Source organism: Pseudomonas sp. VS40, from assembly GCF_018587885.1.
GTDB classification, from domain to species: domain Bacteria; phylum Pseudomonadota; class Gammaproteobacteria; order Pseudomonadales; family Pseudomonadaceae; genus Aquipseudomonas; species Aquipseudomonas pergaminensis.
On sequence record NZ_JAGYWD010000001.1, the window covers coordinates 685910 to 742917 of the forward strand.

Genomic DNA, 57008 nt, shown 5'->3' on the forward strand with positions numbered 1-57008 from the left:
GGCACAGATGGCCGTGGGCACCAGCACCGCAAACAGCGGCGAGAAGCCGAACACCAGGCTCGACGGGCCAAGCAGGTCCTGGGCGATACGGAAGGTGAAGCCCACCAGTACGCCAGTAAACACGCGCTGGCCGAGGGTAACCGAGCGCAACGGGCCGAAGATGAACGAAATCGCCATCAACACCAACGCTGCCGTCACCACCGGCTGCAATACCTTGACCCAAAATGCCAGCCAGTAACGGCCATTGTTCAGGCCTTGGTCCTTGAGGTAGTGGATGTAACCCCACAGCCCGGAGATCGGCAGGCTTTCCGGGATCATCACCACGGTATTGAGCAATTGCGGCTTGAGGGCGATGTCCCACTCCTGGCTCGGCACATTGATCACTTCGGTGCTGGCCTTGGTGCCTTGCCCGATATTGCGGAAGTAGGTGGTGGTAACGTCGCTCAGTTGCCATTTTTCGCCACTGTATTGCGCACGTTTGGCGAAACTGGACTCCAGCAGGTGACGCTCTTTGTCAAAGGTGTAGCGGGTCACACCAATCAACAGGCCGCCTGGCTGCACGGCGTTGATGTGGATGAACTCATCGCCCTGACGGTGCCACAGGCCATGCTTGGAACTCTGCGCATCACCCGAACCCTGGGCCAGGGCGCGATTGGCCTGGGCAGTGGTTTCGGCCGGTGGCGCCACGTATTCGCCGATCAACACACTGCACGCCATCAGCAGCAGCATCGGCTTCATCACGGCCCAGACGATTCGACCGATGGACACGCCGGCGGCGCGCATGATGGTCAGTTCACTGTTGCTGGCCAGGCTGCCCAGGCCGATCAGGCAGCCGATCAATGCGGCCATCGGCATCATGTCGTAGAGACGACGCGGCGCGGTGAGGGCCACGTAGCTCAGCACGTCCCACACGGTGTAGGTGTCGCTGACGTTGCCGACTTCATCGATGAAGGCGAACAACGACGCCAGGCCCAGGATGATGCCCAATACCGCCAGGATGGCGATCAGTACGCTGCTACCAATGTAGCGATCGAGCTTAGCCACGAGCCAACTCCTTCTGGCCACGACGGCTCATCATTTTCAAACGGATCGGTTCCCAATAGAGCAGGCCCAGGCCAATCACCAGGAAGATCCCGTGCACCCACCACAGGCCGAGGGTCGGCGACAGCTTGCCTTTCTCCAGGGAGCCGCGGGCGGAAATCAGGATGGTGAGGTAAGCCATGTACAGCAGGATCGCCGGCAACAGCTTGAGGAAACGGCCCTGGCGCGGGTTGACGCGCGACAGCGGCACCGCCATCAAGGTCACGATGAACACCAGCAGCGGCAGGGAAATCCGCCATTGCAGCTCGGCGATGGAGCGCAGTTCCTTGCTGCCGAACAGCTCGGTGGTGGGGATGGCGTCGCGGTCGGTGACTTCGTCACTGATATCCGGGCGGGCGAGCATCACGCCGTAGGTGTCGTACTTGATCGCACGATAATCGGCCATGCCCGGGCTGCCGTCATACCGGTAGCCATTTTCCAGGATCAGGTAGCGGCTGCCGTCGGGACGCACTTCCTGGCGACCGGAATCCGCCACCAGCACGGAAATGCCACGGTCTTTCTTGTCCTGGCCCAGACGCTTCTCGGAGATGAACACACCGCCCAGGTTGGCGCGGTCGTCGGTCAAGGTCTCGGTGTAGGTTACCCGCGACCCATCATTGAGCGCCTGGAAGCGGCCGGGCTCGAGGGTGTCGAACTCGGTCATCGCGTCCTGCTTGTTCAACACCAGTTGAAACTGCATGGCGCCTTGGGGCGCCAGGCTCAGGCTCAGCCAGGCGACGATCAAGGCGACGCCGGCGGCCGGGATCATGGTCATGCCCAGCAGGCGTTGCTGGCTCATGCCGGTAGCCGAGAGCACGGTCATTTCGCTTTCGAGGTACAGCCGGCCATACGCCAGCAGGATCCCGAGGAACAGGCCCAACGGCAGGATCAGCTGCAGGAAGCCCGGCAGTCGGAACCCCATGATCAGGAACAACGAGCCTGGGTCGAGGGCGCCGGAGGCAGCCTGGGCCAGGTATTTGACGAAACGACCACTCATGATGATGACCAGCAATACCGCACTCACGGCACTCAGGGTCAACAGGACTTCGCGGGACAGATAACGGAAGACGATCAAACCAGACACTCCAGGGTTGTCAGGCTAAGGCGGCCAAACAAGCAAGCATACCGAGTCAGCCCCATTACACAGGGCCGGCTAAAAAGATGGCGCATTATCCTGTGATTGGCCGCGCCTGTCACTGCGCAACCTCATGCACGCGCACAAAGCATGCGCCAAGGGTTGTCAGGCTCCGCCGGCGAGGTTCAAACTGCGGCCTTTGTCGCCGGCGGTTTACACAGCTGCCTGGTATTAAAGCCAGAGTACAGACTCCTGGCTAACCGACTTTTATAAGGGACCCGAAAATGGAATTGGTTGTAAAAAGCGTTAGCCCCGAAACGTTGAAAACCGCCACCCTCGTGGTCGCCATCGGCGAAGGCCGCAAGCTCGGCGTTGCCGCCAAGCAACTCGACGAACTCAGCGGCGGCGCCATCAGCGCAGTGCTCAAGCGCGGCGACCTGGCCGGCAAAGTCGGCCAGAGCCTGCTGTTGCAGAGCCTGCCCAACCTGAAAGCCGACCGCGTATTGCTGGTGGGCGTGGGCAAGGACGTTGAACTGGGCGACCGTCCGTTCCGCAAAATCATCAGCGGCATCCTCACCACCCTCAAGGGCCTGGGCGGCAGCGATGCAGCGCTGGCACTCGACGAAATTGTTGTAAAAGGCCGTGACAGCTACGGCAAGACCCGCCTGCTGGCCGAGAGCCTGGTAGACGGCGGTTACATTTTCGATCAGTTCAAGAGCACCAAGGCCGAACCCCGCGCCCTGAAGAAAATCACCCTGCTGACCATCAAGGCGGCCCAGGCTGAAGTCGAGCGCGCCGTGACCCACGCGACAGCGATCGCCAACGGCATGTCCTTCACCCGCGACCTGGGCAACCTGCCACCGAACATCTGCCACCCGACGTTCCTGGGCGAACAGGCCAAGGCACTGGGCAAAGAGTTCAAGGGCCTGAAGGTCGAAGTGCTGGACGAGAAGAAGATCAAGGATCTGGGCATGGGCTCGTTCTATGCCGTGGGCCAGGGCAGCGACCAGCCGCCACGCCTGATCGTGATGCAATACAACGGCGGCAAGAAGTCCGAGAAGCCTTACGCCCTGGTAGGTAAAGGCATCACCTTCGACACCGGCGGCATCAGCCTCAAGCCGGGCCTGGGCATGGACGAGATGAAGTACGACATGGGCGGCGCCGCCAGCGTGTTCGGCACCCTGCGTGCCGTGCTGGAACTCAAGCTGCCGATCAACCTGGTGTGCATCCTGGCCTGCGCCGAGAACATGCCGAGTGGTGGCGCGACCCGTCCGGGCGACATCGTTACCACCTTGAGCGGCCAGACTGTCGAAATCCTCAACACCGACGCCGAAGGCCGCCTGGTGCTGTGCGATGCCCTGACCTACGCCGAACGCTTCAAGCCACAGGCCGTGATCGACATCGCCACCCTGACCGGCGCCTGCATCGTCGCCCTGGGTTCGCACACCTCGGGCCTGCTGGGCAACAGCGACGAGCTGATCGAGCAACTGCTCAGCGCCGGCAAGGCGGCCGACGATCGCGCCTGGCAACTGCCGCTGTTCGATGAGTACCAGGAACAACTGGACAGCCCGTTCGCCGACATCGCCAACATCGGCGGCCCGAAAGCCGGCACCATCACCGCTGCCTGCTTCCTGTCGCGCTTTGCCAAGAACTTCAACTGGGCCCACCTGGACATCGCCGGCACAGCCTGGACCAGCGGCGGCAAGGACAAAGGCGCCACTGGCCGTCCGGTGCCACTGCTGACCCAGTACCTGCTGGATCGCGCCAAGGCCTAAGCGCCCCCCCTGCGTAGGCGCCGGCTTGCCGGCTCCTACAAGGGGGATGCGTATGCCCAGGAACTGCAATGACCCAAGTCGACTTCTATATATTGCCCAGCGCCGACCCGCTCGCGCGCTTGGACTTTGCCTGCAAACTCACCGAAAAAGCCTGGCGCATGGGCCACCGCATCTACCTGCATTGCAGCGATGCCGCCCAGCGCGACGAGCTGGATGCCCGCCTGTGGCGCTTCAAGGGCGAAAGCTTCGTGCCCCACGGCCCCGCCGAATCTGAACCCGAAGGCCTGGTGGTACTGGGTTTGGGCGACAGTTGCGGCGACCACCATGACCTGCTGGTCAACCTGGACCTGAAAGTGCCGCCGTTCGCCAAGGCATTCGCCCGCGTGGCGGAAGTCGTGGTGGAGGACCCGGCTATTCGTCAGGCCGCGCGGGAGAGTTTCCGTTTCTACCGCGAACAGGGCTATCCTCTGCAAGATCACCGGCTACAACGACTTTGAGTAAATGATGGACACGCCAAACCCTCTAAAAAAAGACGACCACCTGCTGGACGACCTTGAATCGATCCGCCAGTTGCTGGGTGATGATGACTTGCAACCGCCGCTGTTGACCGATTCGGTCGAGGGCGAGGTACAGATTCCGCTGTTGTTCGACATGGTCGGCGGCAAGCCCGCCGCGCCGGCACCGGTGGTCGAGGCCGCCGCGCCTGCCGCTGTCGAAAAAGGTCCCGACGCCCTGCTGCTGCACCTGGACAACGAACTGCGCGCCGCCGCGCAATTGATCATGCAAGACGTGATCGACGACTTTGCCCCGCACATCGAAACCGAGATCAAGCGCCGGCTCGATGCACGGATGGAGCGGTTGCTGAGCCAGTACCAGAATTGAAGCCAACGCAGATCCCCTGTGGGAGCGGGCTTGCTCGCGAAAGCGGTGTGACCGTCAGCACATGCATTGGCTGATCCACCGCTTTCGCGAGCAAGCCCGCTCCCACATTTGCCGCCCATACATTTCAAGCCCGTCTTCGCCTCGCCCTGCGCCCTATCCCCCGTTATACTTGCCGGCTTTCCTGAATAAATGCCAACTAGGGTCCCGCCGCGCATGGATAAGACCTACCAGCCGCACGCTATTGAAACTTCCTGGTACGAGACCTGGGAGTCCGAGAATTATTTCGCCCCGCAAGGCGCGGGCGATTCCTACACCATCATGATCCCGCCACCGAACGTCACTGGCAGCCTGCACATGGGCCATGGCTTCAACAATGCGATCATGGATGCGTTGATCCGTTTCCGCCGCATGCAGGGCCGCAACACCCTGTGGCAGCCGGGCACCGACCACGCCGGTATCGCCACCCAGATGCTGGTGGAACGCCAACTGGAAGCCACCGGCCAGAACCGTCATGACCTGGGTCGCGAGAAATTCCTGGAAAAGATCTGGGAATGGAAAGACCAGTCCGGCGGCAATATCAGCCGTCAGATCCGTCGCCTGGGCTCGTCCGTAGACTGGAGCCGCGAGCGCTTCACCATGGACGACGGCCTGTCGGAAGCCGTGAAAGAGGCGTTCGTGCGCCTGCATGAAGACGGCCTGATCTACCGCGGCAAGCGTCTGGTCAACTGGGACACCAAGCTGCACACAGCGATTTCCGACCTCGAAGTGGAAAACCACGACGAGAAAGGCTTCCTGTGGAACCTCAAGTACCCGCTGGCCGACGGCGCCAAGACCGCTGAAGGCAACGACTACCTGATCGTCGCCACCACCCGTCCGGAAACCATGCTCGGCGATGCCGCCGTGGCTGTTAACCCGAACGATGAACGCTACCAGGCGCTGATCGGCAAGTTTGTCGAGCTGCCGCTGGTGGGCCGTCGTATCCCGATCATCGCGGACGACTACTGCGACCCTGAATTCGGCACCGGCTGCGTAAAAATCACCCCGGCCCACGATTTCAACGACTATGAAGTCGGCAAGCGCCACAACCTGCCGCTGCTGAACATCTTCGACAAGAATGCCGCCGTTCTGCCGGCGTGCCAGGTGTTCAACCTGGACGGCACGCTGAACGAGAGCATCGACGGCAAGATCCCGGCCGAATACGCAGGCCTCGACCGTTTTGAAGCGCGCAAGCAGATCGTTGCTGCCTTCGACGCCGCCGGCCTGTTGGTGAGCGTTGACGACCACGGCCTCAAAGTGCCGAAGGGCGACCGTTCCGGCACCGTGATCGAGCCGTGGCTGACCGACCAGTGGTACGTGTCCACCAAGCCATTGGCAGAACCTGCCATTGCCGCCGTGGAAGACGGCCGTATCCAGTTCGTGCCCAAGCAGTACGAAAACATGTATTTCTCGTGGATGCGCGACATCCAGGATTGGTGCATCAGCCGTCAGCTGTGGTGGGGCCACCGCATTCCGGCCTGGTACGACGAGTCGGGCAAGGTTTACGTGGGCCGCGACGAAGCCGAAGTGCGTGCGAAGAACAACCTGGGTGCGGACGTTGCGCTGCAACAGGACAACGACGTGCTGGACACCTGGTTCAGCTCCGGCCTGTGGACCTTCTCCACCCTGGGCTGGCCGCAACAAACCGAGTTCCTGAAGAAATTCCACTCCACCGACGTGCTGGTCACCGGTTTCGACATCATTTTCTTCTGGGTTGCCCGGATGATCATGCTGACCATGCACTTGGTGAAGAACGAGGACGGCACCCCGCAGGTACCGTTCAAGACCGTGTACGTGCACGGCCTGGTGCGTGATGGCCAGGGCCAGAAGATGTCCAAGTCCAAAGGCAACGTCTTGGACCCGCTGGACATCATCGACGGCATCGACCTGGAAACCCTGGTGCAGAAACGCACCTCGGGCCTGATGCAGCCGAAGCTGGCGAAGAAGATCGAGAAGCAGACCCGCGACGAGTTCGCCGACGGTATCGCCAGCTATGGCACCGACGCCCTGCGCTTTACCTTCTGCTCGCTGGCGTCCACCGGTCGCGACATCAAGTTCGACATGGGCCGCGTCGAAGGCTATCGCAACTTCTGCAACAAGATCTGGAACGCCGCGCGCTACGTGCTGGATAAAGGCGAAGACTGCGGCCAGAACGGCGAAGCCTATGAACTGAGCCTGGCCGACCGCTGGATCATTTCGCAGCTGCAACGCACCGAAGCCGAAGTGACCCGCCAACTCGACCAGTTCCGGTTCGACCTGGCCGCACAGGCCTTGTACGAGTTCATCTGGAACCAGTATTGCGACTGGTACCTGGAACTGTCCAAGCCGGTACTGTGGGACGAGAACGCGCCGGTTGAACGCCAGCGCGGCACGCGTCGTACCCTGGTACGCGTGCTGGAAGTGGCGCTGCGTCTGGCGCACCCGTTCATGCCGTTCATCACCGAAGAAATCTGGCAGCGCCTGGCGCCGCTGGCCGGTATCGAAGGCAAGACCATCATGCTGCAACCTTGGCCAGTGGCCAACGAAGCACGCATCGATGAGGCAGCCGAAAGCGATATCGAATGGCTCAAGACCCTGATGCTCGGCACGCGCAACATCCGCGCCGAGATGAACATCGGGCCGGGCAAGCCACTGGCGGTGTTCGTGAAGAACGCCAGCGCCGAAGACCAACGTCGTCTCACCGAGAACGATGCGCTGCTCAAGAAGCTGGCAAAGCTGGAATCGATCACCGTATTGGCGGCCGATGCAGAAGCGCCACTCTCCGCCACCGCACTGGTCGGCGACATGGAAGTGCTGGTGCCAATGGCCGGCCTGATCGACAAGGGCGCGGAACTGGCCCGTCTCGACAAGGAAATCGCGCGCCTGCAAGGCGAAGTGCAACGAGTGGGCGGCAAGCTGTCCAACGCGGCCTTCGTCGACAAGGCGCCGGCTGAAGTGATCGACAAAGAACGCGCCAAACTGGCCGAGGCTGAACAGGCCCTGGGCAAGCTGGCGGAGCAACATGCGCGGATTTCCAGCCTGTAAGGTGGACCGCGTGTCAGAAAGAGGCCTTCGGGCCTCTTTTTTTTGGGTGTGAAAACCCAGTCAATGTGGGAGCAGGCCTGCTCGCGAATGCGGTGTATCAGACACACACCCACTGACTGACCCACCGTATTCGCGAGCAAGCCCGCCCCCACATTTAACCGAGGTCAACTTCGGAATGTGTGACAATACCCACCACTTTTGAAGCAACCCCAGAATCGACGTAGCCCATGACCGCCCCCAGCACGCCAAAACCTCCGCGCAAGAAGCCTAAAACCGCAGCCACGGCCAAGCCCGTTGTGCCGCGCAAAGAGGCCACCCTGCATCCGCGCAACCGCCACACAGGCCGCTACGACTTCCCGGCGCTGATCAAGACCACGCCGGAACTGGCGCAATTCGTGATCATCAATCCGTACGGCAAGGAAAGTATCGACTTCGCCAGCCCGGATGCGGTGCGCGTGTTCAACCGTGCGTTGCTCAAAGCCTTCTATGGCATCCAGCACTGGGACATTCCGGCCGATTACCTGTGCCCACCGGTGCCAGGGCGTGCCGACTACGTGCACTTCCTCGCCGACCTGCTGGCCAGCGTCAATGACGGCAAGATCCCGCGCGGTTCGATCGTCAAGGTGCTGGACATCGGCATGGGCGCCAACTGCGTCTACCCGCTGATTGGCTACATGGAGTACCGGTGGAACTTCCTCGGCTCGGAGGTAGACCCTATCGCCGTGGCGGCGGCCAAGGCCATCGTGCAGTCCAACGACCTGAGCAAGGTCATCCAGCTGCGCCAGCAGAACAATCCCAAGCAGATCCTGCTGGGCTTGCTGGAGCCGGGTGAACGCTTCGACCTGACCATGTGCAACCCGCCGTTCCATGCGTCCATGGACGAAGCCACCAAGGGCAGCGAGCGCAAATGGCGCGCCTTGGGCAAGGCCGATCCCAAGCGCAAGTTGCCGGTACTGAACTTCGGTGGCCAGTCGGCTGAACTGTGGTGTGAGGGCGGTGAAGCGCGCTTTGTGACCCAGTTGATCGCCGAGAGCGCGCACTTTGCCCACAAGGTGTTGTGGTTCAGCACCCTGGTGTCAAAAGCGTCGAACTTGCCCGCGATCGAGACAGCCCTGAAAAAAGCCGGCGTGCTGGAGAGCCAGGTGGTGGAAATGTCCCAGGGCCAGAAGCAAAGCCGCTTCGTGGCCTGGACCTTCCAGACCAAGAACGAGCAGCAGATCTGGCGCCAGCGCTGGGTACGCGACTAACCCAGTGGTGAGGGAGCACGCTCGCTCACCACGGTCAACAAATCGCAGGCAACAAAAAACCGTGCCCGGATCGCTCCGAAGCACGGTTTTTTTTGCTGCGTCTTACTTGTTAACAGCGTCGGTCAGGCCTTTGGCCACAACCAGCTTGATAACTTTCTTGGCAGCGATTTCGATGGCAGCGCCAGTCGAAGGGTTACGGCCAGTACGGGCAGGACGCTCGGTCACTTTCAGTTTGCCAACGCCTGGCAGAGTGATTTCGCCGCCGTTTTCCAGCTGGTCAGCAACAACTTGGCTCAGTTGGTCCAGCAGGGCGCGCACGGTAGTTTTCGGTGCGTCTACTGCTTCAGCCAGGTCAGCGATCAGTTGGTCTTTAGTAATAGCCATTGTGGTGTTCCTTCCCTATCAAATTCATATGGATTGCAGAGTGCAGTGTCAGCCGTCGAGCCCGACCGTCATGGCCTGGCACCCCCGGCTATAACCACGGAGATCGGGGTTATAGATGCTTGAAACGGGGATTGGTTCGACCTGACAGATGCTGAATGCACGCTTATCGCCGAGACTTGGCGTAAGACGGGGCAAAACTAGCACAGAGACGGGGAAATATCCGCCTCTACCTACCCATTTGGTCAGCTTTATCGCTCTAAACCGTGAAAAAAAGGCATATAGCCCGTCGGAGGGTGCCCAAAACGCCCTTCGAAGCCCGTCTCGGCCAATGGTGCGGTACACTTGGCGACTTTTCGGGGAGGCCGACCGCTCCCCTCTCAACCAGCCGAGAAGCCTATGCCGATCCGTCATTGCATCGTCCACCTGATCGACAAAAAACCCGACGGCACACCCGCAGTTCTCCACGCCCGCGACTCCGAGCTTGCCGAGTCGGCCGCCATCGAGAACATGCTTGCCGACCTCAACGAGAGCTACAACGCCAAACAAGGCAAGGCCTGGGGTTTCTTCCATGCCGAGTCCGGCGCGCACCCGTTCAGCGGCTGGTTGAAGGAGTATTTCGACGGCGGGCAGGATTTCACCACCTTCAGCCGCACCGCTGTCGAGCACCTGCAGAAGCTGATGGAAGAGTCCAACCTCTCCACCGGCGGCCATGTACTGTTCGCCCACTACCAGCAAGGCATGACCGACTACCTGGCCATCGCCCTGCTGCACCACAGCGAAGGCGTGGCGGTGACCGACGAGCTGGACGTGACCCCCTCGCGCCACCTGGACCTCGGCCAACTGCACCTGGCTGCGCGCATCAACGTCTCCGAGTGGCAGAACAACAAGCAGTCCAAGCAGTACATCTCGTTTATCAAGGGCAAGAACGGCAAGAAGGTCTCGGAGTATTTCCGCGACTTTATCGGCTGCCAGGAAGGCGTCGACGGCCCGGGCGAAACCCGCACCCTGCTCAAGGCGTTCAGCGATTTTGTCGAAAGCGAAGACTTGCCGGATGAATCCGCCCGCGAGAAAACCAAGACCCTGGTGGACTACGCCAGCAGCCAGGCCAAGCTCGGCGAGCCAATGGGCCTGGAAGAACTCTCGGGCTTGATCGACGAAGATCGACCAAAAGCCTTCTACGACCACATCCGCAACAAGGATTACGGCTTGTCGCCGGAAATCCCGGCGGATAAGCGCACCCTCAACCAGTTCCGCCGCTTCACCGGACGTGCCGAAGGCTTGTCCATCAGTTTTGAAGCCCACCTGCTGGGCGACAAGATCGAGTACGACGAAGCCGCCGGCACCTTGATCATCAAGGGCCTGCCGACCCAACTGACCGATCAGCTCAAGCGCCGTAACTGATGCTCGGCGGGGTTTTCAAGAAAGTCCTGCTGGTGTTGCTGGTGGTGGTAGTGATCCAGAACTGGGGCAAGATCGAGCGGGTGTTCAACCCATCGCAGGTAGCCCCTGAGCACGTGCGCGCCTCGGCGCACGTGGTGCTCTACGCCACCGAGTGGTGTGGGTACTGCAAGCAGATCCGCCGGTTCCTGGACCAGAAAGCCATACCCTACCAGGCCTTCGATATCGAGAAGGACGCCCAGGCACGCAAGGCGTATGAGGCGTTGGGGGGTGGTGGGATTCCATTTGTGGACGTGAATGGCACGCTGATTCGTGAATACAGCCCCGATAAAATTGACCATGCGCTCGATGCTAGCCTCCATTAAAAACAAGAAAGGCGTCCTGACGAACGCCTTTCTTGCCAATAGAAGTCATCTCAAAACGGCGGGTTACAACCGCTAGCTTCTGCCACTTGCTCAGACACATCCTTGCGACGCGGCTCAATGTTCCAGGGAGTCTTGTTCCGAGCAATGACATAATGACAGACTAATTGCCGACGCATTCCTCCCCCATCGTTATCCTTCCATCGCGGATCAGCGCCGTATTTTTTTTGCAACTCGGCTAGGACGGAATCGGTCTGATCCGTCGTTGCCTCCTTGCCATATTGGGTTGGCGTGATAGACAGACTCCACTCGTTCCTGCCACTGCCTGGATCAAATCGTTCAACCCACGTAGCGGATTGAATATATTCAGCAACGGGAGAAGGCGAACACTTCTGGTCACTGGGCACGTACGCAAAGGTAGCATCTTCAGCAGGGGTTTGGGGCAGAGTCATTTGAACGATGGGTAGACAGTCACCGGAAGCGTTCAAAAAGTCACTTTGATCGTACTGTGCGTCTGCAAGACCACCCGGCAAATAAAACAATGCCTTAATAGGCAGCGTCTTTGGATTAAGAGGATCCCATGTGGCGAGACGCAGTTCATTTTGTATTTCAAATGTATCCTTATCCATTCCCGACGCTTTGACAAACGCCTCAAAAGACTGGGTAGCTTTTTCATTAGCATTATCACGGACATTGAAGGCACATTGATTAAGATTCCCAAGGCCGTCCTTATTATGTTTGGTAATCCATTGCTCTGCAGTCAATATACCCTGCTCATGACATACCCTACTATCAGCTGTTGCTTTAGTACTGGCGCCACAGCCCTCCTGTGTCGGACGTGTAAATGTACCTCCATCTTCAGGAAAAGCGCACAATACATTAGCGACCCTCTTTCCAGGTGGTGTCAGCAACGGCGCATGGAGAATATTCCCATTATTTTCATAACGCACAGTTCTTTTAAACTTTACATCTTTGCGCAAATAAGAGTATGACCACCCGCCATTGGAGACTGAAGTGGGACTTGGCGCCCAAAACTTATAAGCTGTTGACGGTATTGTCACCCTCAAAATAATTCCATTACACGTAAAGCCAGGAGCGGAATACCGAGTACACCACATACGCTGATCCATATACTGCTCACGTAAATCATCAGCAACCCTTTGCCCTCGCATATCGCCAGCCGCATCGCCTAACGCATACCCGACCGAAAACAAAGAACCTAGATAGAGCGTCACAGCAACCCAAATAGTTTTCATGACAACCTCACTTAAAATAAAATTGATAACAGCCATTCCCTGTATTTCAAGACGACCTTTTTAGTTGCTATATCGGATTACACTCTGCCGCCACTGCAACTGCCTGCGAAACGTCAGGCCGGAAAGGCTCCAAGTTATAATTCGAATTATTACGGTAGGTCGCTAACAAACAGGCTAATTGACGCCGCACACCACCTTTGTTTTCCGCCACCCACTGCGGATCGCTCCCATGTTTGGCCACTATTTCCCCATAGAAGTTGTCCAGTTGATTGGCCTGGCTCAGCCTGCCGCAATCCGTCGGGGTGACTTGCAGCGTCCAACGATCGCCCTTGGCGCCTGGGTCATAACGATTTACCCACACAGCCTTATCAACAAACCGGCGACACTGGACAGTGTCCAGCTGCGCCTGGTCGGTGGCCGTGTAGAAAAACGTGGCATCGTCGGCAGGCGTCATAGGAAAAGTAATCCGGACAATCGGAATGAAATGCCCAGAATCTGCATAGATAGCGATTTGGTCTTTCTGGGCCAAATCCCGCCCTACTTCTGAGGGCGCTCCCGTGATGGTATCTTTGCTCACCCAGAAAATCGCCCAGATAGGCACCCGGCTGCCATCGCTTTGCGGCCAGGATTGAATACGGACTTCGTTATTACTCAAGCCCACCGCAGCAAAGTGCTCCGCTACGACTTCGGCAAACTGATGGGTATTCACAAACTGCATGAATACAGCGGCGCCCGACGGTTCGTTGGCAGGCCTTACATCGAAACCGCACTGCCGATGATGCGAACGCCCATTGACCAGATAGTCATTAAGCCAGGCACTTGCTGTATTAATACCCAATACCTGACACGTGCGTTCTATCGGTTCTGTATTGCTAGCATCCCCACATCCTGCATCCGTTCGAATATGCGACCCTGCATCTAACGGAAATGCACAAAGCACTTCAAGCTGCATATAATCATCAGGCGAATAAAACATCGAACGCATCACGTAGCCGTGACGATGGTCCGACGCCAACTGACGAAACTTGGCATCTTTACGCAACCAAGAAAACGCAGTGGCTTGCGTTGAGGCAGGCCCGTAGTTCCAGAACCGATAGGCGTCAGAATAAATAGTGCCGCGTAAAAATACCCCTGAGCATAAAAAGGAAGGCCGTTTGGAGGTACCACAATCCACGACCGTTTTATTATAAGCAGCCGCCATATCAAACACCGCCGCCGTCCCCACCTCATCATGCGTCACGTATTTGGCAATCGCCGCATTGTCGAGACAGGTGACGATGAAAAATACAATAATGCTAAATAGACGCCTCATATACAGCCCCTTCTATAAGTTTAAGTAAAATTCTTAAACCTAATAAAAGCGCTTCACCCAGACAGCGTCTACTGTGAAAATTGACAGTTCAAAATATTAATTGGTCATGAGCAGAACTTAGTTATTTCAACCAAAACGTGCGTCTCATCGCCTTGCAGACTTTTACAGTATTATTCAATACCGTTATACGCTACGGCTTTATTCAACGCAGGACGATGACACGACCTAATAAGGTGCGCTTCTCGAACCCCAGCACTGCTTGCAATGCAGTGAGTACCGCCTGCGGGTCCTTGCTAGGGAAGCTGCCGCTGACGCGCTTGGCCCCCATCTCATCGTTGAGCAACAGGATGCGACCGGGGTAGTAACGTTCCAGGTCCTTGACCACGTCGGCCAGCGGCGCCTTGTAGTAGTTGAGCCAACCGTCGCGCCAGGCCAGGCGTGATTCGCTGTCGACCCCGTGCATCGGATCGGCCATGCCATCGGCGTAGGCCGCTTGCTGGCCCGCCGTAAGAATTTGCTGCTGGCCCTGCTTTGAAGGCGTCACGCCAACCCGTCCGGACAATACCGTTACCTGGGCGCCTGCCGGTTGCAGGCGCACCTCGAACTGCGTGCCCAGCACCCGTGCCTCGCCACTGCCGGCCTCCACGACGAAAGACTCACCGGTGTGGGTCACGCTGAAAAAGCCGGCCCCTCGGCGCAGTTGGATATGCCGCTCGCCCTGCTTGAAATCCACGGCGATGGCGCTGTCGGCATCGAGGGTGACTTGGGATTTGTCGGCCAGGGTGACGGTTTTGATTTCGCCGGGCGCCGTCACGTAGTCGGCGCCCAAGTCATCGACCCAGCGCGACGGCTGCCAGCCGGCACCCACGGACACCATCACCACCAGGCATGCAGCCATGGCCAGCGCCCCGGACCAACGCCCCCGCCGCGAACGCTTCGAGGTGTGCATGGCATTGAGGTAACCCTGCAACGCCAGCGCTTCTTCGTCCGCCAGCTTGCGCGCCGGTACTTCGCTCAACTCCCACAGCACCTGGGCCTGGGAATAGGCCTCGACGTGCGCAGGGTCGGCCCGCAGCCACTGGCTGAACGTGGCCTGGTCGCCACTGCTGGGCTGGTCGTGCAGCAGGCTCAACCAGGCCAGGGCCGCTTGTTCCTGGGCGGGCGTGGGGGTGACGTTCACGGTGCTTTCCCTGGCGTGCGTGGAGATGAGGGTTCGCGGAGGCTGGCTTTGCAGGCTTCGAGGGCACGCATCATATGTTTTTCCACGGCACTTTGGGACAGGCCCATGGCCTTGGCGATTTCCGCGTACTTGCGGCCGTGGATACGGTTGAGCAGGAAAATCTGCCGCGTGCGCTCGGGCAAGCTGCGCAGGGCGGCTTCGACGTGGCGTAGGTCGTTGCCGGCTTCCAGTGCTGCCTGGGGTTCGGAACCCTGGTTATCTTGCTGTTCGGGCAGCCAGCCTTCACTGCTGCGCACCCGGGCGCCTTCGCTGCGCAGGTGATCGATGGCGATGTTGCCGGCGCAGCGCAACAGGTAGGTGCTGAGCTCTTCGACCTGCACCAGCGGCCGGCGCCAGAAACGCAGGAACAGGTCCTGCACCAAGTCGGCCGCCGTGGCGCGGCACCCCACACGGCGACTCACCAAGGCCTCCATCTGTGAACGCTGGGACAAAAACACCTGCAGAAAATGCGCACGTCCACCTGCCGCGTCAGCGTGCTGGCTGTCCTGGGATTCGGGTGGCGTGCTGATCATCATGTGCGGGCTCAGAGGGTGGCGAAGGCTGCGACAGGACTGGCGAGCAGACCAATGCCCGCCAGGATCAAGGCCAGCCTTGGCCGGTACGGCAACAACAGCACCAGCAGCAATGCGCTGAGCATCAACACGGCGCACCATTGCACCAGGCCCTGCCCCCAACCGGCGACACTCACCGCTGGCCAGATCGACACGGTCAGCAGCAACCAACCAGCCACACGCAAACCCAGGCGCCGGCGAGGCGAGGGTTTACTGTGCAACAGTTCGCCGTGATGGCGGTCGGTGGACAAGCACAGCGCGGTGAACCCGACGTAGCACATCAGCAGAGGGAGCAGCATTCAGTTCGCCTCCTGCTTGAGCGCCAAGGGGCGTGCGCGCTCCGCCTTGGGTGCAGGCACGGTGCGATGCTGCATCTTCCAGGCAGCCCACGCGAGAAACACGCCGCTGGCCAGGCAGGTCAGGTCAAAGCCGGCCATGGCCCAATCGCCGGTGGCCAGCGAGACGCCGAGGTGGTGCGATGTCGTCAACGCGTTGAGCAGTGGGATGGCAACAAACAGCATCGCACCCAGGCTCAACTGCTCGACCCAACCTTGTCGCCCGTGACGCAGGATGGCGTGCAACAGGCTCAGGCCCCAGGCGATAAAGAAGGTTTGCACTTCCCAGTCGGAACGCTCGGCGAAGCTCACCGGCAGCAGACGGTTAGCCCAGAAAAACGCCGCGATGGCGATCATCAGCCCGGACATGCTGGCGATGTTGAGCACTTCCACCAAGCGCAGCTCAAACGGCATGACCACGGCCTTCGCGTGCTTGAGCTGGCGTTTGCCGAGCCAGATCACCAGCCCGGTGCCGATCATTGCCGTGCCCGCCAAGCCACAGATGAAGTACAACCAGCGCAGGACCGGACCGGCGAAATGGCCCATGTGCAGGCCGTAGAAACTGCCGCCGATGGCCGCCGGCAGCGACTGCTCGCCACTGACCCGCAACAGCTCGCCCGTGCTGCCATTGAAGGAAACGGTGCTGCCGAAATCATGCACCACGCTGTCGGCACCCGCGCGGAACACATTGACCGAGGCGTTCACATCGCTAGGGTTATTCACCGCCACGCGTCCCACATGCCCACCGTCCCACTGCGCCCGGGCCTGCTCGTACATCGGCACCAGCGGCAGCAATGTGCCTGGCTGGCCCGATGCCGGTGCGTTATTGGTGTTCGGGAACACCTCGCTGAAAAAGGCACGGGTGTCGTTGCCATAAGAAGCCAGGATCGGCGCCGGCATCACCATGCTCATGAAGATCACCAGGCTGCTGTAGGTGATCATCAGATGGAAGGGCAGCACCAGCACACCCACTGCGTTGTGCCCGTCGAGCCAGGAGCGCTGGCCTTTGCGGGGGCGGAAGGTGAAGAAGTCCTTGAAGATTTTCTTGTGGGTGATGATGCCGGTGATCAGCGCGACGAACATCACCATCGCGGCAATGGTCGACAGCCAGCGGCCCCACGGGTGAGGCATTTGCAGTTGGAAATGGAAACGATAGAAGAACTCGCCGCCCATGCTTTCACGGGCCTGCACGGCCTGGCCACTGACCGGGTCGAGGGTTTTCTGGATGAAATTGCCGCGCTTGCCGGGGTCGACCTTGTCTTGCCACATCACCGACAGCCCGGGGTCGCGGCTGTCTGGCAGGGTGATGAACCAGCGCGCAGCCGTCGGCGCCACCTGCTGCAAATAGGTTTGGGCAACGGTCAGGCTGCGTGCATCGTCGAGGGGATGGGCCTGCACTTCAGGCTGCATCCAGTGGCTGATTTCGTCCTTGAAATACGACAAGGTGCCCGTCAGGAAAATCGCAAACAGCAGCCAGCCAAAGATCAGCCCGGCCCAGGTGTGCAACCAGGCCATTGCCTGGCGAAAGCCCTCTTTCATGTGCGTGCCATCCACAAACCCACGCCCGCCAGCGTGGCAAACGCCGCGCTCGGCAACATCACGCCGAACCAGGCGCGCGCGGCACTGCGGCAGGCGAAACACCAGAGCACGGCCAGCAGGTAGAACACGAATGAACTCATCATCCCGGTGATCACTGCATCCGCGCGGGAAGTGGGCATCCACAGCGCCAGGCAGATGCTGGCCAGGGACGCCATCAGGTAGCCCCCCACCACGGCAGCCAGCACGCGCGAAGTCACGGCAAGACGATAGGAGACAGGCAGCGAGGTTTTGCTTTTCATGCAGGAAGCGCCAGGTTCATCAGCACGCAATATTAATGATAAATATTCTCATAAGCAAAACAGAACGGATGAATCACCTGTGCAGACGGATTGCCGAAGCCACTCACGCGCCCTACAATGCGAACAATTCTTGTTCTCTGAAGCATGGCGATGCTTGTGGAGTGTCCCCGTTGAGCCCGTCCAATACCGTCGAAGTGTTGTACAACGACCATCACCACTGGCTCACCGGCTGGTTGCGGCGCAAGCTCGGCTGCCCTGACAGTGCCGCCGACCTGGCGCAGGACACCTTTATTCGCGTGCTCACCGCGCGGGAAACACCCACGCTGATCGAGCCCCGCGCGTTCCTCACCACCGTCGCCAAGCGCGTGCTGTTCAACTTCTACCGCCGCCAGGACCTGGAGCGCGCCTACCTCGACGCCTTGGCGCAGATGCCCGAGCACGTGGCGCCGTCGGAAGAAGAACGCGCGATCATCCTGCAAACCCTGGTAGAGCTCGATCAACTGCTCGACGGCCTGCCCGTCCAGGTCAAGCGCGCTTTTTTGCTGGCCCAATTGGATGGCCTGACCTACGCGCAGATCGGCGCTGAACTGGGCCTCTCCATCGCCACCGTCAAACGCCACCTGAACAAAGCGGCCATGCGCTGCTATTTCGCCCTATGAATTTCTCCACTCAAGTCGCCGAGCAGGCCGTGCATTGGCTGATGGAAATGCAGCAAGGCGCGCTCAACCCACGCCAGCAGGCGGCCTGGCAACAGTGGCTGAACGCCCACAGCGAACACCAGCGCGCCTGGGACCATATGCAGCGCGTCAACCAGCGCCTGCGCGGCATGCCCTCGCCCCTGGCCCATGCAGCATTGAACGCGCCTACCTCCACCAGCCGCCGCCAGGCCCTCAAGTTGCTGCTGATTCTCGGTGCCGGCTCGGCCGCCGCCTGGAGCCTGCGCCAGCAACATATCCTGCCGCCGCTGACCGCCGACTACCGCAGCCCCGTCGGCCAGCGTCGCAAGGTGCAACTGGCGGACGGCAGTCAGCTGCAGCTCAATACCGGCAGCGCGGTGGACGTGCACTTCGATGGCAAGCAACGGCTGATCCGCCTGCTTGAAGGCGAGATCCTGTTGACCAGTAGCGCCGGCAACACACCGCTGAACGTCTTGACCGGCCAGAGCCTGCTGACCAGCCGGGCTGCACGCATGAACGTGCGCCAGTTCAACGACCACACGCAACTGGCGGTCTTCGACGGCCGCGTCGAGGTGATGCCCAACACCTACAGCGGCCTGCCGTTGACGGTCGAGGCTGCGCGCCAGGTCAATTTTACGCGCAAAGGCTGGGACACCCCGCGCCCCACCGACGCCAACAGCGGCGCCTGGGCCGACGGCATGCTGGTCGCAGCCCACATGCGCCTGGAAGATTTCCTCGGCGAACTGGGCCGTTATCGTCGTGGCCAGGTCAACTGCGACCCTCAGGTGGCCAACCTGCTGATCTCCGGCAGCTACCCACTGGATGACAGCGAACGCATTCTCGACCTGCTGGAAGTCAGCCTGCCGGTGAAAGTGCGGCGCTTTACGCGGTATTGGGTGACGGTGCAGGCACGCGCCTGACATTTATTTCAAAAACACTGAGCCGTTTTCCATACCTCGCGTGACAGAGAAGGAAAGCCACCTTGATCCTTCCTTCTCAGGACCGCTCTTCATGCCCCAGCAACCGACGCTTCTCGCCCGCACTCTGCGCCAACTCCTACTCGGCGCCAGCTTAAGTCTTACGGCACTTCCCCCTGTGATGGCGGCCGATGCCAAGCCGTATCACATCGCCCCGACGTCGCTGGAAGCTGCGCTGAATCAGTTTGGACGCGAAGCCGGCGTGTTGATCTCCTTCAGTTCCGAAGTGACGGCGGGTATGCAGAGCCACGGTTTGTCTGGCAATTACGGCGCCGCGGACGGCCTGCAAAAACTGCTGGAAGGCACCGGCCTGCAAGCCCGCGCCGAAGGCGACAATGCCTACAGCCTGCAACCGGCCACGGCACCGGCCACTATCGAATTGGGCACGTCCAGCGTCGTCGGCGACTGGCTGGGCGACGCGGCGCAAACCAATGTGTTTGAACACCCCGGCGCCCGTGACGTGATCCGCCGCGAAGCATTCGAACGCCAGGGCGCCACCCAGGCCAAGGACGTGCTCAACCGCATTCCCGGCGTCAACGCCCCGGACAACAATGGCACCGGCAGCCACGACATGGCGCTGAACTTCGGCATTCGCGGCCTCAACCCGCGCCTGGCCTCGCGCTCCACGGTGTTGATGGACGGCATTCCGGTGCCCTTCGCGCCTTACGGCCAGCCGCAGCTTTCATTTGCACCGATCAGCATGGGCAACATGGATGCCGTCGACGTCGTACGTGGCGGCGGTGCCGTGCGATACGGCCCACAGAACGTCGGTGGCGTGGTCAACTTCGTCACCCGCGCAATCCCGGATGCACCCACGGTCAAAGGCGGCCTGCAGACCGAAACCAGCCCCTCCTCCAGCCATGACGGCTTCAAGACCACCGGCAACCTGCTCGCCGGCGGCACCGCCGACAACGGTTTGGGCGGCGCGCTGCTGTACTCCGGCACCCGTGGCGGCGACTGGCGCGAGAACAGCAACACGCGCATCGACGACCTGATCCTCAAGGGTAAATACCAACTCGATGACGCCAACAGCTTCAACGCCATGGCGCAGTACTACGAAGGCCAGGCCGACATGCCCGGCGGCTTGAACGTTGCGAACTACAAGGCCGATCCCTACCAGTCCACCCGCCCCTACGACAAATTCTGGGGCCGCCGCACGATGTTCAACGTCGGCTATCGCTATGAGCAGGACCGTCGCGAGTTCACCGTGAACAGCTTCTTCACCAAGACCCTGCGCAGCGGTTACCTCGACCAAGGCACATTCCTGTCTCTGTCCCCGCGTGAATACTGGGTGCGTGGCCTGGAAACCCGCTTCGCCCAAGGCTTCGACCTGGGCCCGACCAGCCACGAAGTGGGCGTCGGCTATCGCTACATCAACGAAGCCGGCCACGAACTGCGTTACCGCACGCCGATTGCCGCCAACCAACAGATCCCCACCACCGACAGCCGCAATGACCGCGACACCCGTGGTGGCACCGAGGCCAATGCCTTCTTCATCGATGACCGGATTGATATCGGCAAATGGACCATCACACCGGGCATTCGCTACGAGATGATCGAGTCCCAGCAAACCAACAACCTGAGCAACGTCAAATACAAGGGTGACTACAACACCGCCCTGCCGGCCCTGAACGTGCTCTATCACCTCACCGAAGACTGGAACCTCTACGCCAACACCGAAGGTTCGTTTGGCAGCGTGCAGTACAGCCAGATGCCCAACCGTGTGACCAGCGGCGAAGTCAAACCGGAAAAAGCGCGCACCTGGGAACTCGGCACTCGCTACGACAACGGCAGCCTGCGCGCGGAAATCGGCGCGTTCCTGATCAACTTCGACAACCAGTACGAGAGCAACCAGACCAATGATTCGGTGATCGCCCGTGGTGAAACCCGCCACCAGGGCATCGAGTCCAGCATCAACTACGCCCTCGACGGCTTGAGCCCGGCGCTGGCAGGGTTCGATGTGTACGCCACCTACGCCTACGTCGACGCCACCATCCGCGAAGACGGCCCGAACAAAGGCAACCGCGTACCCTTCTCGTCCAAGCACAAGGGCACCCTCGGCGTGGGCTACACCGAAGGTCGCTGGAAACTCAACCTGGACAGCAGCTACCAGAGCAGCCAATTCGCCGACAACGCCAACACCCAGGCCGAAAGTGCCGACGGTGCGAACGGGCGCATCCCCGGCTACATGTTGTTCAGCAGCCGCGCCGCCTACGACTTCGGCCCGCAGCTGTCGGATTTGAACGTGGCGGTGGGGGTGAAAAACATCTTCAACAAGCAGTACTACACGCGCTCGTTCGACGATAACAACAAAGGCAAATACGTCGGTGAGCCACGCACGGTGTATGTGCAGACCTCCATCGCGTTCTAACGGCTCAAGCAACAGATAACCAGTGGTGAGCGGGCCATTGTGGTGAGCGGGGCCCTCTGTGGTGAGCGGGCTTGCCCCGCGCTGGACTGCGTAGCAGGCCCATTTTCCAGGGTTGCTGCGCAACCCGGCACGGGGCAAGCCCGCTCACCACAATGCCGGCGTTCATCTAACTGCCCGCCAGACACGACGGCGTACCGGCCACCAGCGCGTCGATGGCACAGCGCGTCTTGGCCGGCATGTGCGCCGCCGTGGGCCAGATCACGTGGATCGGCGAGGGCTGCTCGCGGTAACCGGGAAGTACCGCGTGCAGCTGTCCACGCAGGGCATAGTGGGCGATCAGCCAACTGGGCAACCAGGCCAGGCCCACACCAGCGATGGCGGCATCGGCCACAGCCTGGAGGTCGTCCATCATCAGCGGCGAGGCCACCCGCGTACGGTGCGGGCGACCCTGGTCGTCCTTGAGTTCCCATTCCAGGCGCGGGGCACTGCAGCGATAGGCAATGCCCCGATGCCCGGCCAGGTCCTCGATACACTCAATTTGCCCCACACGCTGCAAGTACGCCGGTGATGCCGCCAGGCCAATCGCCTGCTCGCCCAGGCGACGAGCGCTCAAGCGGTCGGTGTCGGGCAACGCGCCAATGCGTACCGCCAAATCGAAGCCTTCCTGGGCGACGTCGATCAGCCGGTCAGAAAAAGAAATCTCGATCTCCAGTTCGGCAAATCGATCCATCAACCCCCACAACGCCGGCGCGGCGTAGTGATGCCCGAAGGCCAATGGCAGGCTGGCCCTTAACCGCCCGCGCGGTTGCTGCCGCCCGCTCTCCAGCACGGACTCGGCGGCTTCCAGCTCCGCCAGCGCCCGCAGGCAATGTTCGTAGTAGGCCTGGCCGTCCTCGGTCAACCGCTGGCGGCGAGTAGAGCGCTGCAACAGGCACGTGCCGAGGCGCGCCTCGAGTCGCGCCAGGCCCTTGCCCACAGCGGAGCGCGTCAGGTTCAGTCGCTCGGCGGCCTCGGTCAGGTTGCCGCTCTCGACGATCTGCAGGAAGAGTTCGACACCGTCAAAACGTGGAGTGGTCATGGCACCAATTGTCGCTCTTGATTCCCTTATGAATGGAAAACTTATCACGAATAAAGAATTTGATTCCCCTGAAAATAACCCGATACCCCATCGACAGGAGAGTCCCCATGCCACCCGCCGCCACGTTATCGGTTGCCAACCCACCGCGCACCGCCAGGAACGGCCTCGCCCTCACCGCCGTGTGCCTGGTCGCGCTGATGTTCGGCCTGGAAATCTCCAGCGTGCCGGTCATCCTGCCCACCCTCGAAAGGCAGCTCGGCACGGGTTTCCAGGACGCCCAATGGATCATGAATGCCTACACCCTGGCCTGCACCAGCGTGTTGATGGCAGCCGGCACCCTGGCCGATCGCTTTGGCCGCCGACGCATGCTGGTGCTGTGCCTGTGGCTATTCGGGCTGGCGTCCCTGGCCTGTGGGTTGGCGGACAGTGCGTCGACGCTGATCGCCGCGCGTTTCGTCCAGGGCATCGGCGCCGGGGCGATGATGATTTGCCAGTTCGCGATTTTGTCGCACCTGTTCCGCGAACCGGCGGCGCGGGCGCGAGCGTTCGCGATCTGGGGTGTGATTGCCGGCCTGGGCCTGGGATTCGGGCCGATGGTGGGCGCGTTGATCCTGGCGGTGGCGGATTGGCGCTGGGTGTTTCTCGTGCACGTGCCGCTCACCCTGTTCACCCTAGTGTTGTTGCAGGTCAGCGTGCAGGAGTCCCGTGACCCGGCGGCCCATCGCCTGGACATTGCGGGCATGCTCACTTTGACGCTGTCGGTATTCGCCCTGGTCTACTTCATCACCCAGGGCACCGAACACGGCTTTGGCACCCCGGCGATGCTTGGTTGGGCGGGCCTGGCAGTGGCTGGGTTGCTGCTGTTCATCGTTGTCGAGCGGCGCAGCGCTCACCCGATGTTTGATTTCTCGGTGTTCCGGATCCAGCGCTTCAACGGCGCGTTAATGGGCTCGATCGGCATGAACTTCAGCTTCTGGCCGTTCATGATCTACCTGCCGCTGTATTTCCAGGCTGGCCTGGGCTACGACACCCTGACCACCGGCGGCGCCCTGCTCGCCTACACCTTGCCGACACTGCTGGTGCCGCCATTGGCCGAACGCCTGGCCCTGCGCTACGGCGCAGAACGCATCATCCCCGTGGGGCTTGGCATGATGGGCGCAGGCTTCTTGAGCATGGCCGCAGCCAACGCTGTGGCGCAGCCAAGCATCGTGCTGGTGCTACTCAGTTGCCTGATTGCCGGGGTGGGATTGGCGCTGACCAACTCCCCCACCACCAATACCACCACCGGCTCGGTTTCGGCCGACCGTGCGGGCATGGCCTCGGGTATCGATCTCAGCGCGCGGCTGATCACCCTCGCGCTCAACATCGCGTTAATGGGGTTGGTGTTGTTGCTGGGGATCTGCCAGCAACTGGCGGCCGTAATGCCCGAAAGCAGCGTGCTGGAATGGCCGGCCATCAGCCAGAACATCGCGGCGGGCAAGCTGGCGTCATCCGCGTACCTGAGCTTCACCGATGCCCAGGCAGCCCTGCGTCAGGGTGTCGGTTGGGCCATGCTCTTCGCGGGCCTGGGTGCGTGCGGGTTGGCGGGGTTAAGCAGGTATTTCTTCCGACGCGGCCAGTAAACGAAAACGGGCCTGCACATGCAGGCCCGTTCGGTGGGGGATGAAATAACGTTCAGCGATCAGCTGTTAAACACGGCACGTTCTTTTTCCAGAAACTCCTGTTCAAGCTCATCTTCATTGACCTTGGTGTCCGACAGACTTTTCCCGGCAGCGCGTGGCTTGCCTTGCAGTTTGCCAAACAGGTGTTCCAATGCATGGTCCAGCTTGGTGGCCGCCCCGTCGATCGCCTGTTCCAGGGTATCGGCCTTGTGCAGTACCGACAGCGGTTGATGGCCTTTTGGCCGCGCTTCCAGGCGGCAACTTAAATCGTGGGGACCGGGCTTGTCGCCGTTCTCATCCCGCAGGTAGACCTCCACTCGGGTCAGGTCTTCTTCGTAGCGTTCGAGCGTGCTCTCAATGGTAGTACGTACCCACTCCTCCAGTCGGATGCTGCTTTCAATATGGTTATCGCTATTGACTTGGATTTGCATAGTTCTTCCCTTATTTCAGCTAGCTCGCGAGAGGTCACAACTGCAACACCGGTGTGGTGAAACCATGACCTCTTGATTACACAATTGAGCAGTCCGAAGAACAATTCAACCCCTTTGCAAAGATAAATCACACATTACAAATTAAGTCTGACGACGAGCAAAAACGCTGTTAGGGTGGGGAGTTAGTTACATCTTCTTACGACCAGCCAACCTCACAATTGCCCCTCCCCCAACGGGTGCAATCCGCGAAAAATCCCTGCTTCCTCCACCAGCCAGTCATGCACCGCGCGTACGCCCGGATGGTTCAGTGCGCCCGGCGCATACAGCAACACGTAGCGTTTGTGGTTGGGCACGGCCAGGCCGAACGGCACGATCAAGGTGCCGCGCTCCAGTTCATCGTTGAGCAAGGTGCGCCGGGCGATGGCCACGCCCATGCCGGCAATGGCGGCTTCGATGGTCAGGTGGTTGCGGTTGAAGGTGTGGCCGCGGCGCACGTCTGCGGCGTGATAGCCGATGGCATTCAGGTAGAACTCCCACTCCGCGTACTCATAACTCCCACGCCAGGCGGTAATGTCGTGCAGCAGCGGGAAGTGCACCAGGTCGGCCGGGCCGTGCAGGGGTGGGCGCCCACGCAACAGGCTGGGGGCACAGACCGGAAAGATTTGCTCGTCCAACAGGGCTGTGGATAACAGGCCAGGGTAGCTGCCGTCGTTCAAGTCGATGGCCAGGTCGAAATCGCCCTCGTGCAGGGCGATGCTGCTGTCCTCGGCGACCATGCGCAGTTGGATATCCGGAAAGCGTTGCTGCAAGCGCGGCAGACGCGGGGTCAGCCATTTGCCCAGAAACGACGGGATCGAGCGCAGGCGCAAGGTGCCGCTGATCATCCCCGCATCCAAGCGCTGCAACTCGGCATCGATGCTCCCGTAGGCCTCACTCACGGTCGCGGCCAAACGCTGGCCCTCGGCACTCAGTTCCACCCCACGCGCCCGCCGATGAAACAAGCGAAAACCCAAGCGTTCTTCCAATTGGCGGATTTGCTGGCTCACCGCCCCCGGCGTGATGTGCAGTTCTTCGGCGCAACGGGTGAACGACAAATGCCGCGCCGCACAGGCAAACACGTGCAGCCAGACATACGTCTGGCCATGAAGGGGCCGGGTCATAGCGTTTAGTCCTGCTAAAGGGTGTCTTAGGATAATTCGTTGGTCAGTGCCGTTCCAGAGGCTCAGTATCGCGCCAATTCCGCTCGTCCTACAAAACATGGCAGCGATTTCTACTCCATTGCTTGTAAGGGTTTAGCATGGCTATCAGTGTTTTTGATCTATTCAAGGTGGGCATCGGCCCTTCCAGCTCCCATACCGTCGGCCCCATGCGAGCGGCCGCGACTTTTGCCCAAGCCCTGATCGACCAACAATTACTGAACGACACCCGCCGCGTGGAAGTGCGCCTGTATGGTTCGCTGTCCGCCACCGGTGTTGGCCATGCCACCGACCGCGCTTGCGTGATGGGCCTGATGGGCGAATGGCCAGACCGGGTCGACCCCACCTCGATCAACGCACGCATCCAGCAACTGCGCGAATCCGGGCGACTGCTTCTCGCAGGTCAGCAGTACATTGCTTTCAACTGGAAGCACGACCTCCTACTGCTGGACGAAAGCCTGCCCTACCACCCCAACGCCATGTCCTTGCACGCCTACGGCGAAAACGGCCTGCTGAGCGAGCAAACCTATTACTCGGTGGGCGGCGGTTTCATTATCGAAGCTGCCGAAGCCGCCTCCGGCATTGCGCCGACCAGCGATGTTGAATTGCCCTACGACTTTTCCAGCGCCGTAGAACTGCTGGCCTTGTGCAACAAGCACGGCCTACGGGTTTCCGAGCTGATGATGGCCAACGAACGGGCTTGGCGCAGCGATGCCGACATCCGCAGTGGCCTGCTGCATATCTGGTCGGTGATGCGCGAATGCGTGGAGCAAGGCCTGCGCGATGAAGGCATCCTGCCGGGTGGGCTGGACGTGCCGCGTCGCGCGGCGAAATTGCACCGCAGCCTGCTGGAAATCGGCAAGCCGAATGTGATCACTTCAACCTTGTCAGCGATGGAGTGGGTCAACCTGTTCGCCCTCGCCGTCAACGAAGAAAACGCCGCCGGTGGGCGCATGGTCACCGCACCGACCAACGGCGCTGCCGGGATCATCCCGGCCGTGCTGCATTACTACATGAAGTTCAACGCCGACGCGTCTGACGATGATGTAGTCAATTTCTTCCTAGCCGCGGCGGCAGTCGGCATTCTCTGCAAGAAAAACGCCTCGATCTCCGGTGCCGAAGTCGGCTGCCAGGGCGAAGTCGGTTCAGCCTGCGCCATGGCGGCTGCGGGTTTGGCCGACGTCCTCGGTGCCACCCCCGAGCAATTGGAAAACGCTGCCGAAATCGGCCTGGAGCACAACCTCGGCCTCACCTGCGACCCGGTCGGCGGCCTGGTGCAAGTGCCATGCATCGAGCGTAACGCCATCGCGGCGGTCAAGGCGATCAACGCCACGCAAATGGCCCTGCGCGGTGACGGCAAGCACTTCATTTCCCTCGACCGGGTGATCCGCACCATGCGCGATACCGGCGCCGACATGCATGACAAATACAAAGAAACTTCACGGGGCGGCCTGGCGGTCAGCTGGGTGGAGTGCTGATCGGAGCACTGCTACCCGCCCCAAACGTGAGCCCGCGCAAAAATAATAACGAGGCAATAACGATGACCGATGTACGTACACCTGCTGCCGAAAATCCTGTTGCAGAAAACACCGTGACCACCGGCTGGACCAAACACGACACCACCTGGATGCTGGGCCTCTACGGCACCGCCATCGGCGCAGGCACCCTGTTCCTGCCGATCAATGCCGGCGTCGGCGGTTTCTGGCCGCTGATCGTGCTGGCCCTGCTGGCCTTCCCCATGACCTTCTTCGCCCACCGTGGGCTGACGCGCTTTGTGTTGTCGGGCAAATCCGGCGACATCACCGAAGTGGTCGAAGAACATTTCGGCGTCGGTGCGGGCAAGCTGATCACCCTGCTGTATTTCTTCGCCATCTTCCCGATCCTGCTGGTGTACAGCGTGGCGCTGACCAATACCCTGGGCAGCTTCATGGAACACCAACTGCACATGACCCCACCGCCCCGGGCCATCCTGTCGCTGGTGCTGATCCTCGGCCTGATGGCCATTGTGCGCTGCGGCCAGAGCGTGATCGTCAAGGCCATGAGCGTGCTGGTGTACCCTTTCGTGGCCGCCCTGTTGCTGTTGGCCGTGAGCCTGATCCCCAACTGGAATGGCGCGTTCTTCGCCTCAGCTGGCGAAGGCATGCCACTGCCGATCTTCTTCAAGACGCTATGGCTGGCCATCCCGGTGATGGTGTTTTCCTTCAACCACTCGCCGATCATCTCCGCGTTCGCCGTCGACCAGAAACGCGTGTACGGCGCACAGGCCGAACGCAAAAGCAGCGGCATACTCGCCACCGCCCACGGCATGATGGTGCTGACTGTGATGTTCTTCTGCTTCAGCTGCGTACTGGCGCTGTCGCCAGCCGACCTGGCAGCGGCCAAGGCCCAGAACATCTCGATCCTGTCGTACCTGGCCAACCACTTCCAGACCCCGGTGATCGCCTACGCGGCGCCGTTGATCGCACTCGTGGCCATTACCAAATCCTTCCTCGGCCACTACATCGGCGCGAGTGAAGGTTTCCAGGGCCTGATCGTCAAATCCCTGCGCGGGCGCAATCGTTCGATGTCGTCGAAATGGCTGGAGCGCTGCACCGCGCTGTTCATGGTGCTGACCTGCTGGGCCGTGGCTACCTTCAACCCAAGTATCCTGGGCATGATCGAGACCATGGGCGGGCCGATCATCGCGTGCCTGTTGTTCCTGATGCCGATGTACGCGATCCGTCGCGTGCCATCCTTGCGCCAGTATTCGGGCCAGCTGTCGAACGTGTTTGTGGTGGTGATCGGCTTGATTGCGCTGTCTGCGATCGTTTTCTCGGTACTGCCCTGAAATAGATCACCCAACAAAAAGGCGAACCTCGGTTCGCCTTTTTCATGTCCCGCAATAACGGCTCGGCGCCTTATGCGGCACGGCCTTTGCTGTACAGCTGTGGAGGGAAACGGACCTTGTGAAAACCTCAGCGACGGAGTGGCCGATGGTCAGGAGACGCGAACTAATCCCGACACCGGTCGTCAATGACTGCATGTTCTTATCAGGCGGTAACGCACCATGGACAATCCTTTTCAGATCATCACCGACACCTTCACCCCGCAATACCGCGTCAACCTGAGCATCCAGCGCCTGGACGGCAGCATCATGCTGACCCTCTCCAACGATCAAGGCGTGGTGGCTAAACGCATGATCAGCGCCGAACAACGCAATGATCCCAAGCGCCTGAAGCGCCTGGTACAGAGCATCCAATTCGGCATTGCCATCGAACAGGGCCACAGCGCCATGGAGATCCTGGCGGTGATGACCGATGGCGACCACAAAGTGCTACAGCGGCCGCCAGCCCGCTCCCTGCCCTTCAGCGTCGGCCTTTAAAGCTCGCCCTTCTCGGTTTCCAGGCTCGCCTCGCCCTTGCGACGCGGGCCTTCGACCTTTACAGAAGGAAACGCCGAAGACGCATAGCGCACCACCAGGATCGCAAACGCCAACAGCAGAATCCCGCCGCACAGGTAGATGATGCCGATGTCGGGCGGGTTGTGGTGGGACACGTTGGAAATCAGCAGGCGCGTCAGCGCGGTGATTGCCACGTAGATCAGAAAGCGCACGGGCATGTGGTTGGTCTTGAAGTAAATCCCGACCATCGCGCCCAATTCGAGGTAGATGAACAGCAGCAAGATGTCATCGATCTTGATATGCCCATTCTCGAGCATTCCCAGAAACTCCATCACCGCTGCCCACGCGGTCACCGCACCAATGGCGAACAGCGCCAGGTAGTGGAACGACTCGACGAACAGATTGCCCAGGGACTCGGCCAGCCCGTGTACGTTCTGGCGCAGCCTTTCGGCCCAATTGATCTTCACGATGATGCTTCCTTAGGTCGACTCGACCGGATAATGCGGGTTGGACGTGACGGTTGTTCTGCATGCAGAAAAAAGGCCAGAGGCAGGTATAAGATGATGGCGGCGTGACATGAGGCACGCCTGAGCTGTATTTACGGGCTACATTAAAAAACTGCTACCCAAACGCTGTGGTTTCGCTTAACCTTTTTACTGTATATATAAACAGCACTCAGCAACACCCGAAGCAAGGGCTACTCCCCTTCACTACTGCACCCTGATGACGAGGCCAAAAAATGGCTGTTGAAACCCTGTATCGCAGTACCCGCGACTTGGAGACTACATTCGTGGATCGCAAACTAGCCGACGCACACGACCAGATGCTTGAGCTGGCAGAGTCTCTGATGGATGTCCTGTTGAAAAACGTGGAAGGCTTGACTGAAAAGCAGGCAGAAGACGCCGGTATTTTCATGGCCAAGAACCGCGCCGCCTTTGCAGCAGCGTTCAAGAACAACGCCAGCGCCCTGGCTGAGATCGGGCAGCCAGAGGCAGAGTAAGGAGGCCGGCCCGCCTCCGTTGATTCGCGTTGAATCATCAGGTTCCGGCAGCCGGGCTACTCATCGCTTTACCGAAAGCTGTTTACACCTTATGCCTGCCACAAGGTTTTGCCGAAGAAGGTCAACGTGCGGTCCCACGCCAGTTGCGACCATGCGGCATCGTATTGTGTGTCGGGTATGCGGCCATGGCCGATCGCCGTCTCGTTGGCAAAGGCATGACGCGCCAGGTAGCGGTAAAACGTGGCGTCTACGCCTGCCGCATGCAGCGTTGATTCCAGCTCCGCGACGGTTTCGATGTTGAAAAAAGCATCCTGCGTGCCCCAATGGCCAATCAGCGGTGCTTTGATTTTTGCCGCATCCAGGTATTCAAGCGGCGGGAAGCCATACCAGACCACACCCGCGGCCAGTTCCGGAATGGCATTGAGCGCCAACAGCGTCAATGCCCCGCCCATGCAGTAGCCAGTCACGCCGACTTTCCTCGAGTCGGCCTGCAGGTAGCGCACCGCGCCTTTTATGTCCTGGGACACCGCATCACTGAAATCCAGGCTATCCATCAGGTGGTGGGCTTCTTCCTCTTCCACTGTGGAAGCGCCGCGATAAAGGTCCGGTACCAATACCCGGTAACCGCACTCGGCCAGGCGACTGGCCACGCCCTTGATCTGCTCGTTAAGCCCCCACCACTCCTGAATCAATACGATGGCCGGCGCCCCGTCCAGTACAGCAGGGCTGGCCAGGTAGCCATTGACCTCGGCACCGTCTGGACGCTTGAACGTTACGGACTGCGCTGTTGCTTGATTGGACATGAAAACTCTCCGCGGCAAGTAGGAAAACAATAGCTGGCAAGCACCTCAAAGCGCCCGCCCTCAGAACCCTACCAGGATTTTTACGGTTACAAACCTTCCTCTCCCGTCGTTATGTACCACTGTGTATTAGCGCCCCCGCGCGACATATTCGGGATACAAAACACTTGTCTACTGGGCCTGCCTGAACCTTCCATGATCAACATGCCGCGACCACAGGTGAAGGTTCAATCACATAGGACCCGGAGAATAAAAAATGCACAACCCAGCACCGGTTGATCGCCTGATCGTCAACACCTACACCAACGGACTCATCGGCCCCAGCCAGAAAATGCTCGGCCCGCTGGCTGACGGCGGCACGCTCATCACAGGAACCCCGCCGGGTTGCTGGGGCCCGATGATCACGCCCGCGTTTGAGGGGGGGCATGAGGTGACTCAACCCGTATTCATCGCCGGCGCCGAGGTCGGTGACGCTGTGGCCCTAAAGATCATACGCATGCGCGTGACGTCCCACGCCACCTCCTCAGGCGTCATGCGCTTCGTTGAAGGGCGCTATCACGGCGACCCCTTTGTCGCCAAATTCTGCTCCAATTGCGGGCAAGAGCATCCCGCCAGCCATGTCGAAGGCATCGGCGCAGAGGCTATCCGCTGCAATGCCTGCGATGCAGAGGTCAGCGCGTTTCGTTTCAGCCATGGCTACGTCATCGTGTTCGATGCCGAGCACCAAGTGAGCCTGACCGTGAACCAGGCCGTGGCCGACCGCCTTGCCGGCCAGGCACCGCAGATGGCGGCGTTGCCGGAACTGTCCGCCCAGCACTCCATTCTGTCCCTGGCCCGCGCCGACATCCCTGGCCTTGCGGCTCATATGCGGCCGTTCCTGGGCAATATCGGTACTATGCCTTCACGGGATTTGCCGGATTCCCACAACTGCGCCGACTTCGGGCAATACCTGGTCGGCGCCCCTCACCGCTACGGCATGACACACGAACAACTGCATGCGGCAAAAACCGACGGGCACATGGACACCAACTCGGTACGCGAAGGTTGCGTCCTGATTTGTCCGGTAAGAGTCCCCGGCGCCGGGGTGTACATGGGAGATATGCATGCCCAGCAAGGCAATGGTGAAATTGCCGGGCATGCCACCGATGTGTCGGGGGAAACCGAACTCACCGCCCACGTGATCAAAGGGTTGACCCTCGACGGCCCGATCCTGCTGCAAAACCTTGACGATCTGCCGCCCATGGCACGCCCCATGACCGCCGAGCAACGGCTGCAAGTCAAGGCACTGGGCGAGCGCTGGGGGCAGGTCGAAATCGAAGACAATGGGCCCATTACCTTTATCGGCAGCGGAGCCGACCTCAACCTTGCGACGGAAAACGGCTTGGAACGCGCGGCTGCGGTCACCGGCCTTTCTATGGATGAGGTACGCAACCGGGCAACGCTTAACGGCTCGATTGAAATAAGCCGGTTGCCGGGCACTGTCCGCGTCACGTTCCTGTGCCCGATGCACATTCTTGATCGCCTGGGTGTCGGCCCACTTGTGCGCGAAAAGTATTCGCTCTGACTTGCGTCAGCGGTACAGCAATCGCTCCGCCAGCTCATCCGCCACCCGCGCGGGTGAGCGTTTTTCTGCCTGGGCGTGGGCAAAGATTTCCGTGAGGCGTTTGCCGATGTTGGACAGGTGCGCAGTGATGGTCGGCAGATCCGCCCCGCTGTGCTGGAGTGCGACGTAGATCAGCCCGCCGGAGTTGATCACATAGTCCGGGGCGTAGAGGATGCCGCGCCCTTCCAGTTGGTCGGCCACTTGCAGGTTGGTCAATTGCGCGCTGGCGGAACCGGCGACGGCGGCACAGCGCAGTTGGCCGACGCTCTGGCGGTTGAGTACGGCGCCGAGGCCGCAGGGCGCGAGGATGTCGCAGGGGGTACTGAGCAAGGCGTCATTGGCGATGGGGTGGGCGCCCAGTTGTTCCATGGCCAGTTGCACCTTGCCGTGGTCGATGTCGCTGACCAGCAGTTCGGCCCCGGCGGCGTGCAGTTGTTCGGCCAAGGCATAACCGACATTGCCCAGGCCTTGGATCGCCACGCGCAGGCCTTCGAGGTTATCGCTGCCCAGGCGTGCCATGGCCGTGGTGCGGATACCGGCGAATACGCCCATGGCGGCATGTGGAGACGGGTCGCCGGCGGCGGTGGTGCTGGTGACAAAACGGGTGTGCTGGGCGATGCAGTCCATGTCGGCCACCGAGGTGCCGCTGTCGGTGGCGGTGATGTAGCGACCGTCGAGTTGCTCGACGCAACGGCCAAAGGCCTCGAACAGCGCCGCGCGGTTTTCCACATGGGCCGGCCGCAGGATCACGGCGGTGCCACCGCCCACCGGCAAGCCTGCCAACGCGGCCTTGTAGCTCATGCCTTGGGCCAGGCGCGCGGCATCGGCCACGGCGCTTTCGTCGTCGGGGTAGGAGAGATAGCGACAGCCGCCGAGCGCGGGGCCCAGGCGGCTGTTATGGATGGCGATGACCGCCTTCAGCCCGGTGACCGGGTCGACGCTCAGGTGCAGCGATTCAAGGCGGGTGCTGTGCATGAGAGCAAACATCGTCAAGCTCCCGAATCACTTCTGGTAGTGGGCCAAGTATAGGCTTGCGGTAAAAAACTGCCGGACCACGCTGGAATAAGACGGCCGTTTTAGGAGGGCTTGCGACATAAGCACGCAGGATATTTCCTAAGCCACTGGACGAAAATTCCCAGCAAGGCTAAAACGGGGGCATCCGCCGGAGAATGCAATGAATCCCCGCAAAGCCTTTTTTGCCTGCCTGGAACGCTCGCCCCCTGCGCTGTTTGAAGCCGCGCTGTGGATAGCCGCCGAGCACGACCCGGCGGTGCAGCCGCTGGTGATCCTGCAGGAGTTGGCGTTGCTGCAACAGCAGGTGAGCCAAGGCATGCCCCTGCTGCCTGCCGATGAGCTGGGCCAGCCGCTGTTGCGGCGTATGAATGACCTGGGGTTTGCGCAAGACGAATTCACCCCGCTGCGTCCTGCTGCTGCCCTGTTGGACAAGGTGTTGCAGCGCAAGCGCGGGCAACCCTTGGCGATGGGGCTGATTGCCCTTGAGCTGGCGCGTCGCCTGGATATTCCCTTGGTTGGCGTGAACTTCCCCGGCCACTTCCTGCTGCGCGTGCCCGGCGCCGACCACCTGCTCGACCCGTGCGGCGGCCGGCGCCTGTACCCCAATGACTGCCGCGACCTGCTGCAACGCCAGTACGGCCCTAACCTCAAATTGCAGGCCGACCACCTGCACACCGCCGACCCGCGCTCGATCCTGCAACGGCTGTCACGCAACCTGCGCCAATTGCATCTTTCCAACGATGTGCCGCTCGCGGCCCTGGTCGACGCCGAGCGCGTGCTGGAGCTGGGCAATGCCAGCGCCGCCGATTACCTGGCGCGGGCCAGCCTGTACCAGCGGCTGGACTGCCCCAACGCCGAGCGTTATGACCTGGAACACGCGCTGATGCTCAGCGAAGACCCGATCCAGCGCCTGCGCCTGACCGAGCGGCTGGGGCATCTGCCGCCCAATACAGTGGTGCATTGAGCAAACCATTATTCCTGCGATGAATCAGTGCTTCGCCGGCACCCTGAGCACATCGCCGGGCAGCGGGCTCTTCGGCGCCTGAACCCCGGGCGAACGCACTTGGATAATCAACAACGCCGCCATCACCGCCGGAATCGCGCAGAAAAAGAAAATCTGCTCCACCGGGATATGCATCGCCAGCAGCATGCTGCCAAACAGTGGTCCCAGGATTGAGCCAAACCGACCCACGCCCAACGCCCAGCCCGTACCCGTGGCGCGCACGTGCGCCGGGTAGAAATTGCTGGCAAAGGCATTGAGGGTCAGTTGGCCCCCGATGATGCAAAACCCGGCCGCAAACACACAGGCCACCAGGTAGCGCGGGTTGTCATGGTTCAGGCCGAGCAGGATGGTGCACACCGCAGCGGCTGCCAGCACGCCGGAGAGCAATCGCACTTTGCTTTTCAAGCGGTCGGCGAACCAGGCCATGCCGATGGCACCCAGGGTGCCGGCAAACAGAAACATCGAAGTCACCAGGTTGGCTTCTTTCAGCGCCAAGCCACTTTCCAGCAGCAACGATGGCAACCAGCTGATCATGAAGTACAGCAAGATCAGGCTGACAAAGAAGGTCGCCCAAATCAGCAACGTCGGGCGTGCATAGCCGTTGCGGAACAACTCCACCACGGTCAGTTTGCTGCCTTGCTCCTCCTGGTTTTGCGCCTCGCTCGCCAGCGGCGGTTGCCAGTCCGGCAGCATGCGTGAGGTGACTTTCTGCAGCCGCGCATAAGGCGGTGCATCACGCAGCAAGCGCGGTAGCGACTCCGGCAGCAGCCACACCAGAAACGGAAACAACAGCAGCGGCGTCACACCACCGGCCAGAAACACGGCCTGCCACCCGAAGCCTTCGATAAACCCCGCCGCCACAAACCCACCCGCCGCCCCGCCAAACGAGAAACCACAGGCCGCCAGGGTCACCATCAAGGTGCGCAAGCGTGGTGGGGAGTATTCCGACATCAACGCCATGGCACTCGGCATGGCGCCCCCCATGCCGATACCGCAGATAAACCTAGCGGCCATCAAGCTGCTCAGTGAGTTGGCGAACACCATCAGCACCGTGAGGCTGGCGTAGATCAGCACGCAGCCGAGCAGAATGCGCCGCACGCCAAAGCGGTCGGCCAAGGGTGTCACCAGCAGCGAGCCCAGCGTGAGCCCGAGCAGGTTGGCGCTGAACACCGGACCGAACGCGGCTTTTTCCAGCCCCCAGTCCTTGGCCAGAGCCGGCACCACATAGCCGAGCACTTGCGCGTCGTAGCCATCGGTCACCAGCAACAGCGCCAGCAACAGGAGAATCAACCACTGATAGCGCGACACCGGACGGGCGTCGAGTGCCGCGCGGAAGCTGGCAATCTGATTGTGCATCGCAAGGTACCTTTGTTTTTATTTTTAGGGTCAAGCACAACGTTGTCGGGCTATGGGGTGTCGGGTTGGTTGGCGGGATGTGCCTGGATAAATGCCGGATGCTGCGCCGCCAACGCCGCCACCCGCCCAATACGCGGGTACGCCGCCAACGACACCTTGAAGCGCTCAGCCGCATACAACTGCGGAATCAGGAACGCATCAGCCAGCCCCGGCGTATCGCCGAAGCAATACCCCTGATCGCCAATCAACTGCTCCACTGCCCCCAACCCCTGGCTGATCCAATGGCCAATCCACTCCAGCAGTTGCGCCTCGTCATGCCCCCACTGGCGCAGCAGGTTCTGGGTGCTGGAGTTGTGCAGCGGGTGGACATCGCAGCCGATGATCGCCGCCACCGCACGCGCATGCGCACGGGCCACCAGGTCGTTGGAGAGCAACGTCACCTGTGGATAACGTTCCTCCAGGTACTCGATGATCGCCAGCGACTGGATCAACAACTCCCCCTCATCGGTGCGCAAGGCCGGCACACGGCCTTGCGGGTTGATCGCCAGGTACTCGGGCTGGCGATTCGCACCGCCCGCCGGCACCAACAGGTTGACCGGCACGGCGGAGAAATCCAGGCCCTTGAGCGCCAGGGCAATGCGCACCCGGTACGACGCGGTGGAACGGTAGTAGGTATAGAGCTCCATCACCCTGCCCTCCTAGCGCGCTGCGACCACGGTGCCACGGCACTCGCCGAAGCCGATGGACGCAAACCCTTCGCGGCTGCAGCGGGCGCGCAGGATGATTTCGTCGCCGTCTTCGAGGAACTTGCGCACTTCGCCAGACGGTAACTCGACAGGCTTTTTACCACCCTCGGTCATTTCCAACAGGCTGCCGAACTGACCGGCTTGCGGGCCCGACAAGGTGCCCGTACCAAACAGGTCACCGGCCTGCAACTGGCAGCCGTTGACGCTGTGGTGGGCCACCAATTGCGCGACGGTCCAGTACATATACAGGCTGTTGCTCAGGGCCAGCCGATGAGCCGGCAGGTTCTGCTCGCGCATGGCGGCGGTGGTGAGCAGTACTTCCAATTCGATGTCCAGGGCGCCAGCGGCCTGGTCACGTTTGTCCAGCAAGTATGACAGCGGCTGCGGGTCGCCCTCAGGCCGCGCCGGTTGGGCTGTGCGGAACGGCTCAAGCGCCTCGGCCGTCACCACCCACGGTGAAATGGTGGTGATGAAGCTCTTCGACAGGAACGGCCCCAACGGCTGGTATTCCCAGGCCTGGATATCCCGCGCCGACCAGTCATTGAGCAGGCAGAAACCGGCGATATGCTCCGCCGCGTCGCCAATGGCAATCGAATCGCCCATCGCATTGCCCTGGCCGATCCACACGCCCAGCTCCAGTTCGTAGTCCAGGCGTGCGCATGGGCCGAAGGTCGGTTCGGTCTGGCCGGCGGGCAAGGTCTGGCCCTTGGGGCGGCGCACGTCGGTGCCCGAGGTGCGGATGGTCGAGGCACGACCGTGATAACCGATCGGCACGTACTTGTAGTTCGGCAGCAGAGGGTTATCAGGTCGGAACAATTTGCCGACGTTTTGCGCATGTTCGATACCGACATAGAAGTCAGTGTAGTCATTGATCCGCGCCGGCAGGTGCATCTGGCAATCAGCAGCGCGGTGCAGCACTTGCGCTTCACGCGTCTGCAGTGTGCTGCCTTCGGTCAACAGTTCCAGCAGGCGCTCGCGCAGGGCCACGCGCGGGCCTCGGCCCAGTTCGAAAAAGGCGTTCAGCTGGCCACCGGCTGTCGCGTCGACGGCGCGACGGGCTTCACCGTCGAACTCATCGATGGCGGCGTGCAGGTCCAGGATCGAGTCGCCAATCGCCACGCCAGCGCGCGGTGCAGAGCCGTTGATACTGAACACGCCCAGCGGCAGGTTTTGCAGGGGAAAATCGCTGTGACCATTGGCGGAGGCCACCCAGCTGCGGGTAGGTGTCGGCTGCGTCATGGGTTATCTCCGGTTCGGGTTGAAGGTGGCGGGCAACGAGGCCCAGCACGCGTCATAAGACGGTTGCAGTTGCGGGCAGTCCAGGGCGAACTGGGTCGGACGCAGCACTTGGCTGGTCTCGAACATGAAGGCCATGGTGTTATCGATCTTGTGCGGCGCCAGGTCCACATTGATCGCCTTGGTGCAGGTTTCGCCGTCCGGGCCGTGGGCGCTCATGCAGCTGTGCAAGGACGCACCGCCGGGCAGGAAGCCTTCGGCCTTGGCGTCGTAGGCGCCCTGGATCAGGCCCATATATTCGTTCATCAGGTTGCGGTGGAACCACGGCGGACGGAAGGTGTTCTCGGCCACCATCCAGCGCGGCGGGAAGATCACAAAGTCGAGGTTGGCCAGGCCATGGGTGCTGGTGGGCGAGGTCAATACGGTAAAAATCGACGGGTCCGGGTGGTCGAAGCTCACGGTGCCGAGGGTGTTGAAGCGGCGCAAGTCGTATTTGTATGGCACGTTATTGCCATGCCAGGCGACCACGTTGAGCGGGGAATGGTCCAGCTCACAGGCCCAGAGTTCGCCGAGGAACTTCTGTACCAGTGTGGTGGGTTGCTTGAGGTCTTCGTAGTGGGCCACCGGCGTCAGGAAATCGCGCGGGTTGGCCAGGCCATTGCTGCCGATGGGCCCCAGGTCCGGCAGGCGCAGCGGGGCGCCGTGGTTCTCGGCGACGTAGCCACGCGCCTGGGCGTCCAGCAGCTCAACGCGGAATTTGAGGCCGCGCGGCAGCACGACGATTTCCAGCGGTTCGACGTCCAGCACGCCAAGCTCGGTGGCGATGCGCAGGCGGCCCTGTTCCGGCACGATCAATAATTCGCCGTCGGCGTTGAAGAACACGCGCTCCATCGAGCGATTGGCGCGGTAGTTATAGACGCTGATGCCCGAGGGTTTTTCCGACCCGGAATTAGCGACCATTCCCACGAGGCCATCGATAAAGTCCGTCGGCTCGCTCGGAATATCCAGCGGGTTCCAGCGTAAGCGATTGGGCGTCACTGCCCCCAACGGCCCACCGGCCAACTGCCGTTCAAGTTTGCTGAACGCCGGGTGATTGGCCGATGGCTGGATGCGGTACAGCCAAGTGCGGCGGGCTTCGCTGCGCACCATGGTGAAGGCCGTGCCGGAAAACAGTTCGGTGTACAGCCCATAGGGCGCTTTTTGCGGGGAATTCTGGCCGACGGGCAGTGCGCCGGGTAGGGCTTCGCTGGCGAATTCATTGCCGAAGCCCGACAGGTATTCGAGGTTCATGGATCGTCCTCTGAGCGGAAGTTGTTTTTATCGTAATCCAGTTACGCATAACGTAATTTGATCACTATCGACCGTCAAGCTATAAAGACGCCCATTCATCTCTCGGATTCTCGCTCCTCCATGGAAAAGCCCCGCGACACCGGTAAACAGAAAGTCCGCTCGGCCGAAGTGGGCACCGATATCCTCAAGGCCCTGGCCGAACTGTCCCCGGCCACTTCGTTGTCGCGCCTGGCCGATCACGTGCAGATGCCGGCGAGCAAGGTGCACCGCTACCTCCAAGCGCTGATCGCCTCGGGGTTCGCCGAACAGAACACGGCCACCAACCACTACGGCCTGGGCCGTGAAGCCTTGCGCGTCGGCCTGGCGGCACTGGGCAGCATGGATGTGTTGAAGGTTGGCGCGATGCCCCTGGCTGAGCTGCGCGATGAATTGAATGAAACCTGCTTCCTGGCGGTGTGGGGCAACCAGGGCGCGACCGTGGTGCAGATCGAACCGGCAGTGCGTGCCGTGACGGTGGTGACGCAATTGGGTTCGGTGCTGCCGCTGCTCAGTTCATCCACCGGGCTGGTGTTCAGCGCCTTCCTGCCGTCGCGGGAAACCGTGGAGTTGCGTGAGCGCGAGATCCAGGCCGGCACCGCCCATGCCCTGGCGGATGACCAGGCGTACGCCACCGCCTGCGCACAGATCCGCAGCCGTGGCCTGCATTTTGTGCATGGCTTGTTGATGCCCGGCGTTGATGCGTTGTCGGCGCCGGTGTTCAACGCCGTCGGTCAAGTGGCGGCAGTGATGACCGTGGTCGGCCCCACCTCGTTGTTCCACGCCGACGAGGACGGCCCGGCGGCGCAGCGCTTGCTGGCGGCGACCCGGGCCGTGAGTTGGCGCATGGGCCACCAGCCCTGAGCTAGTCGTGCCACTGGGTCAGGGCCAGCGCCACGCGGTTCTCCAGCGCACGCACGGGTGCAGCGCCACTGACGTAGTTGTTGCTGATGATTGAAAACACCAGGCGCCGGCCCTCGGCGTCGGTGATGTAGCCACTCAACGAAGACACACCGGCCATGGAGCCGGTCTTGGCATGCAGGTTGTTTTCAGCCGCCGTGCCGCGCAAGCGGTAGCGCAGGCTGCCACCGGTCATGCGGTCCGGGTTGCCGGCAATGGGCAAGGCGTTGTACCAGGCATCGAACCAGGGCTGTTTGGCCGTGGCCAGCAGCAGATCGGTGAGGTTTTGCGACGACACCAGGTTACGCCGTGACAGCCCCGAGCCATCGACCTGGCTCAGCGTCATCGGGTCCAGCCCCTGGCGCCGCATGAAGTCCGCCACGGCCGCGACACCGGCCTGCGCCGTGCCCGCGTTGGCGGTCTTGCGCCCCATGGTCTTGAGCAAGGCTTCGGACATGTTGTTGTTCGAGAGTTTGAGCAGCGGCGTGATCAGTGCCTGCAAAGGTGCCGATTGATGTTCCGCCAGCACCCTCGCCGTCGCCGGGCTCACACCGCCGATCACACGCCGCCCCATCACCGTGATGCCCTGCTGCGCCAGCGCCTGTTCAAACAGGTTCGCCACCAGTTGGGTCGGCTCCCACACGCTCACCCACTGCCGGCTCTGCTTGCCCGGCGCCAGTGCGCCGCTGAGTTGCAGCAGGTTGGTACCGTGCTGACGGGTGATGCCGTAGTTGTTGCCAGGGCCGCTGACGGCGCGATTGCTGAGTTGCACGTAGTCCGTGGGCGGGCTGATGACCACGCTCACCGGCTGGCCCGCCATTACCGGCGCCTTCGCCGTGACCAGCAAGGTGCCCGCATCAAAATCGGTGTTGGGTGACACGGTCAGCGCCGAAATCTGCGCGCCGTAATAGGTGCTTTCATCGTCCTGGGCCCAATCCACGCCTAGCCGTTCCGCGTCGAACCAGGTGTCGTCGAAGACAAGATCGCCCTGGACCTGGCGCACGCCCTGCTCCGCCAGTTGTGCAGCCAACGCCTGGTAGTCGGCGAACTGCGTGGTCGGGTCGCCCAGGCCACGCAGGTACAGGTTGCCGCTCAGCTGCTCGCCTTGTTGCGTGCCATTGCCCAGCAGTTGGGTGGAGAAACGGTACTGCGGCCCCAGCACATCCATTGCCGCTGCGGTGGTGAGCAGTTTGAGGTTGGACGCCGGAATCAGACGGGTTCGCGGGTTGTGCTGGTACAGCGTGCTGCCGCTGCGGGCGTCGCGCACCATCAGGGAGACGGTAGCGCCGTTAAGGGCCGGGTCAGTCAGGAGCTGGTCCAGGCGTGCCGGGGTGGAAGTCGGTGAAACACTCGCGCAGCCACCCAGCAAAAACAGCATTGTGCCGGTGTATATCCACTTTCCAAATTGCATCGGTGATTGGTTTCCGCAAAAAACTGAGCGACAACGCTACCACTGTAGGAGCCGGCTTGCTGGCGAAAAAACCGGCCTACACCGCAAGCCGGCTACTGCATTAGAACTCCAGGGTGCTCGACACCGACACCTGCCGCGCATCCCCCATGGACACAAACAGCCGGCTGGCCGCCGAGGTGTAGTAGACGCGGTCGAACATGTTCTTCAAGTTGAGCTGGAACTTGACCTTCTGCCCATCGATCCTGGTGTCGTAGGTGGCAAAGGCATCCGCCACGGTATACCCCGGCAGCGTGAAATCGTTGGCAGCATCCCCCGCACGCTCGCCGACATACCGCGCACCGGTTCCCACCCGCAACTGATCGCCACCAAAGACGTTGCCGAAGTCATAGGCCACCGACAGCGAGCCTGTGTGCTTGGCAACGTTCTGCAGGCGGTTGCCTTCCAGGGTCGGGTCCTTGTCCTTGATGTCTTCGGCATCGGTGTAGGCGTAGCTGCCGATCAGGCTCCACTTGTCGGTCAGTTGGCCGGTGGCGTCCAGCTCCAGGCCACGGGAACGCACCTGGCCGGCAATGCTGTAGACGGTGTTCGCGCCGGAACCGACCGACACCAGCACATTGCGCTTGTCGATGGTAAACAACGCCGCGCTGGCGGTGATGCGCCCTGGGATATCGAGCTTGGCCCCCAGCTCCCAGGACTTGGACTCCTCGGGTGTCAGGTCGCCGGTCAGCGTGCTGCCGTCAGCCAAGGCGGCAATGGTGGAGTTGGGTTTGAACGATTCGGTGTAGCTGCCATAGAACGACAGTTCGTCGGTGTAGCGATACACCAGCCCCGCACGCGGCACCCAGGCCTGGCCGTTGCCGTTGGTGTTGGCCTTGAATGGCACGCCCTTGCCGGCGTATTGGTCATACATCTGGTAGCGCGCACCGGCGACAAAAATCCACTGCTCGTTCAGGTGAATCGCGTCCTGGAAGAACAGCGAGTCGCTGCGCAGCAGGTCGGTTTGCGCACTGTCAGCAGGGCTGACGGTGGTGCCCGCCACTTCGTTGCCATACACCGGGTTGTTGTAGTTAAAGGTGCCACGGGAGTTCTGGCGAATCAGATCGGCGCGATAGATCTTGCGGTACTCGTCATCCAGGCCGAATACCACATCATTCTGCAAGCCGAACACATTGACCTTGCCTTCCAGGCTCGCGGTGGCGAAACGGTCGGTGGTGATCGCCCCCTTGGTGCCATCCATCTTGCGGGTCAGGGTGCCGTTGGTGTTCACCGCGCTCACGCGCACTTGGCTGGCATCGTAGGTTTCGCGGTTCCAGCTGTAGCCGAAGTGAGCCTTCCAGTCGTCGTTCAGGTCGTGGTCGGCTTCGAAGCGGTACAGGTCAGACCGGCCTTCCATGTTGTTGAAGGGTTCGTCCAGCCGGCGGGTGGCCGGGATGTCCAGCGGATGGTTGGTCTTTGGATCGATGGCGGTGCCCCGGTCGAACGGCGTGAGGAACTCGCGGTGTTCGTAGGCAAACAACAGCTTGGTGGTGTCGCCATACCAGGCCAGCGACGGCGCGATCAGGCTCTCGCGGTGGGTACCGAAGTTGCGCCAGTAATCCTCGTCTTCATGGTCGACGATCAGCCGATAGGCCAGGCCGCTGTCGCCAATCGGGCCGGTGGTGTCTAGGCTGCCGCCGCTACCGTTCTTGCCATCACCGAAGGTGGAGCCGCGCACGGTCAGGGCGGTGGATTGGACCAGCTCAGGCTTTTTGCTGACGATGTTCACCACTCCGCCCGGGTCCTGGATGCCGTACAACAAGGAGGCGGGCCCCTTGAGGACTTCGACCCGCTCCGCCGTGGCATTCAGCGCACGCCCCTGCACGATAGGCATGCCGTCGCGCATGATCGAGCCGTTACGGTTGTCGCCAAAACCGCGCAGCATCACCGCGTCCTGGGTGCTGGCCAGGGTATTGGCCTGGGTGATGCCACTGATATTGCCCAGGGCGTCATCCAGGTTGCGCGGGGTCTGGTCGCGCAGCACTTGGGCCGGAACCACGTTGACGGTTTGCGGGGTTTCCAGCAGCAGGCCATGGGAGCGCATCACCGAACTGGTGGGCGGCGGCTGGTAGCTGGTGCCGTCCTGGGCCTGCTGGCCGACACCGCTGATGGTGGTCGCGCCAAGGTTGACCGCGCCGTCGGTAGGCACCGGTTCCAGGGCCAGGGTACGCGCGTCGATCTGGCGGAAGGTAAAGCCGGTGTTGCCGAGCAACCGTTGCAGGGCCTGGGTCGCACTCATCTGCCCGCTGACCGCCGGGGCCTGGAGACCATAGGGCGCTTCGTCGGTGTAGATCACGCTGATCCCGGTGACCCGGCTGAAATCGCTCAGGGCCTGGGGCAGCGGTTTGGCCGCCAGGGCAAAGTTGAACTGGGCGCTTTGCTGCGCCTGCGCCTGCGCCACGTTCAGGGGCAGCAACGCCAGCCCCGATACTGCCAATGCCGAGGCTCCCAGCCACTGTTTTACCCAACCGCCCGCCGTCGACTTCATGCTGTGAGAACCCGTGTAGAAAACGCTGTTAATGCGAATAGATCGCAGTTTCAAGCACTACACGGTTGGGCGGTGGATTTACCTCACTTTTATTTGCAAATATTTTGTTTATTGCGCCTGGATGCAAAACCCCATGCGTGGGAAATGCACATGCACGGTGCCAGCACGTTCATCGCTACGGCGCAGGATCAGCTCCTCGCGTCCCACAAACAACAGTTCGCCCGCCACAGGGTCGGTCCCGTAATCAGTGGCTGAAATCGTCACCTGCTGGCCGGCCTTGAAGCCGTTCAAGTCCTCGAACAGTTCCTCGGGCAAGGCGGCAGGTGTGGCATTGCGAGCGACTTCCAACGCTTGCTCGGCGCTCATCTCGCTGGCCGTGCCATGGCCAAAGCCCAGGACCCGTTCCAGCCACGCGGCGACAGCCGGGTACGCGTCCACCAGCGGCGCCGTCACCGACGAACCTTTGAGGAACCACAACGGGTGGGCCAGGGCAAAGTCGGCAATCGACGGCTCGCCGAACAGGAAATCCCCGGCCTGGTGCTGCAATTGTTGGTCGATACGGCTGACAATCGCCGGCCACTGGTGCTTGGCCACCTCCAATTGCACCCGGGTCGCGGTGCCACCACTGAACAACTTGGCACGGTCGGCCACCAGCACCTGGAGCATTTGCGGCGGCACCTTGGCGAACTTGACCGCCAGGGATTCCGGCTGGAACACCAGCGCCACCGCATGGGAGAACACCACCGAATCGGCCCACGCCGCGAAGCCCTGGGTGATCAACTCCAGGCCTTGGGGGAACAGCGCCGGCGCAGACTTTTCTTGCTCCAGACGCCGGGCGATCAATGCAGTGTCGCAATAGATATCCGCACCCACTTGCAGCACCGGCGTCTTGCGATAGCCACCGGTCAGGGCGGTCAGGTCGGGCTTGGGCATCACCGGTGAAATAAACACCGAGCGCCAGGACAAGCCTTTAAAGCCCAGCAGCAGGCGGGCTTTTTCAGCGAAAGGGGATTGCGGGTAGTGGTGCAGGATCAACTCAGACATGCCAGGCTCCGCTCAATGGATGAGCCGCTAGCTTAGCCTGCGATACGGCGGCTCGGTGCGATGGGAACCCATCAGTCAAATCAATGAGCCACTTGCCGCCAGGCATTCCTTGGCGCTCTTCCTGAGCTTCTTGATCAGCCGTTCCTGGCGCAGCGCCTCGCCTTTGCTCGCGCATTGCTCGGTGTACACCAGCGCCACTGCGGGGCTGGAGAGGAAGAACCGCGCGCCCTTGCCGCTCTGGTGCGAGGCAAAGCGGCGCACCGGGTCATTGCTGATGCCACAGTACAACGAGCCGTTGGCGGCACGCACCAGGTAGACAAACCAGGGTTTGGGGTCAGGAAGATCAGTCACGGGCAGTGTCGGCAAACCAGGGGAGCGCCAAGCTTATCAACGACCGGCCTGAAATGCCTTCAGACCTTTCAAGGCCTGGGCACGCACGGCGTTTTTCAGGGCCGGCGACCAGCCCAGCAACAGCCCCTTGAGGCCCAGCGCCTGACGCGACCAGCGCCACAAGTCAAAGTGATCGTGATGCTCGCAGATCTTGCCGTCGCGAAACACAAAGCGCGCACCAATGTCATTGACCACGGTATTGCCGGTGGCGCTGAACAGGTACGTCGCCACCCAATGCGCACTGCCGGTGGTGTCATCGCTGCGCACATGGTCGAAGGTCAGCGAAAAGTCCTTGGCCCGTGTGGTGAGCATGCGCCACATGTCACCGGCATCGCGGCCGCGCAGTTCGCCAAAGGCCGGGTCGCTGAACACCACATCATCGGTGTAGCAGGCGGCCATGGCCTCCGCGTCCAGGCGTTGGAAGGCTTCATAGAAGCGGGTGATCAACAGGTTATGGGCATCACTCATGGGCAGGCTCCGCGATTATCGCTGTAGGGGTGCACGATAAGCTGCGAAGCCTGGGAACACCATGGTCATTCACCGCATAAATGGAGCATGGCGAGGTTAGAGGTAGACGACATCCAGGGTTGCACTGCCGTCGAGGGGGATTTCCTGGTCAGCGGGCAACTTGCGTTTGTCGGCGATGGTGGTCTCCACCACCACATCCACCTGCATGGTCACCATTGAAAGCGGCACTGGATCGCCACCGGCGGCGCCGTTGAACGACCTCATCCAGCCCGGTTGCCAGACAGTGCCAGTGGGGGCATCAAGCCAGGTCTTGCCGTCGATTGATTCAATGACTGCCCGTGGCACGCTATCAGCCAGTGGGTTGATCATTTTGAGCATGTACCAGCCAATTTTTACATCGCCATTGGCCAACCCAAGGCCATAATTGGGACGAGCGCCGTTCCATTCTGCTGAAGTGCCTTCGCGGTTGTCATGGCTCTGTATCGCAAACAAAGTCGACGCAGCGCAGTTGACCGTCAGTTGTAGCGTGGCATCCGCCAGTCTGGTCGACTGGTACGGATGCAGGTCTTGCATGGAAATCTTTCCATGCTCGACCACACCACCACTTGACAAGGTCGGGGTGCAGGCGGAAGGCGTAATGGTGCCCTTGACACTCAGGTCAACCGCGGATGCGGCAAGCAAGTTGGACGCACCGGACAGTAGAAACACGGCAGCAATAAGGGACAGGGAATGTTTCATCATAAAAGACTCATTAAACATCGAACTTGGCACGACAAAAGACTGCCGCGCCAGTTCGACTAAGTGTTGGACAGAGGGTATATAGGCCCCGACTTATAGCTGCCGGGTACGTGAGTCAAATTTAACGCGCGTCCAACTTTAACCCAATGCAAGTATTACGAATCGCGCACTTCCCCCTGTAATAAATCTGCAACTTAAGCACTTGCAAAGTTGCTAGGGCACCATTCCACTTTCCCGCGCATAGGTAAACAGATCCACATCGGTAGAAATGCATAACCGCTGCATCGCCGTACTCTTTTGCTTGCTGATGGTCGAGATGCTGCGATTGACCCGCGCGGCAATCTGGCTGACGGTCATGCCGCTGGCGAGCATGCGCACCACTTCGTGTTCTTTACCGGACAGCCGTGCCGGCTGCGTTGGCTGCGCATGGCAGGCTTCATCCAGTTGCACGCGCAGGCATTCGCTGACAAAGGTGCGGCCTTCGCTCACGGCCTTGAGTGCCAGCGGCAGCTCCCGCGCTGACGCGCTTTTGGCCACGACGGCCTGCGCCCCATGGGAAAATGCCGAACGCAGGGTCGAGACATTGGCAAACATGGTCACCAGTACCACCGGCAATTTCGGGTATTGGCGATGCAACAATCCCAGCAATCCATACCCATCGGCTTGATGGTCGCCGGGCATGGCGAAGTCCGTGACAATAACATCGCAAGGTGTGCTGCCGACCAGGGTCAGCAGTTGGTCCGGGCCATTGGCCTCCCCCACGACTTTGCACTTACCACTCGCCTCGATCACCACTCTCTGACCGACTCGGACAATAGGGTGATCGTCAGCAATAATGATGCGAATCATCGGCGCTATCCAAGATAGAAGTGTGAGTCGGGCAAAATACCTCGGTGGTCTTTAAGCAACAACCGGAAATAATTAACCCCATAAAGCGACAGCCCCGTATTTTAGGACTTCAAGCAGTTCACCTACAGAATAAAAAGAATCAACCCTCAGAAAAGTACTACAACTTAGACGGATGATTTCCTTCAGCTCTATCAGAGGTAATCAAAGGAACGCCAGTTCTTCCAAATACCGCTCGACCTCTTGGCAAAGCGCCTGCAAAGCCGCGCCGTTAAAGGCGACACCCGAGAGATTGACGCGGTCGGTCAACTGGATCGCACGGCGCTCCAACCCCGTCGCCCCCAGGAACGCGATGCTACCCACCAGGCGATGCAGGCGCTGTGTCGTGAGCGAAATGTCGCCACTGACTCGCGCCTGCTCCAGTGCCTCCAGGTCTTCCCGTGCTTCCTGCAACAGGCTCTCCAACAGAGGTTGCACCACGCCCCAAGAGCCGAAAGCAGCGATCAGTCCTGCTCGGGTGGGCCGTGTTTCCTGAGAACGCTCATGCACGGTTATAGGTCCTTTGCGTAGACGCTGCCGGGGGTCCGGCAGCCAGTACATCAACACTTCCTTGAGTTGTTCGAGCGTGATGGGTTTGATAAGCCAGCCGTCCATGCCACTGTCCAGGCAACGCCGGACTTCTTGCTGGCCGAGCCGGCCGGTCAGGGAAATGACTGGCACGCGGGGTCTCCCGGCCTCACGCTCGCGGCGCCGCAGTTCACGGGCAAGGGTGTAGCCATCCATGAGCGGCATGCGGCAGTCAGTGATCACCAAATCAAACGTGCTGCCAGCCATTGCGTCCAGGGCAGCCTGCCCATCGCAGTGGACTTCATGGGGCACGCCCAATTTGTGCAGTAACCCGCCGATCAATAGCCGATAGACCCGGTGGTCATCTACTACCAGTACGTTGACGTGTTGCCAATGGCCTGGATATTTGCCCGGCAAAATAACCTCATGCAGAGCGACAAGCCCACCAGGTCCCTCATGGAGCAAGGAGTTGGTTGAAGTGTGCCAACGCAAGGCGCCAGCGTTTCTCGAACTTTTCGCGTACTAAAAGCAGCTCGACTCGTGGGATTGAGTCAGAGCGATAGTTGGGTAAGAACGTATCCGAGTGGATCTTTTTCAGCGATACAACTACTACGAGATTTAAGTTTTTCCTACAAGCGGCCCGCCACTTTCCCCACGCCTCCTCCCTCTCAAGCAACCCAGCCTCCCGCCTTTCGTATTTGTTGTATTCCTCCTTTCCCAGGGCTAGCGATACATTCCTCCCCACTTCAAAACGACCCAAATAGAGGTCTTTTGCCACTGCCGGCAAATCGTGCCCTAGCACGCCTTTATTCCAGGAACATTGATATGGACGCCTCACTCACCGCCGCCCAGACAGCCTTGCTGATCGTCGGTGGCTCATCTGACGCACTGGCCGCCAGTAGCGTCGACTTGACCGTCAAGGGGCTGATAACACCCAACGCCTGCAACCTGACCCTGACCGAGGAGCAGCCGATCGACGGCTCATCCCCCCTGGAATTGCGCTACCTGTAACCCACCAGCCTCTCACAAGGATTTGTGCCCATGAATAGCCCCACCCCCGCTGTTTTTGCCCTGCTGATGGCGGCTTGCACGCCGGCGGTCTTCGCCGCCAGCACTACCGACGTGAGCGTCACCGGGATCATCACCCCGAGCTCCTGCACGCCGACGCTTTCGGAAGGTGGTGTGGTGGATCACGGCAAATTGACGGTCAAGGACCTGGATCGCGACCAACCGACCCGCCTGCCCGTCGGTGAGATGAACCTGGCCGTGCATTGCGAAGGCGCGACGTTCTTCACCCTGAGTACCGTCGACAACCGCTCGGGAAGCTCGGCGATCAACCCGGTGTTCCACGGGCTGGGCAAGGTCAACGAAGACCAGGACCTGGGCAGTGTGGCTTTCGGGGTGTTCGAGCCGATCGCCGACAGCATGCCGGTGACCGCCATCATGTCCCGCGATGGGGGCGGCAGTTGGGGGCCTTCTTCGTACCTGGGGCACGCCGCGTTGACCTCATTCGCCGCGCCCGGCGACACCAGCACGCCCATTGCCATGCAGGACCTGAGCGCGCGCTTGCGCGCCTTCACCATCGTGGTTCCGGCCAGCGACCTGACGCTGCTCGATGAGGTGCCCATCGACGGGCACGCCACCTTGCAACTCAAGTATTGGTAAGCCGGCTTTTTCACTTTTCTTCCCACAGGAGTCCCACCATGAACCTCTCCATCAAGCCCCTCGTTGTCACCCTGCTGCTGGTAGGTGCCACCCAGGCGATCGCCGCCTCCAGCGTCGACCTCGCGGTCAAGGGCCTGATCACACCGAGTTCCTGCACACCGACCCTGTCCAATGGTGGCGCGGTGGATTACGGCAAGATCTCGGCCAAGGATCTCAACGCGGACCGCAAGACGTTCCTGCCCATGCAAACCCTGCAACTGACCGTCACCTGCGACGCAGCGACCCTGATGGCCATAGAGGGCAAGGACAACCGCGCAGGCTCAGATTACGAAAACGACCAGATGGAGTACGGACTGGGGCTGATCAACGGCACTGAAAAGCTCGGCGGCATGACACTGGGGCTGCGCAACCCGGTGGCGGACGGCGTGGCGGCCAGAACCATCATTTCCTATGACAGCGGTAACACTTGGGCTCCCGATTACATGTTCATGGACGACACCCTTCTTTCGGTGGCCGACGCGAGCACCGTGGCACCAATGCCGGTCCAAATGTTCAACGCCGACCTGCAGATCAACCCGTTCATTGCCCCGACGAACCAACTGACCCTGACCAACGAAGCCGCCATCGACGGCTCCGTGACCCTAACGGTCAAGTATTTGTAAGCCGACAGCTCGCCGCTGTTGCGCGCATCGCGGCCATTGCCGTTGCCCATGAACACCCGATCACGCCGCCTGGGGCACACCACTTTGCAACTCAAGTCTGGGTAAGCGCGCTTTCACCTTTTTCTACAGGAGTTCCGACATGCACCTCCCCATCAAGCCCCTCGTTGCCAGCCTGCTGCTGGCAGGTGCTACCCAGGCAATCGCCGCCTCCAGCGTCGACCTCGCGGTCAAGGGCCTGATCACACCAAGTTCCTGCACCCCGACCCTGTCCAACGGTGGCGCAGTGGACTACGGCAAGCTCTCGGCCAAGGACCTCAACGTCGATAACTCGACCGCCCTGCCCGTTCAAACCCTGCAACTGACCGTCACTTGCGAGGCAGCCACCTTGATCGCCATGGAAAGCAAGGACAACCGCGAAGGCTCGAGCTACATCGACGGCGTGCAGTACTACGGCCTGGGGCTGATCAACGGCAGCGAGAAACTCGGCCTCATGGAGATGAGGCTAGCGCCCCCTGTCGCCGATGGCATCGCAGTCAGATTCATTGCGTCCTACGACGGCGGTACCGCCTGGCACCCCGACCGCCAGCTAGCGCGCGACAGCATCACTTCGGTAGCCGACATGAACAGTATCACGCCGAAACCTGTTCAGTTGCTCAGCGCAGATTTGCAGATCTCCCCAACCATTGCCCCGACAAACCAACTGACCCTGGATAACGAAGCCAGCATCGACGGCTCCGTGACCCTGACGGTCAGGTACCTGTAAGCCAGTCGCGCACGACGGCCCCCGCCATTGCGCGCAACGCTGTCATCCCCGTTGCCCCTTAACCACGGTCACAAGACACAGCCATGAACACCTTTTCACGCCGCCTGGTGACACTCGCTTTCTGCCTGACTGCCGCGCCTGCCTTTGGCGCATCCTCTGTCGATCTCACGGTCCGGGGCCTGATCACACCCAGCGCCTGCACACCGCTGCTTTCGGCCGACGGCATCGTAGATCATGGCCGGATCCCGGCGCGCAGTCTCAATCAGCATGAGTTCAGCGCCCTGCCCACCCAGACTCTGGACCTGAGTGTGAGCTGCAACGAGTCGGTGCTGTTCGTGCTGGTGGGTCTGGACAACCGCGCCAGCTCCTCCCTGGGCCCCGGGTTTTATTACGGCCTGGGGAACAACATCCATGAGCCTAGCGAGCGCTTGGGCACCGTGTCCCTGGGGTTCCGTGACGTGGTGGTAGATGGCGAACCCGCGCTGGTACTGGCGTCCAGCAACCAGGGCCAGACCTGGTTCCCGGAGTCCAATGCCTACCCGGACACCTACATGGGCTTCGCCAAGCCGGGCACGCTGATACCCGAAGCCCACCGCCTGCTGACCGCCACCTTGCAGGTGAATACATCGATCAACGCGTCAGCATTCCTGACCCTCAAACAAGAGGTGCCGCTGGACGGTTCCATCGTGCTCGACCTGAGGTACCTGTAGCCATGTCACCTCTTCCCAACCCTCACTTTTCCCAACCGGTGAACCCCATGATTTCCCCGAACCGCGCCCGACGCCTGGGCGCCTGTCTTGTTCTGCTGTTCTGCGGCCCACTGCTGGCCGACGGCATGGTGCCGGACACCTCCGTGGTGATCGTCAACGAAGACGACGGTGAAGCCTCAGTGTCGGTGACCAACACCGACGACAAGCTGGCCCTGCTGCACGTCACCCTGGAAGACATTCCCGAAGACCCGGAACCGCTGCTGTTTGTCACGCCGCCCCTGGCTCGGGTCGAACCGTCCAAGAGCCAACTGATCCGCTTCATCCTGCAATCGCCCAAGCCGCTGGAAACCCAGCGCCTCAAGCGGGTGATTTTCGAAGGCATGCCCCAGGGCCGTTCGACCACCGAGGCCGGGCATGCCCGCGTCGGCGTGACCGTGCGCCAGAACCTGCCGGTGATTGTGCATCCCAAGGGCCTGGCACCGAACCGCACGCCCTGGACCGGCTTGAGCTGGAGCCTGGACCAGACTCAGTTGACGGTGCACAACCCGACGCCGTACGTGGTGCGTCTGGCCCAGGAACTGCGGCTGTTGCCAGGCACGGGCTCGGCGCTGTTGCCGCGCACTTATGTACTGCCGGGGGAAACCCTGAGCGTAACGGCCAGTGCAGCCGGGGCCACCCGCGTGCAACTGCAACCGGCCACCGTCTACGGCTTTGCCGTGGCGCCTTACGAAGCACCGATCACGCTTTAGCGCCCCTGCGTACCGCCCCGCAAGAGGGCGGCCGACACCCTTTGAGTACGACCTGTGAACACACTAATAACTGATCGTGGCGGCGAAGCCCTGCCCGACGTTTCATCCCGCCGTTCCCGCGCACTCCTGGCCGGCCTGGCACTGAGCTGCGCACTGCCGGCGGGCGAGATTCTCGCCGATGAGCTGCTGCTGGCCGGCTCCTTCGACCCCCAGACCCTGTCCCAGCGCGGCATCGATCCGGAACTGGCAAACATGCTGTTGCAGGCGCCACGCTTCGGGGCCGGCCGGCATGCAGTCAACCTGATCGTCAACGGTCAGCGGCGCGGTCGCGTGGATGTGCTGTTCGACGGTCAGGGCACGCTGTGCTTCAACCGTGCCTTGCTCGACGCCGGCAACCTGGTGGTGCCTGGCGACACGGGTGATACGGATTGCACCGGGTTTCTCGACGCCCACCCGCGCACCGTGATCGAGCAGGACCCGGCTAACCTGAGCCTGTCGCTGGTGGTGTCAACCGAGGCCCTGCGCCCGGTGGAACAGGACATTTCCGGCTACCAGACCGGTGGCTTTGCCGGCCTGCTCAACTACGATTTGACCGGCCTCTACAACGAATACGGTGACGACACGTCGCGCTTCGGCTCGGCCAATACCGAAGTGGGTTTCAACGCCGGTGACTGGATCGTGCGCAGCCGCCAGGTACAGACCTGGCAAGACAGCCAATCACGCAGCACCCACCTGGATGCCTATGCCCAACGCACCTTCGCTGCCCAGCAGGCGGTGCTGCAGGCCGGGCAGATCAGCCTCTACAACCCGGTACTGGCAGGCACGCAGATCACCGGCGCGCAGGTGCTGACCGAAACCGCCTTGCAGGAGCAGAACCAGGGCGCAACCATCGATGGCATTGCCAACAGCCCGGCCCAGGTCGAGATCCGCCAGAACGGCACGCTGATCCATTCCACCGTGGTGCCGGCCGGGCCGTTTTCGTTGCGCGATGTGCGTCGCTTGAACAATCGCTCGGACGTGGAAGTCACGGTCAAGGAAAGCACCGGCGAGGAGCGGCGCTTTACGGTGCCGGCGGCGATGCTTGGCCTCGGGTTACCGGCCCCGGGCTATTCGGTGGCGGCGGGACGCGTGCGCAAGATCGGCGACAGCGACGGCGCCGAACCCTGGGTGGTCAGCGCCGGCTGGAACGGCGCGGTACACCCCCAAGCCAGCCTGGGCGCCGGGCTGTTGGTAGCGGATGCCTATCGCTCGGCGGGCTTGAGCCTGGGCTGGTTGCCCTGGCAGGACAGCCAGTTTCAATTCTCCGCGCAGGCAGCCCAAGCCAGTCGCACCGATACCGAACAGGGCGTACAGACTGACCTGTCATGGTCCCAGCGCTTGAGCGAGCGCTGGGCTGTCAGCACCGCCCTGTCGTGGCGTTCCCTGGGCTACCGCGACCTGGATGAATCGACCTATTCCACCTACACCCATGAACAGCAACGCTCGCGCTACCGCGACCAGCAAAGCGCCACGGTGTCCTGGTCGCACCCGTCATTAGGTGCGTTCAGCGCCGGCTTCTCGCGCTCGGCCTCCTATGCGGGTTTCAGCAGCAGCCGCGCGCTGGCGTCATGGGGCACCAGTTTCGGCAACGTCTCGGTGTCCGCGAGTGCCGAATGGCAGGTCGGTGGCCGGCAGCAGAGCGATGACAGCCTGTACCTCACCGTCAGCGTGCCCCTGGGCGAGAGCCGTCGCGGCCGCGCCTGGGCGCGCAACACCGGCGGAGAACACCGCCTGGGCGTCGGCCTCAGCGAGCAACTCAACGACCAGTTGAGTTACCGCGTGGGCGTGGAGCGCGACAGCCGTGACCGCGAGGTGGAGTCGTCCCTCGGTATGTCCGCCTTGCCATATTACAGCCAGCTCGACTTCAACTACACCCGCTCCGACCGCGAACGCTCCAGCTACCAAGGCGGCGCGCGCGGCGGCGTGGTGGTGCATGGCGACGGCGTGACGTTCTCGCCCTACCCGGTGCGCGATACCTTCGCGGTGATGTCCGTGGGCGAAATGGCCGGCGTCAAGGTCAACACCCCCAGCGGCCCGGTATGGACCGACTGGCAAGGCCAGGCGGTGGTGCCGCAGGTCAGCGCCTATGGCCGCAGCCCGGTGGAAGTGCAAACCCGTTCGCTGCCGCGCAATGCCGATATCAGCAATGGGCTGGCGGTGATTTCCGCTGGGCGCGGGGCCGTCGACAGCGTGCAGTTTGGCGTGCATCTGACGCGTCGCGCCCTGCTGAACGTGACCACCGACGACGGCCGGCCCCTGCCCCGCGGCGCGGCGGTGAGCACCGCCGATGGCGAGTTCATCACTCTGGTGCAGGAAGGCAGCCAAGTGTTCCTGCCCGACGTGCTCGACACGCGCTCCCTGTGGGTCAAGGCCCCAGGCCAGGCGCGCTGCCGACTCGACTTTGCACTGCCGAAAAACAGTGACCCGGATGTGTATTTCGAGACCGCACCAGCCCGGTGCCGCCAACCATGAGGACTCTGACCATGGACCTGAAACCGGTCTTGTACGTCTTGGGCGTGTTGATCAGCCCCCACGCCCTGGCCGTCGAAGAATGCCAGCTCAATCTCAGCCAGACGCAGTTGGACTTCGGCTTGATGAACCGCGCCGTGGCCTTGGTGCCCGCGCCCGAGCGATTGTTGGGGGAGCGGCAGCTGAGCCTCACGCTGAACTGCCCGCAGCCCACCGACATGAGTGTGTTTTATCGCGGGCTGGGCGCGGGGCCTGGGCGGTTTCGCTTCACCGAACGCGGCAGTTACGCCTTGCAAGTGCGCGAAGCGGTGCTGGACGGCCAGGCAGTCGAGCTCGGTCTGATCGCAGGCCCTGGGCAAGCACCGTCCGCAGTCGGTGCTCCATTGGAATGGCAGCCTGACCACGGCGTGGTGCCGATGCGCGGTGGCGTCGCGGTAACCGGGCGCAACCTGTCGCTGCAATTGGACGCCAGTGCCTGGGCCAGTGAAAACGCTGCCCGGGTGCGCGACGCGGTCACCTGGGACACCGCTGGACTGTTCGATGCCCTCGGCGCCGGCCGCTCGCGGGAATTGCGCTGGCAGGCACGTTTTGCACCGGCGGCGTGTACGCCCACCCTGTCCAACGGCGGCCACGTGGAGCTGGGCAAATTGTCGGTCGGCGATCTGTCCGTCGACAAGGACACCGCTCTGGCGCCACGTGCGTTATCGCTCAGCGTGACTTGCGATGCACCCACCGCATTTGCCATGCGCATGCAGGACAACCGTCAGGGCTCGGCCACCGGTACCGGCGATGAAACCAGTTATGGCCTGGGCCTGGACGCCAGCCGACAGAAAATCGGGCGCTACCGGCTGCTGTTCAACCCCGCGCACATCACCGCCGACAGCTTTGCCCAGGTCTTCAGCACCGACTCCACCACCGGCAGCCTGCCGTGGAGCAACGCCGGCGCACGCATCACGGCAATAGGCGCCAATCGTTACCTGGGTTTCAGCAGCACATCCGGCAGTACCGGCGGGCCCAGCGCCATTCAAAACCTCAATGCCACGCTGAGCCTGGAGGCGACTGTCGCCCCCCTGGGCTCCCTGGACCTGGGCAACGAGGTACGCCTCGACGGCTCGGGCACTCTCGAAATTCACTACTTGTAGGAACTCAAGCATGAAAGCAATACAGATTCCACTGGCCGCCTGCGTAGGGCTGGCCTGCGCGTTACAGGCCCAGGCCGCCTCGACCGTCGACCTGAGCGTCAGCGGCGTGATCACTCCCAGTGCCTGCACACCCAGCTTGTCCAATGGCGGTGTGTATGACCTGGGCAAGCTTGCAGCCAAGGACCTGAACAGCGATCAACCCACACGGCTGCCCGCCTCCAGCCTGCACTTTGCAATCAACTGTGAAGCCATGACCTTGCTGGCCCTGGAAC

Annotated in this window: 55 protein-coding genes (2 of these 55 running past the window's edge); 27 read left to right on the plus strand and 28 right to left on the minus strand. The window is 61.4% G+C overall.

Annotated elements, in window-relative coordinates; genetic code table 11:
- A protein-coding gene (gene lptG / locus KHP07_RS03070) for an LPS export ABC transporter permease LptG (RefSeq protein ID WP_100491429.1) crosses the window boundary here: on the minus strand, nt 1-1044 show its 5' portion. 36 nt of this gene lie to the left of the window's left edge; the window shows 1044 of its 1080 coding nt (coding positions 1-1044); it begins with the start codon at nt 1042-1044; its stop codon lies beyond the left edge, outside the window.
- The gene (gene lptF / locus KHP07_RS03075; RefSeq protein ID WP_028618984.1) at nt 1037-2155 is read right to left on the minus strand and encodes an LPS export ABC transporter permease LptF; all 1119 of its coding nucleotides are present in this window, start codon (nt 2153-2155) and stop codon (nt 1037-1039) included. Before lptF ends, lptG begins: the two co-directional genes overlap by 8 nt.
- 284 nt (nt 2156-2439) lie before the next feature.
- Here lptF and KHP07_RS03080 point away from each other — a divergent pair, with 284 nt between their 5' ends.
- From KHP07_RS03080 to rlmF, 5 genes are all read left to right on the plus strand, one after another.
- Nucleotides 2440-3930 (plus strand): leucyl aminopeptidase, encoded by a 1491-nt coding sequence (locus tag KHP07_RS03080; protein ID WP_214496580.1) that lies wholly within the window; start codon nt 2440-2442, stop codon nt 3928-3930.
- Nucleotides 3931-3998: 68 nt separating this feature from the next.
- A complete protein-coding gene (locus KHP07_RS03085; RefSeq protein WP_012722396.1) occupies nt 3999-4427 on the plus strand; it encodes a DNA polymerase III subunit chi in 429 nt (142 codons plus the stop codon).
- A 7-nt stretch (nt 4428-4434) separates the two neighbouring features.
- Nucleotides 4435-4812 carry a DNA polymerase III subunit chi gene (locus tag KHP07_RS03090; RefSeq protein WP_214496581.1) on the plus strand — a complete coding sequence of 126 codons (378 nt, stop codon included), beginning with the start codon at nt 4435-4437 and terminating at the stop codon, nt 4810-4812.
- Between the two features lie 213 nt (nt 4813-5025).
- Nucleotides 5026-7872, plus strand: a complete 2847-nt coding sequence (locus tag KHP07_RS03095) for a valine--tRNA ligase (protein ID WP_078047048.1) — start codon at nt 5026-5028, stop codon at nt 7870-7872.
- A 227-nt stretch (nt 7873-8099) separates the two neighbouring features.
- Nucleotides 8100-9119, plus strand: coding sequence for a 23S rRNA (adenine(1618)-N(6))-methyltransferase RlmF (gene rlmF, locus KHP07_RS03100; protein ID WP_078047047.1), 1020 nt, complete (start codon nt 8100-8102; stop codon nt 9117-9119).
- Nucleotides 9120-9221: 102 nt separating this feature from the next.
- Here the strand turns inward: rlmF and KHP07_RS03105 are convergent, their stop codons facing one another.
- The gene (locus KHP07_RS03105) at nt 9222-9503 is read right to left on the minus strand and encodes an HU family DNA-binding protein (RefSeq protein WP_003188840.1); all 282 of its coding nucleotides are present in this window, start codon (nt 9501-9503) and stop codon (nt 9222-9224) included.
- 396 nt (nt 9504-9899) lie between these two features.
- Between KHP07_RS03105 and yejK the strand changes: the two genes are divergently transcribed.
- Together yejK and KHP07_RS03115 are read left to right on the plus strand one after the other, a co-directional pair.
- The gene (gene yejK / locus KHP07_RS03110) at nt 9900-10904 is read left to right on the plus strand and encodes a nucleoid-associated protein YejK (protein WP_010212893.1); all 1005 of its coding nucleotides are present in this window, start codon (nt 9900-9902) and stop codon (nt 10902-10904) included.
- Nucleotides 10904-11266 carry a glutaredoxin family protein gene (locus KHP07_RS03115; RefSeq protein ID WP_214496582.1) on the plus strand — a complete coding sequence of 121 codons (363 nt, stop codon included), beginning with the start codon at nt 10904-10906 and terminating at the stop codon, nt 11264-11266. The genes yejK and KHP07_RS03115 overlap by 1 nt, the downstream gene beginning before the upstream one ends.
- A gap of 50 nt (nt 11267-11316) precedes the next feature.
- Here KHP07_RS03115 and KHP07_RS03120 read toward each other — a convergent pair whose 3' ends face one another.
- From KHP07_RS03120 to KHP07_RS03150, 7 genes are all read right to left on the minus strand, one after another.
- Nucleotides 11317-12555, minus strand: coding sequence for a DUF2599 domain-containing protein (locus KHP07_RS03120; RefSeq protein WP_214496583.1), 1239 nt, complete (start codon nt 12553-12555; stop codon nt 11317-11319).
- 31 nt (nt 12556-12586) lie between these two features.
- Complete coding sequence (locus KHP07_RS03125) at nt 12587-13831, minus strand: DUF2599 domain-containing protein (protein ID WP_214496584.1); 1245 nt, start codon at nt 13829-13831, stop codon at nt 12587-12589.
- A gap of 202 nt (nt 13832-14033) precedes the next feature.
- The gene (locus KHP07_RS03130) at nt 14034-15011 is read right to left on the minus strand and encodes a FecR family protein (RefSeq protein WP_214496585.1); all 978 of its coding nucleotides are present in this window, start codon (nt 15009-15011) and stop codon (nt 14034-14036) included.
- Nucleotides 15008-15586 (minus strand): RNA polymerase sigma factor, encoded by a 579-nt coding sequence (locus tag KHP07_RS03135; RefSeq protein WP_043204830.1) that lies wholly within the window; start codon nt 15584-15586, stop codon nt 15008-15010. Before KHP07_RS03135 ends, KHP07_RS03130 begins: the two co-directional genes overlap by 4 nt.
- 8 nt (nt 15587-15594) lie before the next feature.
- Complete coding sequence (locus KHP07_RS03140) at nt 15595-15921, minus strand: DUF3325 domain-containing protein (protein WP_078047044.1); 327 nt, start codon at nt 15919-15921, stop codon at nt 15595-15597.
- Nucleotides 15922-17496 carry a PepSY-associated TM helix domain-containing protein gene (locus KHP07_RS03145; protein ID WP_100491432.1) on the minus strand — a complete coding sequence of 525 codons (1575 nt, stop codon included), beginning with the start codon at nt 17494-17496 and terminating at the stop codon, nt 15922-15924. It lies immediately after the preceding gene.
- Nucleotides 17493-17795: a DUF3649 domain-containing protein gene (locus tag KHP07_RS03150; protein ID WP_078047042.1), complete on the minus strand. Its 303-nt coding sequence runs from the start codon at nt 17793-17795 to the stop codon at nt 17493-17495. Before KHP07_RS03150 ends, KHP07_RS03145 begins: the two co-directional genes overlap by 4 nt.
- 170 nt (nt 17796-17965) lie before the next feature.
- On the opposite strand from KHP07_RS03150, the gene KHP07_RS03155 reads away from it, so the two are divergent.
- The 3 genes from KHP07_RS03155 (at nt 17966) to fecA (ending at nt 21820) form a co-directional block, all read left to right on the plus strand.
- Nucleotides 17966-18454, plus strand: a complete 489-nt coding sequence (locus KHP07_RS03155; RefSeq protein WP_100491433.1) for a sigma-70 family RNA polymerase sigma factor — start codon at nt 17966-17968, stop codon at nt 18452-18454.
- Nucleotides 18451-19392 carry a FecR domain-containing protein gene (locus KHP07_RS03160; RefSeq protein ID WP_214496586.1) on the plus strand — a complete coding sequence of 314 codons (942 nt, stop codon included), beginning with the start codon at nt 18451-18453 and terminating at the stop codon, nt 19390-19392. Before KHP07_RS03155 ends, KHP07_RS03160 begins: the two co-directional genes overlap by 4 nt.
- A 91-nt stretch (nt 19393-19483) precedes the next feature.
- Complete coding sequence (gene fecA, locus KHP07_RS03165) at nt 19484-21820, plus strand: TonB-dependent Fe(3+) dicitrate receptor FecA (RefSeq protein ID WP_214496587.1); 2337 nt, start codon at nt 19484-19486, stop codon at nt 21818-21820.
- Between the two features lie 166 nt (nt 21821-21986).
- On the opposite strand, the gene KHP07_RS03170 is transcribed toward fecA, so the two are convergent.
- Nucleotides 21987-22898: a LysR family transcriptional regulator gene (locus KHP07_RS03170; RefSeq protein ID WP_099494115.1), complete on the minus strand. Its 912-nt coding sequence runs from the start codon at nt 22896-22898 to the stop codon at nt 21987-21989.
- A gap of 107 nt (nt 22899-23005) precedes the next feature.
- On the opposite strand from KHP07_RS03170, the gene KHP07_RS03175 reads away from it, so the two are divergent.
- Nucleotides 23006-24520 carry an MFS transporter gene (locus KHP07_RS03175; RefSeq protein ID WP_214496588.1) on the plus strand — a complete coding sequence of 505 codons (1515 nt, stop codon included), beginning with the start codon at nt 23006-23008 and terminating at the stop codon, nt 24518-24520.
- A gap of 59 nt (nt 24521-24579) precedes the next feature.
- Here the strand turns inward: KHP07_RS03175 and KHP07_RS03180 are convergent, their stop codons facing one another.
- The gene (locus tag KHP07_RS03180) at nt 24580-24990 is read right to left on the minus strand and encodes an HPF/RaiA family ribosome-associated protein (RefSeq protein WP_078047036.1); all 411 of its coding nucleotides are present in this window, start codon (nt 24988-24990) and stop codon (nt 24580-24582) included.
- A gap of 212 nt (nt 24991-25202) precedes the next feature.
- On the minus strand, nt 25203-26150 hold the full coding sequence (locus tag KHP07_RS03185) for a LysR substrate-binding domain-containing protein (protein WP_078047035.1): 948 nt from the start codon (nt 26148-26150) through the stop codon (nt 25203-25205).
- A gap of 137 nt (nt 26151-26287) precedes the next feature.
- On the opposite strand from KHP07_RS03185, the gene KHP07_RS03190 reads away from it, so the two are divergent.
- From KHP07_RS03190 to KHP07_RS03200, 3 genes are all read left to right on the plus strand, one after another.
- Nucleotides 26288-27664 (plus strand): L-serine ammonia-lyase, encoded by a 1377-nt coding sequence (locus KHP07_RS03190; RefSeq protein WP_214496589.1) that lies wholly within the window; start codon nt 26288-26290, stop codon nt 27662-27664.
- A gap of 62 nt (nt 27665-27726) precedes the next feature.
- Nucleotides 27727-29013 carry a serine/threonine transporter gene (locus tag KHP07_RS03195; RefSeq protein WP_078047033.1) on the plus strand — a complete coding sequence of 429 codons (1287 nt, stop codon included), beginning with the start codon at nt 27727-27729 and terminating at the stop codon, nt 29011-29013.
- 219 nt (nt 29014-29232) lie between these two features.
- Nucleotides 29233-29547, plus strand: coding sequence for a DUF3509 domain-containing protein (locus KHP07_RS03200; protein WP_078047032.1), 315 nt, complete (start codon nt 29233-29235; stop codon nt 29545-29547).
- Here KHP07_RS03200 and KHP07_RS03205 read toward each other — a convergent pair.
- Nucleotides 29544-30032, minus strand: a complete 489-nt coding sequence (locus tag KHP07_RS03205; protein WP_078047031.1) for a phosphate-starvation-inducible protein PsiE — start codon at nt 30030-30032, stop codon at nt 29544-29546. The genes KHP07_RS03200 and KHP07_RS03205 overlap by 4 nt on opposite strands.
- 272 nt (nt 30033-30304) lie before the next feature.
- Here KHP07_RS03205 and KHP07_RS03210 point away from each other — a divergent pair, with 272 nt between their 5' ends.
- Nucleotides 30305-30565 (plus strand): YebG family protein, encoded by a 261-nt coding sequence (locus KHP07_RS03210; RefSeq protein WP_016978245.1) that lies wholly within the window; start codon nt 30305-30307, stop codon nt 30563-30565.
- A gap of 89 nt (nt 30566-30654) precedes the next feature.
- Here KHP07_RS03210 and KHP07_RS03215 read toward each other — a convergent pair whose 3' ends face one another.
- On the minus strand, nt 30655-31368 hold the full coding sequence (locus KHP07_RS03215) for a dienelactone hydrolase family protein (RefSeq protein ID WP_214496590.1): 714 nt from the start codon (nt 31366-31368) through the stop codon (nt 30655-30657).
- 253 nt (nt 31369-31621) lie between these two features.
- Here KHP07_RS03215 and KHP07_RS03220 point away from each other — a divergent pair, with 253 nt between their 5' ends.
- Nucleotides 31622-32929 (plus strand): acetamidase/formamidase family protein, encoded by a 1308-nt coding sequence (locus KHP07_RS03220; RefSeq protein WP_214496591.1) that lies wholly within the window; start codon nt 31622-31624, stop codon nt 32927-32929.
- A 6-nt stretch (nt 32930-32935) separates the two neighbouring features.
- Here KHP07_RS03220 and KHP07_RS03225 read toward each other — a convergent pair whose 3' ends face one another.
- Nucleotides 32936-33955, minus strand: a complete 1020-nt coding sequence (locus KHP07_RS03225) for a Leu/Phe/Val dehydrogenase (RefSeq protein WP_078047028.1) — start codon at nt 33953-33955, stop codon at nt 32936-32938.
- A gap of 187 nt (nt 33956-34142) precedes the next feature.
- Here KHP07_RS03225 and KHP07_RS03230 point away from each other — a divergent pair, with 187 nt between their 5' ends.
- Nucleotides 34143-34946: a SirB1 family protein gene (locus KHP07_RS03230; protein WP_078047027.1), complete on the plus strand. Its 804-nt coding sequence runs from the start codon at nt 34143-34145 to the stop codon at nt 34944-34946.
- 24 nt (nt 34947-34970) lie between these two features.
- On the opposite strand, the gene KHP07_RS03235 is transcribed toward KHP07_RS03230, so the two are convergent.
- From KHP07_RS03235 to hmgA, 4 genes are read right to left on the minus strand one after another with little or no spacing between them, the layout of a single operon-like run.
- Nucleotides 34971-36341 (minus strand): MFS transporter, encoded by a 1371-nt coding sequence (locus tag KHP07_RS03235; protein WP_214496592.1) that lies wholly within the window; start codon nt 36339-36341, stop codon nt 34971-34973.
- A gap of 50 nt (nt 36342-36391) precedes the next feature.
- The gene (maiA, locus tag KHP07_RS03240; protein ID WP_100491442.1) at nt 36392-37027 is read right to left on the minus strand and encodes a maleylacetoacetate isomerase; all 636 of its coding nucleotides are present in this window, start codon (nt 37025-37027) and stop codon (nt 36392-36394) included.
- Between the two features lie 12 nt (nt 37028-37039).
- Nucleotides 37040-38326, minus strand: coding sequence for a fumarylacetoacetase (fahA, locus tag KHP07_RS03245; protein WP_078047024.1), 1287 nt, complete (start codon nt 38324-38326; stop codon nt 37040-37042).
- 3 nt (nt 38327-38329) lie between these two features.
- Complete coding sequence (gene hmgA / locus KHP07_RS03250; protein ID WP_214496593.1) at nt 38330-39613, minus strand: homogentisate 1,2-dioxygenase; 1284 nt, start codon at nt 39611-39613, stop codon at nt 38330-38332.
- Between the two features lie 120 nt (nt 39614-39733).
- Between hmgA and KHP07_RS03255 the strand changes: the two genes are divergently transcribed.
- Nucleotides 39734-40513, plus strand: coding sequence for an IclR family transcriptional regulator (locus tag KHP07_RS03255; protein WP_214496594.1), 780 nt, complete (start codon nt 39734-39736; stop codon nt 40511-40513).
- A gap of 1 nt (nt 40514) precedes the next feature.
- On the opposite strand, the gene dacB is transcribed toward KHP07_RS03255, so the two are convergent.
- The 8 genes from dacB to KHP07_RS03295 all read right to left on the minus strand — a co-directional run bounded on the left by dacB (nt 40515) and on the right by KHP07_RS03295 (nt 48954).
- A complete protein-coding gene (gene dacB, locus KHP07_RS03260; protein WP_214496595.1) occupies nt 40515-41960 on the minus strand; it encodes a D-alanyl-D-alanine carboxypeptidase/D-alanyl-D-alanine endopeptidase in 1446 nt (481 codons plus the stop codon).
- A 100-nt stretch (nt 41961-42060) separates the two neighbouring features.
- Nucleotides 42061-44484 (minus strand): TonB-dependent siderophore receptor, encoded by a 2424-nt coding sequence (locus tag KHP07_RS03265; RefSeq protein WP_214496596.1) that lies wholly within the window; start codon nt 44482-44484, stop codon nt 42061-42063.
- A 108-nt stretch (nt 44485-44592) separates the two neighbouring features.
- Complete coding sequence (locus KHP07_RS03270; protein ID WP_078047019.1) at nt 44593-45528, minus strand: glutathione S-transferase family protein; 936 nt, start codon at nt 45526-45528, stop codon at nt 44593-44595.
- Nucleotides 45529-45603: 75 nt separating this feature from the next.
- Nucleotides 45604-45879 carry a GIY-YIG nuclease family protein gene (locus KHP07_RS03275; RefSeq protein ID WP_078050872.1) on the minus strand — a complete coding sequence of 92 codons (276 nt, stop codon included), beginning with the start codon at nt 45877-45879 and terminating at the stop codon, nt 45604-45606.
- A 36-nt stretch (nt 45880-45915) separates the two neighbouring features.
- Nucleotides 45916-46386 (minus strand): nuclear transport factor 2 family protein, encoded by a 471-nt coding sequence (locus KHP07_RS03280; protein ID WP_078047018.1) that lies wholly within the window; start codon nt 46384-46386, stop codon nt 45916-45918.
- A gap of 96 nt (nt 46387-46482) precedes the next feature.
- Nucleotides 46483-47124, minus strand: coding sequence for a DUF1120 domain-containing protein (locus tag KHP07_RS03285; protein WP_078047017.1), 642 nt, complete (start codon nt 47122-47124; stop codon nt 46483-46485).
- Nucleotides 47125-47337: 213 nt separating this feature from the next.
- On the minus strand, nt 47338-47973 hold the full coding sequence (locus KHP07_RS03290) for a response regulator (protein WP_078047016.1): 636 nt from the start codon (nt 47971-47973) through the stop codon (nt 47338-47340).
- A gap of 201 nt (nt 47974-48174) precedes the next feature.
- A complete protein-coding gene (locus KHP07_RS03295; RefSeq protein WP_078047015.1) occupies nt 48175-48954 on the minus strand; it encodes a response regulator in 780 nt (259 codons plus the stop codon).
- A gap of 408 nt (nt 48955-49362) precedes the next feature.
- On the opposite strand from KHP07_RS03295, the gene KHP07_RS03300 reads away from it, so the two are divergent.
- The 9 genes from KHP07_RS03300 to KHP07_RS03340 all read left to right on the plus strand — a co-directional run.
- On the plus strand, nt 49363-49548 hold the full coding sequence (locus KHP07_RS03300; RefSeq protein ID WP_214496597.1) for a hypothetical protein: 186 nt from the start codon (nt 49363-49365) through the stop codon (nt 49546-49548).
- Between the two features lie 30 nt (nt 49549-49578).
- Nucleotides 49579-50202, plus strand: coding sequence for a DUF1120 domain-containing protein (locus tag KHP07_RS03305; RefSeq protein ID WP_214496598.1), 624 nt, complete (start codon nt 49579-49581; stop codon nt 50200-50202).
- A 38-nt stretch (nt 50203-50240) separates the two neighbouring features.
- On the plus strand, nt 50241-50864 hold the full coding sequence (locus KHP07_RS03310; RefSeq protein ID WP_078047011.1) for a DUF1120 domain-containing protein: 624 nt from the start codon (nt 50241-50243) through the stop codon (nt 50862-50864).
- A 139-nt stretch (nt 50865-51003) separates the two neighbouring features.
- A complete protein-coding gene (locus tag KHP07_RS03315; protein ID WP_100491447.1) occupies nt 51004-51627 on the plus strand; it encodes a DUF1120 domain-containing protein in 624 nt (207 codons plus the stop codon).
- Between the two features lie 83 nt (nt 51628-51710).
- Entirely contained in the window at nt 51711-52337 is a 627-nt protein-coding gene (locus KHP07_RS03320; protein ID WP_078047009.1) for a DUF1120 domain-containing protein, read from the plus strand.
- 47 nt (nt 52338-52384) lie between these two features.
- Nucleotides 52385-53086 (plus strand): fimbria/pilus chaperone family protein, encoded by a 702-nt coding sequence (locus KHP07_RS03325; protein WP_078047008.1) that lies wholly within the window; start codon nt 52385-52387, stop codon nt 53084-53086.
- A gap of 54 nt (nt 53087-53140) precedes the next feature.
- A complete protein-coding gene (locus tag KHP07_RS03330) occupies nt 53141-55597 on the plus strand; it encodes a fimbria/pilus outer membrane usher protein (RefSeq protein ID WP_214496599.1) in 2457 nt (818 codons plus the stop codon).
- Between the two features lie 11 nt (nt 55598-55608).
- The gene (locus KHP07_RS03335; RefSeq protein ID WP_099494098.1) at nt 55609-56736 is read left to right on the plus strand and encodes a DUF1120 domain-containing protein; all 1128 of its coding nucleotides are present in this window, start codon (nt 55609-55611) and stop codon (nt 56734-56736) included.
- A 10-nt stretch (nt 56737-56746) separates the two neighbouring features.
- Nucleotides 56747-57008, plus strand: the 5' portion of a protein-coding gene (locus tag KHP07_RS03340) for a DUF1120 domain-containing protein (protein WP_100491450.1). It continues 359 nt past the right edge of the window; the window shows 262 of its 621 coding nt (coding positions 1-262); it begins with the start codon at nt 56747-56749; its stop codon lies beyond the right edge, outside the window.

Bases quoted from the DNA above. Each gene is read 5' to 3' on its own strand.
- KHP07_RS03080 (WP_214496580.1), top strand. From the start codon at position 2,440: ATGGAATTGGTTGTAAAAAGCGTTAGCCCCGAAACGTTGAAAACCGCC.
- KHP07_RS03085 (WP_012722396.1), top strand. From the start codon at position 3,999: ATGACCCAAGTCGACTTCTATATATTGCCCAGCGCCGACCCGCTCGCG.
- KHP07_RS03090 (WP_214496581.1), top strand. From the start codon at position 4,435: ATGGACACGCCAAACCCTCTAAAAAAAGACGACCACCTGCTGGACGAC.
- KHP07_RS03095 (WP_078047048.1), top strand. From the start codon at position 5,026: ATGGATAAGACCTACCAGCCGCACGCTATTGAAACTTCCTGGTACGAG.
- rlmF (WP_078047047.1), top strand. From the start codon at position 8,100: ATGACCGCCCCCAGCACGCCAAAACCTCCGCGCAAGAAGCCTAAAACC.
- KHP07_RS03105 (WP_003188840.1), bottom strand. From the start codon at position 9,503: ATGGCTATTACTAAAGACCAACTGATCGCTGACCTGGCTGAAGCAGTA.
- yejK (WP_010212893.1), top strand. From the start codon at position 9,900: ATGCCGATCCGTCATTGCATCGTCCACCTGATCGACAAAAAACCCGAC.
- KHP07_RS03115 (WP_214496582.1), top strand. From the start codon at position 10,904: ATGCTCGGCGGGGTTTTCAAGAAAGTCCTGCTGGTGTTGCTGGTGGTG.
- KHP07_RS03120 (WP_214496583.1), bottom strand. From the start codon at position 12,555: ATGGCTGTTATCAATTTTATTTTAAGTGAGGTTGTCATGAAAACTATT.
- KHP07_RS03125 (WP_214496584.1), bottom strand. From the start codon at position 13,831: ATGAGGCGTCTATTTAGCATTATTGTATTTTTCATCGTCACCTGTCTC.
- KHP07_RS03135 (WP_043204830.1), bottom strand. From the start codon at position 15,586: ATGATGATCAGCACGCCACCCGAATCCCAGGACAGCCAGCACGCTGAC.
- KHP07_RS03140 (WP_078047044.1), bottom strand. From the start codon at position 15,921: ATGCTGCTCCCTCTGCTGATGTGCTACGTCGGGTTCACCGCGCTGTGC.
- KHP07_RS03145 (WP_100491432.1), bottom strand. From the start codon at position 17,496: ATGAAAGAGGGCTTTCGCCAGGCAATGGCCTGGTTGCACACCTGGGCC.
- KHP07_RS03150 (WP_078047042.1), bottom strand. From the start codon at position 17,795: ATGAAAAGCAAAACCTCGCTGCCTGTCTCCTATCGTCTTGCCGTGACT.
- KHP07_RS03160 (WP_214496586.1), top strand. From the start codon at position 18,451: ATGAATTTCTCCACTCAAGTCGCCGAGCAGGCCGTGCATTGGCTGATG.
- fecA (WP_214496587.1), top strand. From the start codon at position 19,484: ATGCCCCAGCAACCGACGCTTCTCGCCCGCACTCTGCGCCAACTCCTA.
- KHP07_RS03170 (WP_099494115.1), bottom strand. From the start codon at position 22,898: ATGACCACTCCACGTTTTGACGGTGTCGAACTCTTCCTGCAGATCGTC.
- KHP07_RS03175 (WP_214496588.1), top strand. From the start codon at position 23,006: ATGCCACCCGCCGCCACGTTATCGGTTGCCAACCCACCGCGCACCGCC.
- KHP07_RS03180 (WP_078047036.1), bottom strand. From the start codon at position 24,990: ATGCAAATCCAAGTCAATAGCGATAACCATATTGAAAGCAGCATCCGA.
- KHP07_RS03185 (WP_078047035.1), bottom strand. From the start codon at position 26,150: ATGACCCGGCCCCTTCATGGCCAGACGTATGTCTGGCTGCACGTGTTT.
- KHP07_RS03190 (WP_214496589.1), top strand. From the start codon at position 26,288: ATGGCTATCAGTGTTTTTGATCTATTCAAGGTGGGCATCGGCCCTTCC.
- KHP07_RS03195 (WP_078047033.1), top strand. From the start codon at position 27,727: ATGACCGATGTACGTACACCTGCTGCCGAAAATCCTGTTGCAGAAAAC.
- KHP07_RS03200 (WP_078047032.1), top strand. From the start codon at position 29,233: ATGGACAATCCTTTTCAGATCATCACCGACACCTTCACCCCGCAATAC.
- KHP07_RS03210 (WP_016978245.1), top strand. From the start codon at position 30,305: ATGGCTGTTGAAACCCTGTATCGCAGTACCCGCGACTTGGAGACTACA.
- KHP07_RS03215 (WP_214496590.1), bottom strand. From the start codon at position 31,368: ATGTCCAATCAAGCAACAGCGCAGTCCGTAACGTTCAAGCGTCCAGAC.
- KHP07_RS03220 (WP_214496591.1), top strand. From the start codon at position 31,622: ATGCACAACCCAGCACCGGTTGATCGCCTGATCGTCAACACCTACACC.
- KHP07_RS03225 (WP_078047028.1), bottom strand. From the start codon at position 33,955: ATGTTTGCTCTCATGCACAGCACCCGCCTTGAATCGCTGCACCTGAGC.
- KHP07_RS03230 (WP_078047027.1), top strand. From the start codon at position 34,143: ATGAATCCCCGCAAAGCCTTTTTTGCCTGCCTGGAACGCTCGCCCCCT.
- KHP07_RS03235 (WP_214496592.1), bottom strand. From the start codon at position 36,341: ATGCACAATCAGATTGCCAGCTTCCGCGCGGCACTCGACGCCCGTCCG.
- maiA (WP_100491442.1), bottom strand. From the start codon at position 37,027: ATGGAGCTCTATACCTACTACCGTTCCACCGCGTCGTACCGGGTGCGC.
- fahA (WP_078047024.1), bottom strand. From the start codon at position 38,326: ATGACGCAGCCGACACCTACCCGCAGCTGGGTGGCCTCCGCCAATGGT.
- hmgA (WP_214496593.1), bottom strand. From the start codon at position 39,613: ATGAACCTCGAATACCTGTCGGGCTTCGGCAATGAATTCGCCAGCGAA.
- KHP07_RS03255 (WP_214496594.1), top strand. From the start codon at position 39,734: ATGGAAAAGCCCCGCGACACCGGTAAACAGAAAGTCCGCTCGGCCGAA.
- dacB (WP_214496595.1), bottom strand. From the start codon at position 41,960: ATGCAATTTGGAAAGTGGATATACACCGGCACAATGCTGTTTTTGCTG.
- KHP07_RS03265 (WP_214496596.1), bottom strand. From the start codon at position 44,484: ATGAAGTCGACGGCGGGCGGTTGGGTAAAACAGTGGCTGGGAGCCTCG.
- KHP07_RS03270 (WP_078047019.1), bottom strand. From the start codon at position 45,528: ATGTCTGAGTTGATCCTGCACCACTACCCGCAATCCCCTTTCGCTGAA.
- KHP07_RS03280 (WP_078047018.1), bottom strand. From the start codon at position 46,386: ATGAGTGATGCCCATAACCTGTTGATCACCCGCTTCTATGAAGCCTTC.
- KHP07_RS03285 (WP_078047017.1), bottom strand. From the start codon at position 47,124: ATGAAACATTCCCTGTCCCTTATTGCTGCCGTGTTTCTACTGTCCGGT.
- KHP07_RS03290 (WP_078047016.1), bottom strand. From the start codon at position 47,973: ATGATTCGCATCATTATTGCTGACGATCACCCTATTGTCCGAGTCGGT.
- KHP07_RS03300 (WP_214496597.1), top strand. From the start codon at position 49,363: ATGGACGCCTCACTCACCGCCGCCCAGACAGCCTTGCTGATCGTCGGT.
- KHP07_RS03305 (WP_214496598.1), top strand. From the start codon at position 49,579: ATGAATAGCCCCACCCCCGCTGTTTTTGCCCTGCTGATGGCGGCTTGC.
- KHP07_RS03310 (WP_078047011.1), top strand. From the start codon at position 50,241: ATGAACCTCTCCATCAAGCCCCTCGTTGTCACCCTGCTGCTGGTAGGT.
- KHP07_RS03315 (WP_100491447.1), top strand. From the start codon at position 51,004: ATGCACCTCCCCATCAAGCCCCTCGTTGCCAGCCTGCTGCTGGCAGGT.
- KHP07_RS03320 (WP_078047009.1), top strand. From the start codon at position 51,711: ATGAACACCTTTTCACGCCGCCTGGTGACACTCGCTTTCTGCCTGACT.
- KHP07_RS03325 (WP_078047008.1), top strand. From the start codon at position 52,385: ATGATTTCCCCGAACCGCGCCCGACGCCTGGGCGCCTGTCTTGTTCTG.
- KHP07_RS03335 (WP_099494098.1), top strand. From the start codon at position 55,609: ATGGACCTGAAACCGGTCTTGTACGTCTTGGGCGTGTTGATCAGCCCC.